The organism is Geomicrobium sp. JCM 19037 (assembly GCF_000698105.1).
Taxonomy (GTDB): Bacteria; Bacillota; Bacilli; order Bacillales; family Marinococcaceae; genus Geomicrobium_A.
This window is the reverse complement of the sequence record NZ_BAWZ01000028.1, coordinates 1-54,052: the sequence shown is the minus strand read 5'-3', so window position 1 is coordinate 54,052 and position 54,052 is coordinate 1. Positions and strand designations below refer to the sequence as shown.

Annotated in this window: 60 protein-coding genes, 1 other RNA gene and 14 pseudogenes; 42 read left to right on the top strand and 33 right to left on the bottom strand. The window is 41.8% G+C overall.

The genetic code is table 11. The features are described from left to right. Positions 1 to 974: 974 nt before the first annotated feature. The 3 genes and pseudogenes from JCM19037_RS25185 to JCM19037_RS25175 all read left to right on the top strand — a co-directional run. Positions 975 to 1,418: an ABC transporter substrate-binding protein gene (locus tag JCM19037_RS25185; RefSeq protein ID WP_052363943.1), complete on the top strand. Its 444-nt coding sequence runs from the start codon at positions 975 to 977 to the stop codon at positions 1,416 to 1,418. A gap of 23 nt (positions 1,419 to 1,441) precedes the next feature. After that, positions 1,442 to 1,642, top strand: coding sequence for a hypothetical protein (locus JCM19037_RS25180; RefSeq protein WP_193744775.1), 201 nt, complete (start codon positions 1,442 to 1,444; stop codon positions 1,640 to 1,642). After that, positions 1,636 to 2,577, top strand: a pseudogene (locus JCM19037_RS25175) (ABC transporter substrate-binding protein); the annotation flags it as partial. The gene JCM19037_RS25180 and the pseudogene JCM19037_RS25175, both read left to right, overlap by 7 nt. A gap of 46 nt (positions 2,578 to 2,623) precedes the next feature. Here JCM19037_RS25175 and JCM19037_RS15335 read toward each other — a convergent pair. After that, positions 2,624 to 3,540: pseudogene (locus JCM19037_RS15335) on the bottom strand (aldo/keto reductase family oxidoreductase). Between the two features lie 211 nt (positions 3,541 to 3,751). On the opposite strand from JCM19037_RS15335, the gene JCM19037_RS15330 reads away from it, so the two are divergent. Then, positions 3,752 to 4,504: a protein kinase gene (locus tag JCM19037_RS15330; protein ID WP_373901031.1), complete on the top strand. Its 753-nt coding sequence runs from the start codon at positions 3,752 to 3,754 to the stop codon at positions 4,502 to 4,504. 46 nt (positions 4,505 to 4,550) lie between these two features. On the opposite strand, the gene JCM19037_RS15325 is transcribed toward JCM19037_RS15330, so the two are convergent. Beyond that, on the bottom strand, positions 4,551 to 5,111 hold the full coding sequence (locus JCM19037_RS15325; protein ID WP_042402665.1) for a hypothetical protein: 561 nt from the start codon (positions 5,109 to 5,111) through the stop codon (positions 4,551 to 4,553). A gap of 324 nt (positions 5,112 to 5,435) precedes the next feature. Between JCM19037_RS15325 and JCM19037_RS15320 the strand changes: the two are divergent. Both JCM19037_RS15320 and JCM19037_RS15315 read left to right on the top strand, forming a co-directional pair. After that, a pseudogene (locus tag JCM19037_RS15320) lies at positions 5,436 to 6,347 on the top strand (sugar phosphate isomerase/epimerase family protein). 1 nt (position 6,348) lies between these two features. After that, positions 6,349 to 7,371, top strand: coding sequence for a Gfo/Idh/MocA family protein (locus tag JCM19037_RS15315; RefSeq protein WP_042402662.1), 1,023 nt, complete (start codon positions 6,349 to 6,351; stop codon positions 7,369 to 7,371). Positions 7,372 to 8,054: 683 nt separating this feature from the next. Here the strand turns inward: JCM19037_RS15315 and JCM19037_RS15310 are convergent. The 4 genes and pseudogenes from JCM19037_RS15310 to JCM19037_RS15300 form a co-directional block, all read right to left on the bottom strand. Then, positions 8,055 to 9,304 (bottom strand): annotated as a pseudogene (locus JCM19037_RS15310) (alkaline phosphatase). After that, a complete protein-coding gene (locus JCM19037_RS28640) occupies positions 9,301 to 9,708 on the bottom strand; it encodes an alkaline phosphatase (protein ID WP_052363938.1) in 408 nt (135 codons plus the stop codon). The pseudogene JCM19037_RS15310 and the gene JCM19037_RS28640 overlap by 4 nt, the downstream one beginning before the upstream one ends. A 103-nt stretch (positions 9,709 to 9,811) precedes the next feature. Continuing rightward, complete coding sequence (locus JCM19037_RS15305; protein ID WP_042402659.1) at positions 9,812 to 9,994, bottom strand: hypothetical protein; 183 nt, start codon at positions 9,992 to 9,994, stop codon at positions 9,812 to 9,814. 26 nt (positions 9,995 to 10,020) lie between these two features. Then, positions 10,021 to 10,656, bottom strand: coding sequence for a FusB/FusC family EF-G-binding protein (locus JCM19037_RS15300; RefSeq protein ID WP_042402656.1), 636 nt, complete (start codon positions 10,654 to 10,656; stop codon positions 10,021 to 10,023). 121 nt (positions 10,657 to 10,777) lie between these two features. Between JCM19037_RS15300 and JCM19037_RS15295 the strand changes: the two genes are divergently transcribed. Next, positions 10,778 to 12,178 carry an APC family permease gene (locus JCM19037_RS15295; RefSeq protein ID WP_042402653.1) on the top strand — a complete coding sequence of 467 codons (1,401 nt, stop codon included), beginning with the start codon at positions 10,778 to 10,780 and terminating at the stop codon, positions 12,176 to 12,178. Between the two features lie 601 nt (positions 12,179 to 12,779). Here the strand turns inward: JCM19037_RS15295 and JCM19037_RS15290 are convergent. Beyond that, positions 12,780 to 13,382 (bottom strand): hypothetical protein, encoded by a 603-nt coding sequence (locus JCM19037_RS15290; protein ID WP_042402651.1) that lies wholly within the window; start codon positions 13,380 to 13,382, stop codon positions 12,780 to 12,782. A gap of 334 nt (positions 13,383 to 13,716) precedes the next feature. Here JCM19037_RS15290 and JCM19037_RS15285 point away from each other — a divergent pair, with 334 nt between their 5' ends. The 3 genes from JCM19037_RS15285 to JCM19037_RS15275 all read left to right on the top strand — a co-directional run bounded on the left by JCM19037_RS15285 (position 13,717) and on the right by JCM19037_RS15275 (position 15,012). Further along, on the top strand, positions 13,717 to 14,379 hold the full coding sequence (locus JCM19037_RS15285) for a cation transporter (RefSeq protein WP_052363937.1): 663 nt from the start codon (positions 13,717 to 13,719) through the stop codon (positions 14,377 to 14,379). Between the two features lie 77 nt (positions 14,380 to 14,456). Continuing rightward, positions 14,457 to 14,717 (top strand): hypothetical protein, encoded by a 261-nt coding sequence (locus JCM19037_RS15280; RefSeq protein WP_042402648.1) that lies wholly within the window; start codon positions 14,457 to 14,459, stop codon positions 14,715 to 14,717. Continuing rightward, complete coding sequence (locus JCM19037_RS15275) at positions 14,686 to 15,012, top strand: DUF3817 domain-containing protein (RefSeq protein WP_042402645.1); 327 nt, start codon at positions 14,686 to 14,688, stop codon at positions 15,010 to 15,012. The genes JCM19037_RS15280 and JCM19037_RS15275 overlap by 32 nt, the downstream gene beginning before the upstream one ends. 42 nt (positions 15,013 to 15,054) lie before the next feature. On the opposite strand, the pseudogene JCM19037_RS15270 reads toward JCM19037_RS15275, so the two are convergent. Beyond that, positions 15,055 to 16,858 (bottom strand): annotated as a pseudogene (locus tag JCM19037_RS15270) (UbiD family decarboxylase). A gap of 134 nt (positions 16,859 to 16,992) precedes the next feature. Here JCM19037_RS15270 and ssrA point away from each other — a divergent pair. From ssrA to JCM19037_RS15255, 4 genes are all read left to right on the top strand, one after another. After that, positions 16,993 to 17,364: a transfer-messenger RNA gene (gene ssrA / locus JCM19037_RS24475) on the top strand. 431 nt (positions 17,365 to 17,795) lie between these two features. Further along, complete coding sequence (locus JCM19037_RS15265; RefSeq protein WP_042402642.1) at positions 17,796 to 18,248, top strand: MarR family winged helix-turn-helix transcriptional regulator; 453 nt, start codon at positions 17,796 to 17,798, stop codon at positions 18,246 to 18,248. Between the two features lie 25 nt (positions 18,249 to 18,273). Then, a complete protein-coding gene (locus JCM19037_RS15260) occupies positions 18,274 to 18,792 on the top strand; it encodes a GNAT family N-acetyltransferase (RefSeq protein WP_042402638.1) in 519 nt (172 codons plus the stop codon). A 275-nt stretch (positions 18,793 to 19,067) separates the two neighbouring features. Further along, on the top strand, positions 19,068 to 19,892 hold the full coding sequence (locus tag JCM19037_RS15255) for a dihydrodipicolinate synthase family protein (protein WP_042402685.1): 825 nt from the start codon (positions 19,068 to 19,070) through the stop codon (positions 19,890 to 19,892). Between the two features lie 164 nt (positions 19,893 to 20,056). On the opposite strand, the pseudogene JCM19037_RS24470 reads toward JCM19037_RS15255, so the two are convergent. Both JCM19037_RS24470 and JCM19037_RS23145 read right to left on the bottom strand, forming a co-directional pair. Next, positions 20,057 to 20,328: pseudogene (locus tag JCM19037_RS24470) on the bottom strand (ATP-binding protein); the annotation flags it as partial. A 78-nt stretch (positions 20,329 to 20,406) separates the two neighbouring features. Then, positions 20,407 to 20,649: a hypothetical protein gene (locus JCM19037_RS23145; protein WP_152549093.1), complete on the bottom strand. Its 243-nt coding sequence runs from the start codon at positions 20,647 to 20,649 to the stop codon at positions 20,407 to 20,409. Between the two features lie 1,302 nt (positions 20,650 to 21,951). Between JCM19037_RS23145 and JCM19037_RS15240 the strand changes: the two genes are divergently transcribed. From JCM19037_RS15240 to JCM19037_RS15230, 3 genes are read left to right on the top strand one after another with little or no spacing between them, the layout of a single operon-like run. Continuing rightward, complete coding sequence (locus JCM19037_RS15240) at positions 21,952 to 22,341, top strand: MerR family transcriptional regulator (protein WP_042402631.1); 390 nt, start codon at positions 21,952 to 21,954, stop codon at positions 22,339 to 22,341. After that, on the top strand, positions 22,338 to 22,526 hold the full coding sequence (locus tag JCM19037_RS15235) for an MFS transporter (protein WP_042402628.1): 189 nt from the start codon (positions 22,338 to 22,340) through the stop codon (positions 22,524 to 22,526). Before JCM19037_RS15240 ends, JCM19037_RS15235 begins: the two co-directional genes overlap by 4 nt. A gap of 1 nt (position 22,527) precedes the next feature. Continuing rightward, complete coding sequence (locus JCM19037_RS15230; protein WP_193744774.1) at positions 22,528 to 23,490, top strand: MFS transporter; 963 nt, start codon at positions 22,528 to 22,530, stop codon at positions 23,488 to 23,490. A gap of 152 nt (positions 23,491 to 23,642) precedes the next feature. On the opposite strand, the gene JCM19037_RS15225 is transcribed toward JCM19037_RS15230, so the two are convergent. Both JCM19037_RS15225 and JCM19037_RS15215 read right to left on the bottom strand, forming a co-directional pair. Next, complete coding sequence (locus tag JCM19037_RS15225) at positions 23,643 to 24,077, bottom strand: N-acetyltransferase (protein ID WP_042402622.1); 435 nt, start codon at positions 24,075 to 24,077, stop codon at positions 23,643 to 23,645. Positions 24,078 to 24,990: 913 nt separating this feature from the next. Beyond that, positions 24,991 to 25,656: a hypothetical protein gene (locus JCM19037_RS15215; RefSeq protein WP_042402618.1), complete on the bottom strand. Its 666-nt coding sequence runs from the start codon at positions 25,654 to 25,656 to the stop codon at positions 24,991 to 24,993. Positions 25,657 to 26,120: 464 nt separating this feature from the next. Between JCM19037_RS15215 and JCM19037_RS15210 the strand changes: the two genes are divergently transcribed. Continuing rightward, positions 26,121 to 26,420 carry a hypothetical protein gene (locus JCM19037_RS15210; protein WP_042402615.1) on the top strand — a complete coding sequence of 100 codons (300 nt, stop codon included), beginning with the start codon at positions 26,121 to 26,123 and terminating at the stop codon, positions 26,418 to 26,420. A gap of 43 nt (positions 26,421 to 26,463) precedes the next feature. Here the strand turns inward: JCM19037_RS15210 and JCM19037_RS15205 are convergent, their stop codons facing one another. From JCM19037_RS15205 to JCM19037_RS15195, 3 genes are read right to left on the bottom strand one after another with little or no spacing between them, the layout of a single operon-like run. Then, positions 26,464 to 26,886 (bottom strand): hypothetical protein, encoded by a 423-nt coding sequence (locus JCM19037_RS15205; protein WP_042402612.1) that lies wholly within the window; start codon positions 26,884 to 26,886, stop codon positions 26,464 to 26,466. Further along, positions 26,879 to 27,088, bottom strand: coding sequence for a helix-turn-helix transcriptional regulator (locus JCM19037_RS15200; protein ID WP_042402610.1), 210 nt, complete (start codon positions 27,086 to 27,088; stop codon positions 26,879 to 26,881). The genes JCM19037_RS15205 and JCM19037_RS15200 overlap by 8 nt, the downstream gene beginning before the upstream one ends. Positions 27,089 to 27,098: 10 nt before the next feature. Further along, positions 27,099 to 27,569, bottom strand: coding sequence for a DUF2975 domain-containing protein (locus tag JCM19037_RS15195; RefSeq protein ID WP_052363934.1), 471 nt, complete (start codon positions 27,567 to 27,569; stop codon positions 27,099 to 27,101). A gap of 156 nt (positions 27,570 to 27,725) precedes the next feature. Here JCM19037_RS15195 and JCM19037_RS15190 point away from each other — a divergent pair, with 156 nt between their 5' ends. From JCM19037_RS15190 to JCM19037_RS15145, 11 genes and pseudogenes are all read left to right on the top strand, one after another. After that, a complete protein-coding gene (locus JCM19037_RS15190) occupies positions 27,726 to 27,986 on the top strand; it encodes a metal-sensitive transcriptional regulator (RefSeq protein ID WP_042402607.1) in 261 nt (86 codons plus the stop codon). An 87-nt stretch (positions 27,987 to 28,073) separates the two neighbouring features. After that, positions 28,074 to 28,551, top strand: a pseudogene (locus JCM19037_RS15185) (DsrE/DsrF/DrsH-like family protein). A 21-nt stretch (positions 28,552 to 28,572) separates the two neighbouring features. Further along, complete coding sequence (locus JCM19037_RS15180; protein WP_042402606.1) at positions 28,573 to 28,929, top strand: rhodanese-like domain-containing protein; 357 nt, start codon at positions 28,573 to 28,575, stop codon at positions 28,927 to 28,929. Between the two features lie 244 nt (positions 28,930 to 29,173). Further along, a complete protein-coding gene (locus JCM19037_RS25870; protein WP_307189834.1) occupies positions 29,174 to 29,566 on the top strand; it encodes a sulfurtransferase TusA family protein in 393 nt (130 codons plus the stop codon). Next, a pseudogene (locus JCM19037_RS29480) lies at positions 29,557 to 29,667 on the top strand (rhodanese-like domain-containing protein); the annotation flags it as partial. The gene JCM19037_RS25870 and the pseudogene JCM19037_RS29480, both read left to right, overlap by 10 nt. Before the next feature lie 39 nt (positions 29,668 to 29,706). Further along, positions 29,707 to 30,852, top strand: coding sequence for an MBL fold metallo-hydrolase (locus tag JCM19037_RS15170; RefSeq protein ID WP_042402681.1), 1,146 nt, complete (start codon positions 29,707 to 29,709; stop codon positions 30,850 to 30,852). A gap of 20 nt (positions 30,853 to 30,872) precedes the next feature. Beyond that, on the top strand, positions 30,873 to 31,103 hold the full coding sequence (locus JCM19037_RS15165) for a sulfurtransferase TusA family protein (RefSeq protein ID WP_042402603.1): 231 nt from the start codon (positions 30,873 to 30,875) through the stop codon (positions 31,101 to 31,103). Between the two features lie 58 nt (positions 31,104 to 31,161). Then, entirely contained in the window at positions 31,162 to 31,944 is a 783-nt protein-coding gene (locus JCM19037_RS15160) for a sulfite exporter TauE/SafE family protein (protein WP_042402600.1), read from the top strand. A 300-nt stretch (positions 31,945 to 32,244) separates the two neighbouring features. Then, positions 32,245 to 33,692 (top strand): annotated as a pseudogene (locus JCM19037_RS15155) (DEAD/DEAH box helicase). A gap of 97 nt (positions 33,693 to 33,789) precedes the next feature. Beyond that, positions 33,790 to 34,365, top strand: a complete 576-nt coding sequence (locus JCM19037_RS15150) for a TetR/AcrR family transcriptional regulator (protein WP_042402597.1) — start codon at positions 33,790 to 33,792, stop codon at positions 34,363 to 34,365. Between the two features lie 133 nt (positions 34,366 to 34,498). After that, on the top strand, positions 34,499 to 35,260 hold the full coding sequence (locus JCM19037_RS15145) for an SDR family oxidoreductase (protein ID WP_042402596.1): 762 nt from the start codon (positions 34,499 to 34,501) through the stop codon (positions 35,258 to 35,260). Positions 35,261 to 35,357: 97 nt separating this feature from the next. On the opposite strand, the gene JCM19037_RS15140 is transcribed toward JCM19037_RS15145, so the two are convergent. Beyond that, positions 35,358 to 35,801 carry a hypothetical protein gene (locus JCM19037_RS15140; RefSeq protein ID WP_042402594.1) on the bottom strand — a complete coding sequence of 148 codons (444 nt, stop codon included), beginning with the start codon at positions 35,799 to 35,801 and terminating at the stop codon, positions 35,358 to 35,360. After that, positions 35,798 to 36,019, bottom strand: a complete 222-nt coding sequence (locus JCM19037_RS15135; protein ID WP_238544744.1) for a PadR family transcriptional regulator — start codon at positions 36,017 to 36,019, stop codon at positions 35,798 to 35,800. Before JCM19037_RS15135 ends, JCM19037_RS15140 begins: the two co-directional genes overlap by 4 nt. A gap of 282 nt (positions 36,020 to 36,301) precedes the next feature. Between JCM19037_RS15135 and JCM19037_RS15130 the strand changes: the two are divergent. The 5 genes and pseudogenes from JCM19037_RS15130 to arsC all read left to right on the top strand — a co-directional run bounded on the left by JCM19037_RS15130 (position 36,302) and on the right by arsC (position 39,258). After that, positions 36,302 to 36,615: pseudogene (locus JCM19037_RS15130) on the top strand (ArsR/SmtB family transcription factor). 53 nt (positions 36,616 to 36,668) lie between these two features. Further along, the gene (locus JCM19037_RS15125; protein WP_042402590.1) at positions 36,669 to 37,070 is read left to right on the top strand and encodes an ArsI/CadI family heavy metal resistance metalloenzyme; all 402 of its coding nucleotides are present in this window, start codon (positions 36,669 to 36,671) and stop codon (positions 37,068 to 37,070) included. Between the two features lie 106 nt (positions 37,071 to 37,176). Then, positions 37,177 to 37,518, top strand: a complete 342-nt coding sequence (locus JCM19037_RS15120) for a helix-turn-helix transcriptional regulator (protein WP_042402587.1) — start codon at positions 37,177 to 37,179, stop codon at positions 37,516 to 37,518. Positions 37,519 to 37,539: 21 nt separating this feature from the next. Then, a pseudogene (locus tag JCM19037_RS15115) lies at positions 37,540 to 38,828 on the top strand (arsenic transporter). Between the two features lie 12 nt (positions 38,829 to 38,840). Further along, positions 38,841 to 39,258 (top strand): annotated as a pseudogene (gene arsC, locus JCM19037_RS15110) (arsenate reductase (thioredoxin)). 202 nt (positions 39,259 to 39,460) lie between these two features. Here the strand turns inward: arsC and JCM19037_RS15105 are convergent. The 6 genes and pseudogenes from JCM19037_RS15105 to JCM19037_RS27470 all read right to left on the bottom strand — a co-directional run bounded on the left by JCM19037_RS15105 (position 39,461) and on the right by JCM19037_RS27470 (position 42,410). Continuing rightward, the gene (locus JCM19037_RS15105) at positions 39,461 to 39,919 is read right to left on the bottom strand and encodes a hypothetical protein (protein ID WP_042402584.1); all 459 of its coding nucleotides are present in this window, start codon (positions 39,917 to 39,919) and stop codon (positions 39,461 to 39,463) included. Next, positions 39,916 to 40,116 (bottom strand): helix-turn-helix transcriptional regulator, encoded by a 201-nt coding sequence (locus JCM19037_RS15100; protein ID WP_042402582.1) that lies wholly within the window; start codon positions 40,114 to 40,116, stop codon positions 39,916 to 39,918. The genes JCM19037_RS15105 and JCM19037_RS15100 overlap by 4 nt, the downstream gene beginning before the upstream one ends. Positions 40,117 to 40,274: 158 nt before the next feature. Then, entirely contained in the window at positions 40,275 to 40,553 is a 279-nt protein-coding gene (locus JCM19037_RS15095; RefSeq protein WP_042402580.1) for a hypothetical protein, read from the bottom strand. Between the two features lie 119 nt (positions 40,554 to 40,672). Beyond that, positions 40,673 to 40,942 carry a hypothetical protein gene (locus tag JCM19037_RS15090; protein ID WP_042402577.1) on the bottom strand — a complete coding sequence of 90 codons (270 nt, stop codon included), beginning with the start codon at positions 40,940 to 40,942 and terminating at the stop codon, positions 40,673 to 40,675. Between the two features lie 112 nt (positions 40,943 to 41,054). Then, positions 41,055 to 41,318, bottom strand: coding sequence for a hypothetical protein (locus JCM19037_RS15085; protein ID WP_042402574.1), 264 nt, complete (start codon positions 41,316 to 41,318; stop codon positions 41,055 to 41,057). A gap of 115 nt (positions 41,319 to 41,433) precedes the next feature. Continuing rightward, a pseudogene (locus JCM19037_RS27470) lies at positions 41,434 to 42,410 on the bottom strand (choloylglycine hydrolase family protein). A gap of 1,066 nt (positions 42,411 to 43,476) precedes the next feature. Here JCM19037_RS27470 and JCM19037_RS15070 point away from each other — a divergent pair. Further along, a complete protein-coding gene (locus JCM19037_RS15070; RefSeq protein ID WP_042402569.1) occupies positions 43,477 to 44,028 on the top strand; it encodes a CPBP family intramembrane glutamic endopeptidase in 552 nt (183 codons plus the stop codon). Positions 44,029 to 44,177: 149 nt separating this feature from the next. On the opposite strand, the gene JCM19037_RS15065 is transcribed toward JCM19037_RS15070, so the two are convergent. Further along, the gene (locus tag JCM19037_RS15065) at positions 44,178 to 44,456 is read right to left on the bottom strand and encodes a multidrug efflux SMR transporter (protein ID WP_052363931.1); all 279 of its coding nucleotides are present in this window, start codon (positions 44,454 to 44,456) and stop codon (positions 44,178 to 44,180) included. Beyond that, complete coding sequence (locus tag JCM19037_RS15060) at positions 44,453 to 44,797, bottom strand: multidrug efflux SMR transporter (RefSeq protein WP_052363930.1); 345 nt, start codon at positions 44,795 to 44,797, stop codon at positions 44,453 to 44,455. Before JCM19037_RS15060 ends, JCM19037_RS15065 begins: the two co-directional genes overlap by 4 nt. 60 nt (positions 44,798 to 44,857) lie before the next feature. Between JCM19037_RS15060 and JCM19037_RS15055 the strand changes: the two genes are divergently transcribed. The 5 genes from JCM19037_RS15055 (at position 44,858) to JCM19037_RS15040 (ending at position 48,440) form a co-directional block, all read left to right on the top strand. Beyond that, entirely contained in the window at positions 44,858 to 45,691 is an 834-nt protein-coding gene (locus JCM19037_RS15055; protein ID WP_042402566.1) for a LysR family transcriptional regulator, read from the top strand. A 149-nt stretch (positions 45,692 to 45,840) separates the two neighbouring features. Beyond that, on the top strand, positions 45,841 to 46,149 hold the full coding sequence (locus JCM19037_RS15050; RefSeq protein ID WP_042402563.1) for a hypothetical protein: 309 nt from the start codon (positions 45,841 to 45,843) through the stop codon (positions 46,147 to 46,149). Further along, complete coding sequence (locus JCM19037_RS15045; RefSeq protein ID WP_042402560.1) at positions 46,133 to 46,480, top strand: hypothetical protein; 348 nt, start codon at positions 46,133 to 46,135, stop codon at positions 46,478 to 46,480. The genes JCM19037_RS15050 and JCM19037_RS15045 overlap by 17 nt, the downstream gene beginning before the upstream one ends. Before the next feature lie 752 nt (positions 46,481 to 47,232). After that, positions 47,233 to 47,493 (top strand): hypothetical protein, encoded by a 261-nt coding sequence (locus JCM19037_RS27465; protein WP_238544743.1) that lies wholly within the window; start codon positions 47,233 to 47,235, stop codon positions 47,491 to 47,493. A 41-nt stretch (positions 47,494 to 47,534) separates the two neighbouring features. Next, entirely contained in the window at positions 47,535 to 48,440 is a 906-nt protein-coding gene (locus JCM19037_RS15040; protein WP_238544742.1) for an MFS transporter, read from the top strand. Positions 48,441 to 48,491: 51 nt separating this feature from the next. Here the strand turns inward: JCM19037_RS15040 and JCM19037_RS15035 are convergent, their stop codons facing one another. Beyond that, positions 48,492 to 48,971 (bottom strand): SDR family NAD(P)-dependent oxidoreductase, encoded by a 480-nt coding sequence (locus JCM19037_RS15035; protein WP_307189833.1) that lies wholly within the window; start codon positions 48,969 to 48,971, stop codon positions 48,492 to 48,494. Between the two features lie 47 nt (positions 48,972 to 49,018). Continuing rightward, positions 49,019 to 49,228 carry an SDR family NAD(P)-dependent oxidoreductase gene (locus JCM19037_RS29475; RefSeq protein ID WP_307189832.1) on the bottom strand — a complete coding sequence of 70 codons (210 nt, stop codon included), beginning with the start codon at positions 49,226 to 49,228 and terminating at the stop codon, positions 49,019 to 49,021. 139 nt (positions 49,229 to 49,367) lie between these two features. Between JCM19037_RS29475 and JCM19037_RS15030 the strand changes: the two genes are divergently transcribed. Then, on the top strand, positions 49,368 to 49,841 hold the full coding sequence (locus JCM19037_RS15030; RefSeq protein ID WP_042402556.1) for an SRPBCC domain-containing protein: 474 nt from the start codon (positions 49,368 to 49,370) through the stop codon (positions 49,839 to 49,841). A gap of 65 nt (positions 49,842 to 49,906) precedes the next feature. Here JCM19037_RS15030 and JCM19037_RS30215 read toward each other — a convergent pair whose 3' ends face one another. Genes JCM19037_RS30215 through JCM19037_RS30205 form a run of 3 tightly spaced genes read right to left on the bottom strand, consistent with a single transcriptional unit; the run spans position 49,907 to position 51,128 of the window. Then, on the bottom strand, positions 49,907 to 50,179 hold the full coding sequence (locus tag JCM19037_RS30215; RefSeq protein ID WP_373901017.1) for a hypothetical protein: 273 nt from the start codon (positions 50,177 to 50,179) through the stop codon (positions 49,907 to 49,909). Positions 50,180 to 50,193: 14 nt separating this feature from the next. After that, positions 50,194 to 50,742 (bottom strand): MFS transporter, encoded by a 549-nt coding sequence (locus JCM19037_RS30210; protein ID WP_373901035.1) that lies wholly within the window; start codon positions 50,740 to 50,742, stop codon positions 50,194 to 50,196. Positions 50,743 to 50,774: 32 nt separating this feature from the next. Next, on the bottom strand, positions 50,775 to 51,128 hold the full coding sequence (locus JCM19037_RS30205) for an MFS transporter (protein ID WP_373901015.1): 354 nt from the start codon (positions 51,126 to 51,128) through the stop codon (positions 50,775 to 50,777). Positions 51,129 to 51,258: 130 nt separating this feature from the next. Here JCM19037_RS30205 and JCM19037_RS15020 point away from each other — a divergent pair, with 130 nt between their 5' ends. After that, on the top strand, positions 51,259 to 52,080 hold the full coding sequence (locus JCM19037_RS15020; RefSeq protein WP_081829339.1) for a MerR family transcriptional regulator: 822 nt from the start codon (positions 51,259 to 51,261) through the stop codon (positions 52,078 to 52,080). Here JCM19037_RS15020 and JCM19037_RS15015 read toward each other — a convergent pair. The 3 genes and pseudogenes from JCM19037_RS15015 to JCM19037_RS15005 all read right to left on the bottom strand — a co-directional run bounded on the left by JCM19037_RS15015 (position 52,009) and on the right by JCM19037_RS15005 (position 53,679). Beyond that, a pseudogene (locus JCM19037_RS15015) lies at positions 52,009 to 52,754 on the bottom strand (glucose 1-dehydrogenase). The gene JCM19037_RS15020 and the pseudogene JCM19037_RS15015 sit on opposite strands and share 72 nt — an antisense overlap. Positions 52,755 to 52,846: 92 nt before the next feature. Continuing rightward, on the bottom strand, positions 52,847 to 53,389 hold the full coding sequence (locus tag JCM19037_RS15010) for a hypothetical protein (protein ID WP_152549091.1): 543 nt from the start codon (positions 53,387 to 53,389) through the stop codon (positions 52,847 to 52,849). A gap of 92 nt (positions 53,390 to 53,481) precedes the next feature. Continuing rightward, positions 53,482 to 53,679 carry a hypothetical protein gene (locus JCM19037_RS15005; protein WP_042402551.1) on the bottom strand — a complete coding sequence of 66 codons (198 nt, stop codon included), beginning with the start codon at positions 53,677 to 53,679 and terminating at the stop codon, positions 53,482 to 53,484. Positions 53,680 to 54,052 lie beyond the last annotated feature (373 nt).

The window sequence follows — 54,052 nt, the reverse complement described above, 5'->3', positions numbered from 1 at the left end:
GCCGTCTTCACTTAAGACGCCATAGCGTATGGTTGCTCCCGTTGCTTCAACTAGCTCTCCATCTTCATACATCTCGATTTTTGTTATTTCGAAATCTGGATCTTCTGAATAATACGCAGGGTCAGACTTGATTTTCTCATCTACCGCCGTGTCATCGGTTGAGGGGGTGGATGCTCCGGATGTAAATGCTAAAGAGAAGATTAGCCTGTTGATAGCAATACAGTTCGGATGATGAACACCTCCTATACAATATAGTTAGCCAGAATAAAACCTGACGGGTAACATAATAACATAGAATATTCATTCTTGTTTAAATATTAAATGAAAAATTTGTAAATACATATTATCATTTAGGCGTTCAAGGTTTGTCGTAAACGACTAAGGGGAGGTGGTTAAAAGTAATTTATTTTAAACGAATTTATCAAGAAAAGCGACTGTTGAAGGAGGTCATCATTATCGATAATAAAGAAACGCCAGAACCGTTTTGGCGAAAAGTGATTAGACGTATCCATCTATGCGTATCGATTGTTTTATTCATCCTATATATTGTGCAAATCACACGTGAATTTGGAGAAAGTCATAGTAGTAGTTCATTTTATCCTGCGTTAATTATCGGTAGTCTCTGTACTTTTCTTATCATCATAACGATTGCAGATTATATGACGAAATACGATTGTTCGAAGAGAGAACTATCAATGAGGATATGTGGTGTTGCGGTCATCATTTTGATAGCCGTTATTGTGTTGTGAGCTTGAGTGAGTGATTAAGCTAGCGATATGCTGAAATACGAGAGTCCTAAATATTAAGTTCTCATTTTTAAAAATAGATACATGTACAGTATTTTCCTAAATCCATTTTCTCTACCTATATTGTAACTGCAGTGACTCATATTTGGTTAAAACAATAAAGTTGACAATTCCTATCGAGTTTGTACATAATAAGATCGGTTAAGAGATTCGGGAGGTGAATGAAAGATGATCAAAAATTGGAAAACATACATGTACTTACCGGTGCTGGCTGTCGTGTTGGTCGGGTGCGCAGGTGATGACTCTGAACAAGAGCAAGACCAAGAGTCTAATCAATCCACAAGCGAAAACGGGGTGGAAGAGGTAGAAGGTGGAGAAGCTGTGATGGCAATCTCCAGCGATCCGGTTGATTTGGATCCACACGGCTCTAATGACGGGCCATCGACCATTGTCCGCAGCAATATTTATGAGAATCTTGTTGAGCAAACGTCTGATCTTGAAATTGAACCTCACCTTGCAGAGAGTTATGAGCAAATTGATGATGTGACGTGGGAATTTATTTTAAGAGAAGATGTTACGTTTCATGATGGTGAATCGTTTAATGCCGAGCTGTCAAAGCCAACATTGAACGAGCGATCAACCCTGATGTATCCAATCGCCTATTTTTGTTAGATATGATCGATCGAGTTGAAGTGATGGATGAATATACGGTACACATTATTACGGAGTATCCATTTGGGGCGCTTCCTGCAAATCTCGCGCATGATACAGGTGGCATGATTAGCCCAGCCGCGATTGAAGATGAGGAGAATGGTGATACGAATATTGCGACGAACCTGTTGGGACTGGGGCGTTTACATTTGATAGCTGGGATCAAGGGTATGAAGTCGTTCTAACGAAAAATGAAGATTACTGGGGTGAGGATGCACACCTAGACAGCGTTGCAATCCGAACGGTTCCGGAGCAAGGCACACGTGTCGGAATGCTATCCACCGGTGAAGCTCAAGTATCTCAAAGTTTAGAAGCGGCAAACGCCAATCAAGTAGAAGAGATGGAAGAAGCAGAGCTGGCTGTATATCCGAGTCTAGCGATGGATTATGTAGGTTTCAACACGCAAGTTGAGCCGTTTGACGATGTGCGAGTGCGCCAAGCGATTGCTCTTGCGATTGATCATGAAGCAATTGTAGAAGGATTGTTTGAAGGATATGGTTCAGTAGCAGACAGCCCGATTAATGATATGGTGTTTGGTTATCACGAAGACTTGGACGCTCCAGAATATGACCCTGAACGTGCCGCAGAGTTGTTAGCAGAAGCAGGATACGAAGATGGCTTTGAAACGAGCATTTGGACGAGTGATATCAATTCTAATTATGTGTTTATCGCCGAAATTGTTCAAGATCAGCTCACAGACATTGGGATCGATGCCGATGTACAAATTATGGAGTGGGCAACATTCCTTGAATCGACAGGGAACGGGGATCATGAAATGCAAGTGGCTGGCTGGACGACGGTCACGGCTGATGCAGATTACGGCCTTTATCCACTTTTCCATACTGATTATCAAGGTGCAGAAGGGAACCGTTCATTCTATTCTAATGATGAGTTGGATGCGATGCTAGAATCGGCTCGACAGGAAATTGACGAAGACGAGCGAATTGCACAATACCGTGAGATTCAAGAGTTTCTCCGAGAAGAGTTACCGATGGTAAGCATCGCTTTTCAAGATAACCTTTTCGGTGTTAGCTCCAATTTCGAAGGATATGATCGCCGTTCTAACGGGAAATTCCTTTTTAAAGACGCATACTTTACGGATGAAGAAGCTGGTTATTAACGGTGAGCACCCAATAGTAAACCGACCTCAGATGAGGTCGGTTTTTTCATGGCACAATATTGCCCGCCGCACGATAGCATTGAAACCACTCTGAGCGAGTGAGGTGAATGTTTGTGGCGTTAACCGCTTCTTGAAGGCGGTCGATTTGACGAGTCCCGGTTACGACTTGAATGTTGGCGGGATGGCGAACGATCCAAGCGTACGCAATCGTTGAAGGGGAGGTACTATATTTCTCCGCCAGGCGGTTGAGCACTTTATTAAGTTCTGGGAATCGCTTATCTCCGACAAACACACCATCAAAGAAGCCGGTTTGTAATGGGGACCAAGCTTGCACCGTAATGTCGTGAAGTCGGCAATAATCGAGAATTGAACTGTCGCGGTTAACTGCCTGGTCATTGTGCATATTGAGTGTCATGCCTGAGTCGATCATCGGAGTGTGTGTGATGCTTAATTGCAACTGGTTAATGACAAGTTTTTGTGAAAGATGTTTTTGTAGCAGCTCGATTTGCATAGGATTATGGTTGGATACACCAAAATAGCGCACCTTCCACTTTGTTCCAGCGCATCAAATGCTGCGCCCACTTGTTCAGGCTCCACGAGGGGGTCAGGGCGGTGTAACAATAAGATATCCAAATAGTCTGTGTTTAACCTTGATAAAATGCCGTCAACCGCTCTTACAATATGTTCTTTAGAGAAATCAAAAAAGCCACCTTTACCTTTGCGGATACCACACTTGCTCTGGAGAATGATTTCGTCGCGTTGCATCGTAGTCGCTTGAGAAAAAAGTCGTTCGCATTCACCATCTCCATAAATATCAGCGTGATCAAAAACGTTAATACCCATCTCAAAGGCAGTCGAAGTAAGTCTTTCGACTTCAACAGTGGATAACGTATTCATTCTCATGTTGCCCATAATGATGGAAGATGCTCGTAAGTCAGTGCCAGCAAGCTCAAAGTACTTCATCGTTTTACCTCCTCTATGACTTCAGTATGTACGGCTTGTCGAGCTTTGACAAGCTCCTTGATGAAGTCACAACGAAGGAAGCATGAAGGAATGAGAGGTGTGTGATACATTCAAGAAAGAAAAGTGAACACGGATGATAAGGAGAGATGTTCATGATCCAGCAAAGTGTTGATGGTGTAAGTTTTGCACTGAAAGAAGAACACAATTTCCGGTGGTTAAAAAACATGGCCGTGTGTTTAAGGTATGGGATGAGCAGGATTCTGGGAATCTCTGTTTTGGGGTTGAACGAAACGGAGTGAGGCGATTTATTAAGTATGCAGGGGCAAAGCCTTTGAAATTCAACGGAAAACCTGAAGATGCCGCTGCAAGGTTGGAAAAGGCAAAGCTTCGATATGAGTTTATGAAACATCCGAATCTTGTTCGACTCGTTCATCATGAAAAAGTTGGAGACGGATATATGTTGGAATTTGATTGGATTGAAGGCGTTAGCCTACGGAAATATTCTTTCGAAACACTCCCTCTTCATGAACGTTTACACATGCTAACTAACATTTTTACCTTTCATGAACATGTGGAAAAAAAGCAATTTGTCGCTGTTGATTTTTATGATGCGAGCATGATTTATGATGAATCGAGCCAGACACTAAAGGTTTGCGACATTGATTTATATGAAAAAATTCCTTACACGAATGAAATGGATAGGCTGTGGGGTTCGTCGCGATTTATGGCGCCGGAAGAATTCCAAATCGGTGAAGAGCTGGATGCTAGGACGAACGTGTATCGCATGGGAGCGACCGCATTTGTTTTACTCGGAAAAGATCAGAGTTTAGCAGAGAGTCCGATTCATAAAGTTGCCAAAAGAGCGATGAGTAAACAGAAGGAAGATCGTTTTCAATCCGTAAAAGCGTTTCATGATATTTGGAAACAAGCCGTTGACGTAAGTATGGAAGTACGGGGATATTAAAGAGTAAGGACCGCACCTATTTTCATTGTGCGGTCCATTTTGTTACTCAACGTGTCATCCGACCGTTGAGTAAATGCTGCTCTGGCTCACCAGTCGTGGCGTTAAGCGCAAATGTTTTCGTAAGTCCTCGATATTTGACTTCATATTCCCATAGCGGCATATAGCTTAAAAATGAGTCTTCAATTAAATAATCGGGCTTTTTGTTCATATATTTTTTATTCAAATGTGTTTTTATATTAGCAATGTATGGCTCAATTTGTTTCACTGACGATAATTTGGGAGGAATTTTCACACCGATGGCGCCAATATATTCAAATGACGGGGCGTCAGTATGAAGCTGATGATGCCCAGAAATGGCATCAATGAAAGCCGTAATCACTGTTATTTTTGGTGAAAAAGGCTTTCGTTCAGCGATAACTTGTAATTTCACGACCCATATTGGATAGAACACTTTCTGTTTTCTTTTCATGAATTGTTCCAGTTCATCGGTTGCCATTTTCACTTTAAAAGACTTACGCACTTGTTTACGTAAAGTGTGCAAGCGTTCAGGTATTTTTTGTTCCGTCCCATCACCAATGACGAGCAGCTCATAACGAGTGGGGATCATAACGTGTCTCCTTCCTAGTTATGAAAAGCAAACATGGCCTCCTATTGCTCGGCAATGCGTGTGAAGACGAGCTACCATGAAGCATTTCATCTTATGTACTAAATGTATATGTGCAATTGACGTCTTTAGAATTTGTTGAGGAAATGAAGTGTTGAACTATAGGTGATGAGATTGGCATGTTGTTTAAGGGCGTTCAGTTGACGAGACAACTTGAGAAAGTTACGATAATTTCTGTATGAATATTCAGAAACAGAAAAGGTTTTCCCGTTGTTTTTCATAATATATAGCACAATATATTGAAATGAACTAAAGGAGAGATGATGAATGAAGGTTGGTTTGAGTTCTTACAGTGTACTAGAAGCGTTGAATGATGGAAGGTTAACGATTGTAGAAGCCATTTCTTGGGTCAAGGAGAATGGTGGATCGCACTTAGAGCTTGTCCCGTATGGCTATTCGGTTGTGGATAACTATGCACTTGCTGATGAGATTAAAGAGCGGGCAAAAGCGAGGAGATTGAATTGTCTGGTTATTGTATGCCTGCGAACTTTATCCAGCCGACAAGAGAGGCGTTTGAAGAAGAAGTAGAACGAATTAAAAAGCATGTAGACGTGGCACATCATATGCATAACGCTTCTTCGTCATGATGTTACTGCTTTTCGTTTGGAACGAGAACAGATGACCGTTCACTACTTTGATGACCATTTTGATGAGATGGTGGAAGGTTGCCAAGCGATTGCTGATTATGCAAAGGGATTGGGAATGACAACAACCATTGAAAATCATGGGTTTAATGTGCAATCGAGTGACCGTGTTCAACGGATTTTGCGTGCTGTGGACCGTGACAATTTCAAAACGACACTCGATATCGGTAATTTCCTATGCGCAGATGAAGACCCACTCGTCGGTATTCGTAAAAACCTAAATCAAGCAGCAACAGTCCATTTCAAAGATTTCTATGTACGTCCTTACTATGAGAATCCGGGAAGCGGAAAGTGGTTCCGTACGTCCAATGACAATTATTTGCGAGGCGCGATCGTTGGACATGGAGAACTTTCGATTCGCGAGGTGATTCGCCTCTTAAAAGCGCATGGATATGATGGCCATATCGTCGTTGAATTTGAAGGGATGGAAGACTGTCTAATCGGCTCAAAGATCGGAATGGAGAATACGCTTCGCCTATGGGAAGAAGTCAAGGCGGACAGTTGGAAAGTAGGACTCGAAGAGGTGAAAAACTAAGATGTTACATGTTGTTGTGATTGGGCTAGGTACAATTTCGGAGATGCACTTAAGCGCTTATGAGCAAAATCCGAACGTTCAGCTGTACGGTGTGTGTGATGTGAATGAGGAGCGGGCAGAGCGGGTAGCTGAAAAATATTCTGTGAAGAACGTATTCACTGACGCGACCGATGTGTTCAATGATGCAAACGTGCAGGCGGTAAGTATTTGTACGTGGAACAAAACACATGCACAACTTGCAATTCAGGCGTTAGAAGCTGGCGTAAACGTACTCGTTGAAAAACCACTCGCGATGAGCGTGGAGGAGGCCGAGCAAATTCAAGAAGCTGAGCGCACATCAAAAGCGATGCTTCAAGTCGGTTACGTACGGCGCTTCAGCTCCAATGCACAAGTGCTCAAGCAGTTTATAGATCGCGGGGAATTAGGAGAGGTATATTACGCAAAAGCATCGTACATTCGTCGAATTGGAAATCCTGGCGGCTGGTTTGCCGATCGTGAGCTTTCAGGCGGTGGCCCACTCATTGATCTCGGTGTACACCTCATTGACCTTTGTTGGTATATGATGGACCGACCGGCAGTGCAATCAGTCGCGGGACATAGTTATCACCGTTTAGGAAATCGAAGCAACATTAAGAACCTATCTTTCTATAAAGCAGCCGACTACGAAAGTTCAAAAAATAGCGTAGAAGATTTGGCAAATGGCTTGGTCACGTTTGAAAATGGTGCCTCAATGCAGTTCGATGTTTCCTATTCTTTGCATGCAAAAGAAGACGAAGTGCATATAAAGCTGTATGGAACGAAAGGTGGGGCAGAGTTGGAACCTGAACTCATCATTGTGACTGAAAGTGAAAATACGATCTTGAATATCCAGCCACAAATGGACCATCCGAACTTTCATTTCCAAAGCGCATTTCAAAATCAAATTGATGGTTTTGTATCAGCGGTACTCAATGAGGAAGTGTCCCCTGCACCTGTGGAGGATGGTATTGAATTGCTAAAAATTATCGAAAAAATTTATGAATAAGCTGTCTATATAGAATGAACTTAACATTTTCCTGATTGCGCAGTTTGTTGTTGCTTTCCACTGCAGGCGGATGCTTACACTCCACAGTATAAGTGCAACATCGGCGGCCAGAATACGCCCGCCGTGTTTTCTTTACACTCCAGAGCATAAGGGAGACACGGTTCACGTTTCTGCCTATTGGTTACGGTGTGGAAAGAAGCCCAAATGCCCCATATATCCATATTTGTGACATTTGAGAAAGAAAAATAATGATTTTACACGTGAATGCGCACATAAACGGTGTCAACTGTCACAAATATTGCAATTTGTGACAGTTGCGTGCCGAAAGTGCCCGGTTTGAGGCTGGATTGTCACATACGTGACCGGCCATCACATGCTTGTGCCAGATGGTGAGCCTCGGTCATGACTTTTTGCCCTTCGGCACGTTTTTCGTGTTGCCCGCAACCCTTGTAGTGACGAACAACGAGCGGCAACGAAGTTGTCGAAGTACAACGAGATGAAGTTCAACAGCCAATATGCAATCACTCACCCGCAAAGACCCATCTTGGTCATCCGATTCAATGAATTTCTTTAGTTCAACTTATATAGGAGAGAAATTTTCTTTCCCTCCAACAACAAGTAGTCCAGCAATAAAAAACCTCTAACTAGGTGATTCATCTCCTAGTTAGAGGTTTTTAAGTTCTTTAAGGGTTAATGTTCAGTTTGCCGTCGGCAATTTCACTATGAGTGTTGCCTTCGCTGTCGATTACCGTTACCTCAATTTCAGCTCCACTCGCTTGAAGGTTCGAGGTTGCAGTCCAGTAAGCTGTGTACACGCCCGGTTCAGTTTCAGTAACTGGAAGTTCTGTCGGAGCATTGGGAACGTTTACGAGTGGCGCGCGGATAGAGAACGATGCATCTAATCCTGGCTCGCTTTCAAATTGAATGCGGACGGATTCACCACTCTGCAAAGTCATATCTTCGGTCGGCTCGAGGTTGTGAATCGTGATGTCGCCATCTTCTTCATCTGCGTGAAGGGCATCAATCATCATTTTAGGTATCTCGGTATTGTCTAGTGTTGCACGGTATTGCTCCTCGGTAGGTCCGTACGCATATACAGGAACGTCTACAGCGGTATGACCGGTTGTTGTCCAGCCTACTAATGCACGGTCGCTAATGACACGTGCAATTCCTTCTTCTACAGTTTCAGCGTCTTCGAGAATGCGATCGGCTTCTTCGTCGGTAAGGTCATCGATGCCTGCATATGCTTGAAGCACTTCCTCTAGGTTCTCGTTGTCATCGTCGAGTTGTTCTGCCATGTAATCAATCGAGCGGGTGACGTTTTTAAGCACGTCACGCTCAAATCCATATTCTCCGTCCAACCCTAAAGACAGGCCTCCTGTGCCGTGATCAGCTGTAATTACAACGAGGGTATTCGGATCGGATTTTGCATAGTCTAAAGCAACCTCAATCGCTTCATCGAAAGCAATCGTATCGGTCATCATTTCTGCAGGGAAATTATCATGACCCGCATGATCAATTCTTCCACCTTCAACCATTAAAAAGAAACCGTCATCGTCTTTACTCAATCGTTCAATGGCTGTATTAGTCATTTCTGCGAGCGATGGTTGGTTTGTCGTTTCCCGGTCTAGTTCATACGCCATATGAGAGGTGCTGAATAATCCTAATAGCTTGTCACCTTCTGTTTGCAGTAGTTCATCACGATCGTAAAGTAGCTCGTATCCTGCCCCCTCAGCTTCTTCGATTAAGTCCCGTCCATCGTCTCGTTCTTCAGCTTCAAAGTGTTCAATTCCACCACCAAGTAACACGTCAACGTCATAATCTAACATTTGTGTGGCAATCTCATCTTCCATGCTCGATCTTCGACGTGAGACGCGAATGATGCAGGTGTTGCATGAGTAATGCGTGTTGTGGATACGAGACCAGTACTCATCCAAGATCTTGGGCAAAGCTTGTTATTGGTTTGACAGGTTCATAGACGCCTTCTTCATTTGGTGCCATTCCGACCACGTCATTGTCGGTTTTATGGCCGCTGGAAAGAGCGGTTCCTGCAGCTGCTGAATCAGTGACGATGTTGTCTAATGAATGTGTACGTGCATAACCGATGGAGGAAAACGTATCCATCGTGAGCGTTCCATAGTCATAGCCTTCGCCTAAGAAGTACGCAGCGGAAGACACTTGCTGAGGTCCCATCCCATCACCAATTAAATAGATGATGTTTTCAACATTCGGACCGTTTGCTTCTTCATTCGATGGGTTTACAGACGCAACGGTTGTTCCAATTGCTAGTGGCACGATCGTACCGATACTGATGATGGTTTTTAACGATGATCTCAATGTAAACACCTCTTTTTGTCAGTATTATTCCTAACGTATCATTTAAGAAGTATTAAATTAACGAAAATTAAGAAAAATCATCCGAAAATCCGCAAAAATAGTCTTAATCCCTACGTTTGAAACGAGATCCAACATACCCGACGATGAGCAGTAAGATCGAAGTCCACGCATAATCGCGCAGAAACTGCGACCCTGGAAATTCTAGAAATGTTGAAACGAACCGTCCGAAAAGGGCAAGCAGTCCAACAAGTAGCATCACATCAAATAGTATCCGGACGGTCTTCATGAAATCTTCTCCCTCAAGTCGTTGATTTAAGTCATTCGTTGGACAAATTCATGCAAGCGATGTAAAGACGTCATGCGCTCGTTGCACTCGACGGTGTCGATGCAAATGTAATTGCCCTTTTTCGTGTACGTATCACGGTTTCCTTGATGGTTTTTGCGCGCTGTGAACAGTCGCTGAGGTCCGTGATGATTACAAAGGGCGCAAACACCATGGACTGTGCGTGTAGAGAATGTCCCTTCGATACCGATATGTTTATGGTCAGGGTACGCGACGATGTAGCGCTTCTGGGTGCCTGGGTCTTCCCAGCTGAAATGAGAAATCCGTGTGAGTTCGGTTTGTTGAATTGGGGCGTTCTTCACTTTAGCTTTAGGAAATAATGTGGAAAGAATCTGTTCAGTGACGCGCGGAAAAGGAATTAAATACTCGTGTAAAGATGACAGATAAATCGTTGCAGTTTCTTCATCGACTACATTGTTAATCAAAGACAAATGAGAGATTTGTTCATCACTAAGGTTTTTGAATGTGTCTTGAATCTTATCAATCGTAAGCGATTGGACGGCGAGTTTGACGTCCGTATCCTGAACCGTTTTGTGTGTATGCACAACGGTCCGCGCTTGTTCTCGTATATAGTTATATTGGTCATTGCGAATGAATGGAATCATCGTGTGGCTCCTTCCGAACGAGCAGAAAACTGTACCCTTGAGTATATAGGAAGGAGGATTGCATGTACAAACATATAAATTTTCATATTATTATGTATAATGCAGGGAAGGAGGCGAGCGAATGTCTGAAAAGAGGCAACTGAAAAAAGTATTGAACCGTACGGACGCTCTCGTTCTATCATTAGGAGCCATGATTGGTTGGGGATGGGTCGTTCTTTCTGGAGGTTGGGTGACAGATGCCGGTGTTGTAGGTGCAGGTCTAGCGTTCCTTGTCGGTGGCGCCCTCGTATTAGTTGTTGGTCTGACGTATTCAGAGCTTGCATCAGCGATGCCAAAGGTCGGAGGCGAACATTCATATGCTCTTCGTGGCATCGGACCCCGAGGGTCGTTTATCGCTTCTTGGGCGATAGCGCTTGGGTATGTGAGTGTCGTGGCTTTTGAAGCGGTTGCTCTTCCGAACGTCGTAGAATACATTTTTCCGAATTATAAAGTAGGTTATATGTATACGATCACAGGCTATGATGTGTATGCGACCTGGGTTCTCGTCGGAATTGCCGGGTCTGTATTTATCGCTTGGATTAATTATGTCGGGATCAAATTTGCCTCGTTTGTACAAATGGTTCTGACGTTGATGATTATTCTCGTCGGTTTAATGCTCATCTTTGGCAGTGCGGCCAATGGCAGCATCGCCAATGCCGATCCGCTATGGGTGACAAGCACCGCGGGCCTTCTCACGGTTATGATTGCGACCCCCTTTCTATTCGTCGGGTTTGATGTCATACCCCAAGCAGCTGAAGAAATGAACATTAAGCCGCGTTCCATCGGTAAGCTTCTTATTATTTCTGTATTTTGTGCGATCCTATTTTACTTAGCAGTAATCTTTGCGGTCGGTTTTGGACTTGGACCTGAAGACCGTGAATTGTCGATACTGCCGACTGCCGATGCAATGGCGAATGTTTTTGGTGCCGACGTGTTCGGTCACATCCTCGTTCTTGGGGGAATTGCCGGAATCTTAACGAGTTGGAATGCGTTTATCATTGGAGGAAGTCGCGTCATTTTTGCGATGGCGGATACGAAGATGCTGCCCGCTTGGTTTGGCAAAGTTCATCCGAAACACGGGACACCTTCCAACGCCATCATTTTTATCGGTGGATTGTCCGTTGTGAGTCCGTTTTTTGGTGATCCGATGCTCGGTTGGCTCGTTGATGCGGGAGGACTAACAATTGTCGTTGCTTACTTAATGGTTGCCGTTTCATTTATTATGCTACGTCGCCGTTTACCAGAAATGGATCGGCCATTTCGGGCAGGAAGAAGCGTGTGGATTGGCTGGCTTGCGCTTTTAATGAGTCTGTTCTTCTTTGTGCAATATATGCCAGGGATGCCTGCTGGGCTCGGAATTCAAGAGTGGATGATCCTCGGCGGTTGGTGGGCCATTGGCGCATACTTTGCCATCACACGATACGAAACGTACAAAACCGTTACGTACGAAAAAGATGTCGATATTGATGAAAAGAGCGCGTAATCTATACGTGTTGAACTTTGCATCTACAAATAATAAAGATTATTCAAACCGTCACTCTCGATGCCAAAAGTATACGAAAAAGTTTGCATTTGTATCTGGGCTTTACCACCATTGAGGTGGTGCTTGCTCGAATAATCGTCTACTTGTATAATATATGGGTATTTCTAGGAGATCGGCGATCTAGACTACGCCCAGACTATCTATAAGTCGTTGGCCTATAAGACGTCGCGCGAGTCGCGCCGAACCGAATCCGATTTGGCTTCGGCATGACTCATGCCGACAGCTCCTTCTTTAACCAACATGGATAGATCACCAAATCGGCGTATGTCCCATGTCTGTGCAGGTGAAAAAACCTTGACGCTTTGCAAGAAAGCGTCAAGGTTTGTGGATAAATCCCCAGCTTTTCTTTCCGGGGAGGAGTCGTTTTGCCCACATATCCACACATAAGTCGGTAAACGGAGCTGAAGGAGTGAGTACATGCAGTGATTAACCCACATAGTTGTGAGTAAACCAATCCAAGTGGCGCGTACCCGCACACAGCACCTGTGCACAACGGCAACCACGACTTGCGCTATCCGCGATTACGACCTATAACTTCTGCCTATTCCAGACTTAACACTTCACCGTCGGTCGTCTCAATAATAAACCCTTTGTCTCGTAGCACCTCTTGGTCAACGCGCAAGAATTGGCGAGGCATATTTAAGTCTGACTCGTCAGCATCTTCATCAGGCTCATCATTGTGCTCGACTTCAATGCGAACGGTGTCTTCATCCTCGATAATAATATGTTGTGCACGGAATGAATGTCCGAGGTATTCCTCATCACCAATCTGATACACGAGCACATCTTCTTCGCCAAAATCGAACGTATTTTCATAATCATCCGGGTAATCTTCTTCAGTGTAAAGCCAGACGCCAGGTTCAGCGTAATAATCTGGAGATCCGAGTATCCAATTCACATGTTGAAACTCAATCGTATCGTCATGGTCTGTAGGGGAGACAGCGGTAGGCTCCGTAGCAGAATCATCGTCTTCACCGTCTTCCTCCTCCTCAACAGGCTCTTCCTCGTCTTCAACTTCTTCAACTGTTTCTTGTTCCTCTTCTTCCGTTACTTCTTCCTCTTCTTCCCTTACTTCTTCTGAATTTCCGCAAGCTGCAACTGCGACGAAGCAACTGGCGAATCCGATCATGCGAAACTTTTTCATATCGTATCCTCCTACAATTGTCATCTTCGTTAAAATGTACCAAAAATGAATACAAGAAAGTGACATTTTACTGAATTCATCAAAAATAAGCAGGAGGACATGAGTATAAATTCACAGATTGACAGACATTAAAAAGATGAGGCGGCGGAAAACTTGTGTTTGTCATGAATCTATATTCCTACAAATAATTTCGGACAAAATTAGACAACCGTGTGAGCGTATGTTACAATGATTGATATTCAGTCACTTCGAGCGCTGTATCGCTTGGGGTGGCTCTAATTAAAATCATATAATGACTGACAGTCAGTCATAAAAACAAAAGAGGTCGAGAAAAATGGGCAAAACGATTACGTCAAAGTTGTTGTTTTTGTCAGTATTTACCGCATTTATATTTGCAATTGTAGGGATCATTTGGGGACTGTTGAGTTCTTCACAAATGATCTTATTTGATGGCGTGTACTCCGTGATTAGTCTCATCATGTCACTCATCGCCTTGCTTGGGTCCATGTATGTTGATAAAGAAGACAGTGGCCGTTTTCCGTTCGGGAAGGCGACAATTGAACCGGCGATTGTTATTGTTCAAGGTGTTGTTATTAGCATTCTTTGTGTGGCAGCGATCTCCTCGTCGATCACATCCATGATGAGCGGAGGTCGTGAAGTAGCACTCGGTAGTGCATTAGGCTATGGAATCTTTTCTTTAGTCATCTGTTTTGCGATTCAATATGTGATGAAAAAGAATCGTCATCACTCAGAGTTTATTAAAGCTGAAGCTGCGCAATGGCTCATGGATACGTTACTAAGCGTAGCGGTAGTTGTTGGATTCATTGGTGCATTGCTTTTACAAAGCACGTCCGTTGCGTGGATTATTCCTTATATTGATCCGTTCATGGTACTGCTTGCCGGACTGTACTTCCTCTCTGTCCCGATTACGCTCATTAAACGCAACGGCCGAGAACTGTTGCGAATGACGCCTGACAGTGAAACGCAGACAAGGTAGAGTCACACGTACAGAAACTAAAAAAGAACTATCACATCGAAGGTGCGTCTGTAAGAAGTTCTAAAGTCGGGCGAACGATGTATATTGACATTGACTTCTTATTGGATCGTACGTCAACCGTTCGAACGGTTGAAGATATGGATCAGGTGCGTGAAGAGTTGGACTTGGCGTTCCATGACATGTCACAAAAACGATGGGTGAACGTCTCATTTACTAGAAAGAAAAAATGGGCCGGGAATGTTCATAAATTTGTCGAACGATCCGTCTCACTCATCTTGTACAGTAGAGTGAAGGGGGTAGGTGCTCTTGAAGAATTTTCAACTACGTTGGTTTCGTAGAGTCGGTCTCATTGAAGGCTTGTCTCTCATTACACTATTATTTATTGCAATGCCGCTAAAATATATGGCAGGAATGGATCAAGTCGTTTCTGTTGTTGGCATGGCTCATGGCGTTCTTTATCTGCTGTATATGGCGTTTGTCTTTCTTGTCACACTCACTGTTCGGTGGTCATGGAAGTGGTTTATCGGAGCGAGTGCCGTCGCATTCATCCCATTCGGGAACTTTGTACTTGATGCCCGATTAAAAAAAGCAGACTTTGCACGTGAAGAAGTAGATGTCGCTGCGGTAAAATAAAAAAGGGTACGTATGGGCAGCAAACCCATCCGTACTCTTTTTTTAATTCATCGGAAAAAATCGTTCTATACGTTTTTCAACGTCCTCATCTTCAATGAGCGGTGGAGCGTGGTGTGGTTTCAGCCGTGCATCAATGATCATCGCATCACATCCCCAATGTTTGTGGAGCGTGAAACTGTTCACACCGTGCATATCGTGGGAAGGATTGCTTCGTGTGAAAGTTGTCCACAGAAAGTTGTCCAGTGATCGACTTGCAAATGCACTATCGTCGGTAAGGACGAGCAGCGGGTAATGATTCACATCGTTGTTGGCTGCAATTTTTGCTGAGAGGGCGTCGATTTCCTTTGCTGTCGTGTTTTCATCCACATAATCCCCAATCTCCATGGTGATAACCCCTGGCATGACCAGGTTTGGATTGTGGATATCCTTCGTGTTCTTCAACGTATCTGGCACGTCTGTGCATAACTCCCGCTTTTTATCCCCAATTGCAGCGATGACGACTTTACTCCCGCTGTTCAACCCTGTTCCAGAATAGTCGAGTGTATCGATTGTCGTGTTCGTCTGGAAGTGAAGATCTCGGTGTAAGTCAATCCGTTCCAGTACATATTGTAGAAAAGCGGCTTCATCATGTGTGCTCACATCGTCGTCATCAGACGTGATGAACAAATATTTGGCAAGACTTAATTGCCCGAAGCGAGAATCCGGTTCGCGGTCGTCAGCAATTCCATCGGCCGTTTTACATCTTCAAATGGTGTGTACCGCTCACTACCGATCGCAAACAGAAGCGGATGAACACCAGCTGCATCAATGGCGTGCACTTCTTTTACGCCGGGCAACTCTTGTGTGACGGCTTCGCCAGTTAATTCATGAATGACCGCTCCAAATGTCGTATCTTCCTGCGGCGGGCGACCGACGACCGTAAACGGATAAATCGCATCTGGACGTGCGTACACTTTGTTAACATGCATGACGGGGAACTCATGAGTCAAACTGTAATAACCGAGGTGATCTCCAAACGGGCCTTCAGGTTTCGTGTCATCAGGATAGATGTCACCGGTAATGACAAAATCAGCGTCGTGGCTTATGCAATAGCCATCTTCATAACTATGACGGAATCGTCTTCCTGACAGCAGCCCAGCAAATAGCATTTCACTAAGCCCTTCAGGAAGCGGCATGACCGCACTTAATGTATGAGCTGGGGGACCGCCAATAAAGATGCTTACCTTTAACGCTCGCCCTTTTTGACAGCTTTCGATTGATGCACACCGATGCCACGGTGAATTTGATAGTGCAAACCGATTTCTTTTCCTTCTTCATAGTCGTTTCCATTAAGCTGTACACGGTACATCCCAAGATTGGCATTCATAATGCCCGGCTTGTCCGGATCTTCACTATACACTTGTGGTAACGTAATAAATGCACCACCATCATCCGGCCAAGACTTGATCATCGGCAAGTCTGTAAGAGGAATCTCTTCCAGCTTAGAATGCTTCACACCTGGCAGCCGCATCGGCAACGCCTTAACTGCTGAGAAGCCAGTCGTTGCATTCTTTAATGGATGCTTTAATGCTTTCATCGGATCATCGCGCATGGAAATTACATCGTTGACCCCGTCCCACGTCTTGCGGAACATGTATTTCGTTCGTTTAGACGTACCATATAGGTTGGCGACGGCTCGATACTTCGACCCTTTTACATTCTCAAAAAGAATCGCCGGTCCTTGCTCCTTGTATGCACGACGTTGAATCGCTGCCATTTCTAAGTTCGGATCAACTTCTTCTTTAATGCGGATGAGTTCGCCTGCTTTTTCCAAATCATTGATGCAATCTTCAAGGGTTTGATACATGCGATTCAGCCTTTCATAACGTGATATGTCTATCATATCACGACAACTGTAGGAACCGTGAAGGGCTTTACACGGATGAAAGAACGTGGTATTATAATATGTCCAGAGGGAAACCTCTGCCTCATACACCATATGGGGACGATACGGATTCGACAGGAATAGGTCGAGCTTAGACTGCGAGTCGAGCTGGGTAGCTCGTAAAAATGCCCACGCCTATAATTGGCAAAGCTAAAGAAACTTTCACAACACCAGCTCTAGCAGCTGCGTAAATAGTTGTGGATCCTTCCTTTCATCGCCCATGTGGAAGATTGAAGGGTCTCACTTATTAGTGGGCTACGCTGTCTGACCCCCGTCTGAGGTCAGCAGAAGAGACTAAACAGACTAGCGTTCATCTAAGCCTGTTGCTAGGCCAAAATGATCGCGAAATGATAATATAGCAACTACACTCGTAGACGTTTAAGTGTCGTTATTTCTGGACGCGGGTTCAACTCCCGCCGTCTCCACCATACATAGTGATGGTGGTTTTTTTGTGTTTAATTAGGAGTTGTAAAGTAACCTTAGTGATAATGTAGAAGGCTTATTTACTTAAAACGTAATAGAAATACTTTTAATTTTGGATATTCATTTTAATTGAACACCATTCGCTAACGAACAGGAAAACGAGCGCACGTGCCTTGCGATCTCGTGCATCAAACGGCGCAAAACTTGCTTGTGATCGCCTGACGGAACGTATGAACGAACAACACGTGAAAATGTTTAAAAAACAACCGTATTCAAATTGGATTTATTTGTGCTTTATTAAGAGGAAGACTTATGAAATTGACACAATGACCTCTTTATCAATATAATTTGTTGCAAATACAACAAAATTAAGTTAGGTTAAATACATGATGATAAATGTTGCTTTCAAAACAGAAATTTTATTGAGGGATTCAATATGAAGGAAATACTTCGTGAGACTGGAATGATATCGAGGGCGTTAGATTCAATAAGTAATATAGAATTCAAAGCATATGACCTTACGAGAGGCCAGTATTTATATCTTGTAAGAATCTGTGAAAGCCCAGGAATTATTCAAGAGAAGGTAGCTGACTTGATAAAAGTTGATCGGACCACAGCAGCTCGCTCTATTAAGAAACTTGAGATGAATGGTTTTATCGTGAAGAAAGAAGACAAATATAACAAAAAAATAAAGAAACTTTTTCCAACAGAGAAAGGAAAAAATGTTTTTCCTTTTATAAAAAGAGAAAATGACCATTCCAATAAAATTGCTTTAGAGGGTTTGTCCGAAGACGAAATAGAAAATCTTTTTTATCTTCTTCAAAGAGTAAGAAGAAATATAGAAAAAGATTGGGAATTTATAAAAAAAGGAAACAAGAGAAGTTACTGATTATAGAGAGGAGCGAAAGGTTTAAATGAATATAAATATTTCAAGATGTACAATGGTAGATTCACGAAAACTTCAAGAGATTGCCTATGAAACATTTAAGGAGACATTTAAGGTTCAAAATTCTCCAGAGAATATGAAGACATACTTGGCAGAGGCTTTTAACATATATCAAGTAGAAAATGAGTTATCCAATCCTTTATCCCATTTCTTTTTTGTTTCTTTTAATGATAAGGTCGCTGGATATTTAAAGGTTAATACCGGAAATGCCCAGACTGAAGAAATAGATGATGACGCCCTTGAGATCGAACGAATTTATATTATTAATAAATTTCAAAATCTAGGCCTTGGTAAATACCTGTTTAATAAAGCTTTGGATATTGCTATGGAACAGAAGAAAAAGAAAATTTGGTTGGGAGTATGGGAAAAAAATGAAGATGCTATTTCTTTTTACGAGAGGTTGGGTTTTGTTCAAACGGGAGCGCACTCTTTTTATATGGGGGACGAAGAACAAAATGACTTAATAATGGTTAAAAGACTCCAGTAATTAATGAGTTGAATGAGCATTTATATTCCAAAGCACTTTAAAGTTATAGACTTTGTCGAAATTAAAGACTACATTACTATTTAGAAAACAAAATAATTATAAAGGTATAAATTTTCGTCAATTAGCAGAAGTGATCAATTCTATCATATAGTTTAGATGTTTATATAATGCATTCGATCTTTAAACAATTGGGGGAAAGCAGCCCAGTGGATATTAATTTTTGTGCTAACAGGCAGTTTAGTACAAGTATATTAAAGGAAAAGAGGAATAACAAAATGCTCACCGAAAAAATTCATATTGCCGTACCAACAGCTTTTTTTGATGATGAATCTATAAATGTTCAAGGAACAATAACGCATATAAAAGACCTATATAAACAAGGAGTAAAATCTGTTCTTGTCTCTGGAACTACCGGAGAACAGCACAGTCTAAACCTCCAAGAAAAAATTGAATTAATAAACGGAATAGAACTGGAAGAAGAACTCATTAGTAATATGGAAGTTATATTTGGTGTAGCTTCAATTAGACAGAAAGAAGCAGAGGAATTAGCTGAAAAGATTCGTCATTCAAAAATATCAGGTATCATGCTTGGGTATCCCCCTTATGTTATACCGACTCAACAAGAAGCAATAGTTTATACAGAGAGGATTATTCACCTTAGTAATAAACCTACAATTTTATATAACAATCCAAAAAGAACTGGATTTGATTTATCAGAAAAAAGTATAATCCAATTAAGTACGAATGACTTAGTGGTTGGAATAAAAGATGCTGGCAATAAAGAAAAAGTTGAACGAATAAAAAAAGGTATGAATAACGTTTTATACTTTTATGCTGGTGGAGAACTGAATTTAGAAGAAAAAGTATTACACGGATATGATCGCCTTTCTTCCATTGCTGGAAATGTTTTACCGGCGGAAATTAGTCAATGGTTCCAAAAAATGCTTATGAAGCAAGTAGTAAGTAAACAAGAAAGCAAAAAAATAGAAAATGTTATGGAACAAGTTTATCAAGGAAACGCTATTTTGAATCTGAAAAAGCATATTAATAATAAGGGGATTCAAATGGGCGATTGCAGAAATCCAATAGGAAACATTTAATTATATAGGATATTTTAAACCAGTAGCTAAAATGCTTACTTCTACGAGTAAAGCGGAGGTTTGTACATTATTGATCTATTCCAATATATCTCGTAATCAAGTTGTATATAGCAAGTAAGAAATACATAAATGGCAATTAAAATATAACCACTTGCCAATCCTTGTTACTGATGAATCATGGATTCCTTGTACCGGTGACTTTCTCCGTTAAAGACGACCAAATGAGAGTGGAGGATGGGGCGATCGATCACGGCTTCCGTGAAGAATCGGTTCGCCAAAAACATGATTCCACTCCCCGAACGTCAAATTACTCGTAATGATGATGCCTGTTTTCTCGTAACACAAGGAAATGACTTAAAACAACAACTTCGCCCTTTCCTTGTGCAAAGAAATATAACTCAACTCATCTAAAAATGAGTAAATCCAAGGACTCCATGTAGAAGCGTCTATTTCAAGGTAGTGCTCGCGCACCCAACCTAGCTTTAAGGATTTGCTAACTCCGGGATCGATGAGCTCATTCGGCGTTCACTTCATTCAGTAGTTGGTCGTAGTGAGACAGGCCGCGTGTTGCCTTTGGCATCTTGGGTAACGTCTGTTTCGGTTGAATGGTCGGGCGGAGCCCACGTCCGTTAATCAATTGATAAAAGTTCTGCTGAATGGACTCCGCGGAAGGGTGCCCACGCTCAGAAGCATTGACCAGTGCTTCGGTGACTTTTTTTAAGCCTCCGTCTTTTAAGGCAAAGGATAAGCGTTTCAATGCTTCCAATTTCTCCGATCTCGTGCAGTGATCAAAATAGCATTGCCATCCATTCATTAGCTGAGAATAGAACTTCGTATACTATAATGCCAAAGATCGTTTGGCCATTAATCGAAGGTATAGCTACCATTCCATCGATGTTTGATACATACCCTACATTGGGTCATACCGAGTGACAAGGTCATGGTTCTAGGAGAGAATATCTATCCGGTCAAAGTGGATGTTTACCAACACCTTCTGTGAAGTGTAACGTGATGAAGTGGAATACGGGTTCTTATCAAAGTGGACACAGCCATATTTATCGGCGCTCAATGTTTAATAGTGCACGCATTCATAGGGTTTCGCTGGTAAGATCAATTCGGACTGTTTGTCCTATTGAAACAAAGCTTCAATGGTTTCTTGTTTGTTGTAGCGAGGCCGATGTTGATCACCTTTGGTTAGTTTCCAAAGACGTTCCAGCAATTGGAACATTTGGATTAGCAACGTTAAACAACGGTAATGAAGGTAACGGGGGAGACGTTACACGTTTTCGTGCAATGCACATGGATGCGAACTAGCATAATAAAAACGGCACGCACTTGAATAAAGTACGTGCCGTTTATTTACTTCGATTACCTCTATTGGAGATATAATTTGTTGTAAAGAATAGTAGTAAACCAATTATTAGAAATAATGTGTGTATGTTTAGCATGGTTTCTTCAAACCAAATTCCATACATGGACATGGAAAGGATGAACAATCCCCAGAATACAAAAGTTATAAATGTTGCTTTATGTGCACTGTAATTGTTAGTATACCTCATTTTTTTAAATAACATATTAACACCTCTATTAAAGTCACTTTAACATACTTCTTAAAGAGGAGTTTCGATAGGATTGTTTCGCAAGGGTTGTTCAAAAAGTTGGGAACGTCCGATTTCTTCACGAAGGGCAGTAAGGTTTGCAGTCTGTTGAATTATTGAAACGTATAATGGCGACAAGAATGAGCCGTACGCACAATGTCAAAAGGCGCTCCATAGATCAAGCGACTGTTTGGGGCGGTACTCCTTGTAGTGGCGTGAAAACATCGGGAAACTATCGCTGGTAGTTATGAAATTCGTTCAGTTATCTTATTTTAACAGAGTATGTACGGCCATAAATTACAAACATATGGGATTAAATAGTGGTGCTGCACCGCAAAAGATTTTATTTAATTTATAGTCGCACTCGTTGCATAGAACTTGTCTAAAAACGTAGGTACAACATTCCCTCTTTACATTCACATCGTGTCATACTTTATATTGTTGGAAAGGAGGGGACGATAATGAAGATCAGTGAACTTTCGAATCGAACAGGTGTTAGTACTCGTTCAATTCGTTATTACGAGAAAAAAAGGTTAATTCAACCTTTTCGTGAAGAAAATGGTTATCGGGTTTATGATGAGCAAGATATTGAACGTGTAAAAGCGATTCAATTATTTCTAGATATCGGGCTGAAAACGGATGAAATACAGCCTGTTATTGCGTGTGGTTCCATTGAACCTACGGACGGTGATTGGAATTGTGCAGATTCAGCAATCACTCTATACGAAGAGAAATTACTAAAAACAAGGCAACAAATTAAGCAATTAGAAAATTCCCAAAAGCATTTAAAAGAGTTAATTGACTTCTGGCATCTCGTTAAACAACGCCAGAGCGGGATTAAGGAACAATGAATTATCGGCTCTTACTATTAGTGTTAGGAACGTTTATTATTGGTACAGATGATTTTGTTATTGCTGGCTTACTACCGAACATTGCGAACGATATGGGAGTCACGATTACAGCGGCCGGACAATTAGTGACAGCCTTTGCCATTACCTATGCAATTGGGGCCTGTTTTAGGTACATTGATGTCTAATATGCCTGTTAAGAAGCTTTTAGTAATATCGATGGTTGTTTTCACCATTGCAAATGGGCTTTCTGCAGTTGTCACTTCATTTGAATTACTGTTCGTAACAAGAATAATGGCTGCACTAGCCGCAGCTGTTTTCACTCCCTTGGCTATGGCTGCATCAACAAGTTTGGTTACGGATACAATGCGTGGAAAAGCTTTGTCATTTGTAATCGCTGGTATAACTATTGGGTTAATTTTAGGTGCTCCTATTGGTACATGGATTGGTAATGCCATGACCTGGCGTTATTCTTTTCTTTTCGTAGCAGTGGTAGCTTTCGTAACTGCAGTTGGAGTTTTACTATTCTTACCAAAAATTGAGCGAGAAGTTTCTGTGAGTATAAAAGAGAGACTCAAAAGTTTTAACAAGATTATCGTATTAACATTGAGTGTTAGCATTATCGGAACAACAGGCGGGTTTATGACGTATACGTATATCGCGCCAATGATTACGGCGATTACTAATATCGAGAATATAAGCATTTTCCTGCTAATACTTGGTGTTGGCGCTTTATTAGGCAATCTAGCTGGCGGGTATTTAACAGACCGTATCGGTGCTGCAACAACACTTAAATTATCACTTTTTGGTTTCGCTATTTTATTAGCAGCTTTCTCTTTGCTTACCTTATTAAATCCATCTCCATTGGCCGTTGTTCTAGTAGGTTTGGTTTCCTTATTATGGGGGATCCCTGGTTTTGGGATGAATCCAGCATTAAATGCATACTTGATTTCGTTAAATCCTAAACAGGCATCCATGATCCTATCTTTTAGTGCCTCTTCTTTATATATGGGAATCGGTTTAGGAGCAATTCTAGGAGGTGGAGTCATAAGCTTGAGCTCAATAAACTATGTCGGCATTAGCAGCGGGGTACTTGTATTGGTTGCTTTATTGGTTTTCATCTCAGTGAATAAGACTGCAAAAAATCATTAACAACAATTACTTCTCGCCTTCTTCATGTAACGGCTTAAATAATGATTGAACTGGCTAAAATAACAAATACGTTTTTGGCTAATAGAACGTTCTAGAGGTCTTTCTTTAATAGATGCTAATCTCTTATGGAAGATTTTTATGAAACATATCGGTTAGTCGTGCTTTCCATTCCACTCCATAAGACACTCTTGCTCATTTGTGTTTTCATCTACTAAGGACTCAACTTTTATAAAGCCGTTTCTTTCATAAAAGTTAACAGCTTTTGTATTCTTTTTGTACACCTTTACTTTCATATGCTCTCTTTGTTTTTTTCCACATTCCAATAACTCTTTGCCGATCCCACTATTTTGGTAATGTTGATCAACAAATAGAGCGGCTAAATAATTTTCAACCATGGAAATGAAACCAACAATCTTCATATTCTCAACTTTAACGTATGTAACGGACATTGGAATATACGTTGTTTTCATCTCGTCTATTTGAGAATTCCAATAGTCGGGACGAATAAAACTGTGCGCGAGGATCGAGCCTTCATGCCAAATGTTAATGATCGCATCTATGTCTTGAGGACTTGCCTTTCGAATCAATTCAATTCCTCCTTATCTGTTTGAAAGAGTCTCATATGTGCTAATAGTGATAGGGGCGTTTCATGCAGTTAAGTAGCCATTTTAACACAAAACATGAAAAGTCTTTTCTCATAAGTAGAAAAAAGCATTTCTTCCAGTGTTCAGGGGAGGGGGGAGAGTTACAAATCGCCGGTCGCATAGAGAAGTTGACAGCTCTATCCGCACAATTTGAAAATACAGGTTGTTATGTTACCTTATGTGACAATCTGCCACTCAAACTGGGTACTTCAGCGCACCAACCGCATCATATATTGATATAAGTGACAGTTCAGATAGCAAAACCGGTGTATGGGGCCGGCAAATGTCACAAAAAGGTTCCAACTGGTCACAAAAAGTCGTTTCAGTGACAATCGGAGTCGATAAGAGAACGATTTCCGGCACGGATGGTCACATAAATGAGTTCTCGGTCCTCGCCCGTCCCTCCGCTCCATGCAATCGAAGAGAAGTATACATGAGAGTGAGGGCCCGGTACGCAAACTGTCACAAATCCTGATATAAGTGACAATTCAAGTAGCAAAACCGGTGTATGGGGCCGGCAAATGTCACAAAAAGGTTCCAACTGGTCACAAAAAGTCGTATCAGTGACAATCGGAGTCGATAAGAGCCCGTTTTCCGGCACGGATGGTCACATAAATGAGGTCCCGGCCCTCAGCCGTACCTCCACCCCATGCAATCAAAAAGAAATGTATATGAGAGTGCTAGGCCTGTGGCACACCCTGTCACAAATACGCATATACGAGGTAATTGGAAGTCTTCGCTACGATTAAGTGCCTACTTTTTGGTCTGCTAAAACGTATCAAAAGTGAAAAACGAGTCCCCTACATCATCGGGGAACTCGTTCTTTCCATGGTCATAATCGCTGGGCGTTTAATATTCAGAGGTCGATATCAACTCGAATATCTTCACCGAGGTCATCCCATGATTCGGTATTGTAAGGAGCGGAAAACCGAATTTGTACGCTTGTCATTTCTTCTGCCATGGAGTTGTTTAACACAAAGATGGACGTTCCGGATTTCGTCACGTTTCCGAAATAATCGCCGTCGATATGGTCGCTAAGCAACATGTCTGCTTCCGATTGTTCACCTGTATCTGTAATAAGCGTTGCTTGTGACGCATAAAAGGTCACATCATCATCGCTCGTGTTTTCGACAACCATGTCTACTTGAATGTATTCGACATCTGGGTCGTCGACCATGTCAGCAGCCATTCCTTCAAGCATAGCCGAAACACCGTTCACCTTTTCAATTTCCAAAGAAATCGGACTTGATTCCAGTGCTTCGATGTCTTCGTTCAAACTCACGAGCGTATGTTCACCATTCTCATTCGTCACCGTGTCGCCGACTTCAGGAACGCCTTCAGGCTCCGCTGGTTCTTCTGTTTCTTCGTCCTCTTCTTCATTTTCAACATCAACATCGCCAGGCGCTTCTTCCTCTACTTCTTCTTCAGTCACATCCGAATCCAACGATTCCTCACCGATCTCTAGACACCCAGCTAATACGAATACGGATGCTAGACTAATGGACAGAGCAAACTTTTTCATCACTCAACCCCTCACATTTCTTTAATATTTGTATGAATAATTACACAAATACCCAACATTAAAGAAACAACGATCTGTGGTTAAAGAATGAAACGTAGTTTAATAAGCTCAAAATGTAGATGGACGATTTGCCTACGGTTCATCATGATAAATGAGTGTTGAGCTCCTCGAGACGTAAACACCAACGGTAGTGGCTGTACAAAATGATGATAAGATTAAAGTACGTAAAAATAATATACCGCACCCGCGTAGATTATTTAACTTTTTTTCAGATATGTAAGATAATTAATCCAGGAGTATGTATATAAGGAGATTTAATCCATAATTTGGACGATAAATCTTGTCATCGTTGCTTTTGCATCAGCCTAAAAGGCGTCTAGGGAATGGAGTGTGCGGGATTACGACCTCGCAAATATTCTCACGGTTTTTGTTCTGTGCTATGATATGCACAAGGAGGTGAGAAGATGGACGAGCAAAAAGTCCTTGACGCTCTAATACAATTGAAAACAGACATGGATAAAAGGTTTGATGATATTGATAAAAGGTTCGACATGGTCGATTCGCAATTCGGGGAAGTGTTCACCCGCCTTGATCGTATTGAACAATCTCAACAAGATGAAATTGTAGCTTTGCTAAAAAATGTAAATAAGAAAATCAACAATCAAATTGATTTATACACAGAACTAAAAATTGATACTGAGCTATATTTTAGCAAAGTGAATGATTTTGAGCGCCGCTTACACCGATTGGAAAAGAAAGCGTAAAATACTTGTTTAGGAATTCCCCGCACCTCTTTCGCCACACTCGTTAATTTATCAAATCGATGATTTTTTCTGTGCTCTCTATAGGCAAGATAAAATGTTCGTTTTCATAACCGGCATACATCACATGACTCGTGTCTCCGCGTTCCCCAACGATCAAGTGAAGAATTGTATCTCCCTTTTCGTGATGAAGGATCATATCATATTCAGGTGTTGTTTCTCTTGGATTCACCCTAACCCCGTCGGATGCTTTATCCAATGAGCTTTTTAAAGATTGTAATTCATCATGTTCAGTTAAAATAGCCACTTCAGAATTTGCCCCGCTGCCTCCGTATTTTTCAAAATTATAGATTTCTGCTTTCGATATACCTTCAAATGTATGGAACTCTGTGCCACCCATTCCTAGTAAACTGCATGCTGATAACAACGATAATGGGATGAAAAACAGCATTTTCTTTATCCTATTCATCTGCTTTGTACTCCAATATGTCGGCTGGCTGACAGTCTAGCGCTTTACAAATGGCATCTAACGTCGAGAAGCGGATGGCTTTTGCTTTACCATTTTTAAGGATTGATAAATTGGCCATTGTAATGCCTACTCGATCGGTTAACTCCGTTACACTCATTTTCCTTTTTGCTAACATCACATCTAGATTTACGATAATGGTCATTGGCCCACCCTCATACAGTCAGTTCGTTTTCTTCTTTTATTTCTACAGCACTGGTTAATAAAGCTTGTAATAGACCGGAAAACACAGAAATCACGAAACATACGAATATAATTGCGGCGCTAATAAGTAGCAAGCTAGGGTGGAGGGCGTTTTGAGTGAAGAAAAACACACACCCGACAATATAGAACCCTGCAATCACGAAAGCACAACTGCGAATGGATTTTAATGCTCTAGCGGAGTGCATACTAAAAACCTCACGTTGTTCAATATACCGTAGAAGTAAAAACGATTGATAAAGAGCATAACCAAATGGGATCAAAGTTACGTAAATGCCTGCTAATCCGGGTATTTGTAAGTACGCATACGAGGGGTCAATCTCAACGAATACGTTCGTTAAGTAAGGCAAATACAAAAAGGCAACCATAAAAACACTCAAGCCTATGAAGAAGATGGATATCATTAAAAACCGTGTACTTGCCATCTGAATCATTCCTTTACGTTTTACACGTATCTTAACATAAATTTATCGTTTTTCAATAAATTTATGTTAAATTTCGATAAATAAAGCAGAAGATGCTCGGTGAAGATTTGACAACATACCTATGGGGGTATATGATGTGGGCAGAGGTGAAGCGAGATGGAATATACAGAGCAGATGAAAAACCGCTTAAAACGAATTGAAGGACAAATACGTGGTGTACTCAAGATGATGGAAGAAGGCGAAGATTGTCGTGACGTTGTGTCTCAACTTTCTGCGTCTCGAACAGCAATTGATCGCACAATGGGTGTGATTGTAAGTGAAAACCTCGTTGAGTGTGTTCAAAAAGCAATTGAAGATGGGGAAGACACGAAAGAATACGTGGACCAAGCTGTCAATTTACTCGTGAAAAGCCGCTAAGGTAGACAGGAGTCTGTCTATCTTAGAAAAATTTTTTGCATTTTATTATACCCATAGGGGTACATGTATATAATTGGAGGAGTCAAGATGAGCGAAGAAAAAACAACCAATATTATTTTATTTAGTGGTGATTATGATAAAGCAATGGCGGCGTACATCATTGCGAATGGGGCGGCGGCCTACGATCATAAAGTTACGATTTTCCATACGTTCTGGGGTTTGAATGCATTACGAAAAGATGAGCCGATTAAAGCGAATAAAAGCTTGATGGAAAAATGTTTGGCAAAATGATGCCTCGTGGACCAGAGAAGATGGGGTTATCAAAGATGCAATTTGCGGGTGTAGCCCAAAGTTAATCAAAAACGTCATGAAAAAGCATAATGCGATGCCTTTGGCTGATTTAATTGATCTAGCAGAAGAGCAAGACATCAACTTAGTTGCGTGTACAATGACTTTGGATTTATTAGGCTTGCAAAAAGAAGAACTACGGGAGAGTAGCCAATATGCGGGTGTAGCGGCTTACTTGGCAGATGCTGAAGACGGAAACGTCAATCTATTTATTTAATGTTTGGGAGGTGGAGGCATCGTGACGTATGCGATTATCGTTGTTCTCATTATTGGTTTGGTGCTGATCGCTAGACGATCGCAAAAAGGGATTGAACAAATGACTACAACAGAGCTAAACGGGCGGTTAAACGAAAGTCATATTCAACTCGTTGATGTTCGAACCAAAGGTGAATTTAAAGGTAGAAAGATAAAAAAAGCCAAAAATATTCCACTTAATGAATTAGGAAAAAATCTCAACCATTTGCGTAAAGACGAACTCGTCATTGTCATCTGTCAAAGTGGTATGCGGAGCCGAAAAGCTGCGGCTATGTTAAAGAAAGCTGGGTTCAATAACGTTGCCAATGTGAAAGGTGGAATGAATGCTTGGAACGATTAAAAGAGGAAAATGATAAGAAGCGTGTTAGTCCTAAATAAGTAGAAAATCATACGGATAAATTGAGAAGTAGCGGAAGCAAATATTACAGGAAGTCTCATAATTCTCGTTGGACATTTAGAGAATTAGGTGACTGAATGAGACCGCTCAAAACGCTAAATTATCGTCTGTCGTTCTGGCGGGCGTTGTGGAAAGCGGGAAACTCGAATGGACAGGTGAAACAGACAAATAAGAGAGGGTGCTCGTAATGGAAGAAATGAAACATGATGTACTCGTAGATGCAAAAGGGTTGGCTTGCCCAATGCCGATTGTGCGGACAAAAAAAGCGATGAAAGACATCGAGCCAGGAAGTGTGGTTCAAATTCAAGCAACTGATAAGGGCTCTACTGCGGATGTAAAAGCATGGGCACAAAAAGCTGGGCATGACTATATCGGTACTGCTGAAGAAGGCGACACCCTTAAGCATTACTTGCGTGCAGCTAGGGATCGTGAAGAAGAAGCTCCTTCTTTCCCTCATGTGATTGACAATGAAGGTTTGCAAACAGCTATTCAGAATAGCGAACCCATGACGATTCTTGATGTCCGTGAAAAGAATGAACATGAGGAGTTTCATATTCCAGGGCTCAATCAATTCCGCTAGGAGAATTAGAAACGAGAATACAAGAAGTCGACAAAGAAAAAACCGTATACGTCGTTTGTCGAACCGGCAATCGCAGCGACTTAGCGGCACACACATTATCGAAAAATGGCTACACGCAAGTAGTTAATGTGATTCCTGGTATGAGCCAATGGAAAAAAGAAGGCTTAACAGCGTTGTCAGCAAAGGAGCTAGCAACGAAAGTAATTCAGCAAGAGCCATTGTTTATTCTAGACGTTCGAAATGAAGATGCGTTCCAGGATTGGAAAGTGGAAGGCGCACAATTTGACTATTTGAACGTTCCATATTTTGACCTATTGGATGGGGTAGAAGAAATCTTACCAAAGCTCCCTTCTCATCAACCGATACTCGTTGTATGTGCGAAAGAGAATTCATCGATTATGGTTGGAGAAATGTTAGTCGAAGAAGGGTTGGCTGTATCTTATCTATCAGGTGGTATGAAGGCTTGGAGTGAACATTTAGAGCCCATAAAAGTAGCAGATTTAACTGACGGAGGCGAGTTATACCAATTTGTACGACTTGGAAAAGGCTGTCTTTCTTATATGGTGATTTCGGGTAGTGAAGCCGTTGTCATTGATTCAGCACGGATGACCGATGCTTATGTAACGCTTGCTAACGAAAAAGAAGTATCCATTGCGCATGTTTTAGACACTCACTTACATGCAGATCATATCTCTGGGGGGCGGACCCTTGCCGAATTAACGAATGCAAAGTACTGGCTTCCTTCAAAAGATGCAAATGGGGTAACGTTTAGCTATGAATCGATCGAAGACGGCTCTCACATCACTGTAGGGGCTACAACAATTGACATCCAGGCGCTCTATACACCAGGTCACACGATCGGTTCAACGTCTTTCATTATTGACGATGTTTATCTGCTATCAGGGGATATTCTGTTTATTGATTCCATTGGTAGGCCCGACTTGGCAGGGAAAGCAGAAGACTGGGTAACGGATCTAAGAAACTCTCTCTATACAAAATACAAAGACTTATCGTCAGAGCTAATTGTACTACCTGCTCATTTTATGAATGTGGATGAATTAAACGAAGACGGCAGTGTTGCAGAAAAATTAGGGGTTTTATTTGAAGAAAACCATGGTTTAAATGTGGATGATAAAACGACATTTCGCTCCATGGTGACAGACAATCTACCGCCACAACCGAATGCTTATCAAGAGATTCGCGAAACGAACCTAGGCGTTAAAAAACCAAGCGAAGAAGAACAACGAGAAATGGAAGTCGGACCGAATCGCTGTGCCATTCGCTAAACAAAAAGGAGACGATAATGATGGATGTAAACAAAGTATTAGACGCTAAAGGAATGGCATGTCCAATGCCCATTGTTAAAACGAAAAAAGAAATGAAGGAACTAAACGTTGGGGAAGTTTTAGAGGTGCAAGCAACGGATCAAGGGGCATTAAAGGATTTTGAAGCGTGGGCTAATTCTACTGGACATGAATTGTTACAGTCAAAAGAAGAAGGTGGCGTTCTCACTTTTCATATTAAAAAAGGAGAGTAAAGAATGTTGAAGAGAGGGACGGAAATTGTCCCTCTTTTTCATCGGTTAGGAGACACTCATGGACTTGATGTTTATCATCACGATTTTCTTCATTGGATTTTTTGGTTCATTTATATCAGGTATGGTCGGAGTTGGTGGTTCAATCATTAAATATCCGCTGCTTCTCTTTATTCCACCGATGCTCGGTTTCTCTGCTTTCACAGCACATGAAGTATCGGGAATTAGTGCGATACAAGTCTTTTTCGCAACCATTGCGGGTGTATGGGCATATCGAGGAACCGGTTACTTGCATCGAAAGCTCATTCTTTATATGGGAAGTAGCATTTTAATTGGCAGTTTTATCGGTGCATTTGCTTCAAACTACATCCCTGAAAGTTCGGTGAACATCGTTTATGCTATTCTTGCAACGATTGCGGCCGTATTGATGTTTCTGCCTAAGAAACAACGATCTAATCAATCAGCCAATCAGATTTCCTTTAATAGAGGGATTGCGGCTAGTTTATCGTTTATCGTTGGAATTGCTTCAGGGATTGTTGGAGCGGCAGGGTCGTTTTTGCTCGTTCCGATTATGTTAACCGTAATGAAATTACCAAAACGAGTGACCATTGCCACATCTTTAGCGGTTACATTCATATCATCTATTGGCTCCACTGTTGGGAAAGTAGCGACCGATCAAGTGTTGTACGGTCCAGCTATTGTTATGATTATAGCGAGTGTTATTGCTTCCCCAATTGGCGCAAAGCTTGGTCAAAAAATGAACACCAAAGTTTTGCAATGGATACTTGCTATACTAATTCTGGGAACATCTATCCAGATTTGGTTTGATATATTACGGTCTTGAATTTGCGAAACAACAGAAAATATCAAATGAATGTTCCGTTATTTATTGTTTATTTAATCATCCGACAAATTATATATCTCGGGGTTATTCATGCCATGGCCAAGAATCTTTATCTTCTATGACCCCTTTTTGTATGACGTGCAGTGGAAGTTTTTCTTTATTGGTTTAGGCATCGTTTTGTCTTTAATTCAAATCATTAGAACTTTTTCTCTGAGGTGAGTCATTTTCTAAGGTATAATTATAGTTTCGTAAGGAGAAGATCTAGGCAGTGAAACTACCTTTAGTAAATGAGGCATACACATGACACAACATCGCTTTACAGCGTACGGATTAAGTGACGAATTGAATCAAGCGTTAGCGAACTTGAACTATGATTCGCCGACCCCGGTACAAAGGCAGGTGATCCCGCTCGTTCTGGAAAAGAAAGACGTGATTGTCTCGTCGCACACGGGAAGTGGGAAAACGGCTGCGTACGGAATTCCAATTTGCGAGCAGGTGGATTGGCAAGAGAATAAGCCGCAAGCGCTCGTGCTTACACCAACACGGGAGTTGGCGTTTCAAGTGAAAGAGGACATCGTCAATTTAGGCCGCTATAAACGAATTAAAGCTTCGGCGGTCGTTGGGAAACAACCGTTTTTTAAACAAAAAGATGAACTAAAGCAAAAAACACATGTCGTCGTTGGCACGCCTGGACGGATGCTCGACCATATTGAAAAAGGCACGCTGCCGCTCGAACATATAAAGTACTTGGTTATCGATGAAGCGGATGAAATGCTAAACATGGGGTTTATTGAGCAAGTTGAGGCGATTATTTCTGAAGTTCCCGAGCAAAGGGTGACGATGTTATTCTCAGCAACCTTACCCGAGCGAGTGAAGGAACTCTCAAGTCAATATATGAACGCGCCGGTTGATGTTGACATTGAAGAAGATGGCACAACAGTGGAACAGATTGACCATACGCTTTATCGTGTAGACGAAGAGAACAAATTCGCATTGTTGGAAGATATTACGGTTGTGGAAAACCAGATAGTGCCATCGTATTTTGTAGTACGCAAGAACGCGTCGACACCGTTTCTGAGCAACTCGTTGATCGAGGGTATGACTGTGATAAACTGCACGGCGGTATGGAACAGTATGATCGACTTGACGTGATGGAGGAGTTTAGAAGAGGGGAGTTTCGCTATCTCATTGCCACCGACGTCGCTGCGAGAGGTATTGATGTTGAGCGGATCAGCCATGTGATCAACTATGATCTTCCAACGGACAAAGAACGGTACGTCCACCGTACAGGTAGAACCGGTCGTGCTGGGCATATTGGCAAAGCCATTACGTTTGTCACCTCAGCTGAAGACGAGTCGCTCGAAGCAATCGAAAACTATATCGGGTTCCAAATCCCCGAGTCCACATCGCCATCACGAGAACAAGTACGCCGGGCTAAACCTGAATTCCTAAAGAAGGTCAACAGCCAACCAGTCCGAAAAAAAGCCAAAAATGAGCAGCTGAACGAAAACATCATGAAACTATATTTCAATGGGGGAAAGCGAAAGAAATTGCGCGCGGTTGATTTCGTCGGAACGATCGCCAAAATTGATGGAGTGACCGCCGAAGACATTGGGATTATTACGATTGAAGAGACGCAAACGTATGTGGAAATCTTAAACGGCAAAGGGCAAGTGGTGCTTGATACGATGAGACATACGACAGTGAAAGGCAAACAGTTAAAAGTCCATATCGCGAGAAAACGTTAAGTGGAGAGCCTGGTGAGGCTCTTCGCTTTATTTATAAAAGTAACATGAAAGCGACGATCTTCAGCTATAATGGAGGTCAAATGGAGGTGGACAATCGATGCACGATTCCTATCCAGATTTACGGGTTAAGCGAACACGCCGCGCCATTAAACGCGCTTTTACAGAACTGCTTCACGAAATGCCATTAGAGAAAATCACCGTTCATACGTTGGCGAAGCGAGCGGAGATTAACCGGGTCACGTTTTATGATCATTATCACGATATATATAACCTAGCCGATCATTTCATTTCCGATAAACTCTACGACATACGTACAGCTTTAACCCTTGAGAACACGGACATTGACGAAGACCAGCGTGCAGAACAAGCACTCTCTCGTTTGTTAGAACATATTGCTGTTAATGAACAAGTGTACCGAATGCTGCTCGTCGACCAGCAACTGCCTGCCTTTACAAAAAAGCTTACAAACTTGCTTCATACGCTCATTTTAAAGCCTGATCCAGCAAATGCATTTTACTCGATTCAGACGCCTGAAGAAGTTGCTCGCTGGTATGCTTCCTCGGCCCTTTTAGGAACGATTTCGATGTGGTTGGAACATGGTATGCCATACACACCAAAGGTGCTCGCTGAGCAACTAATCAAATTGAATCCATTCCGCAACGATAATTCATAAGAAACGTTCCTTTACACTTTTTGGACATCTGTCGTTTTTCTTACACACTTGAGGGAATTGTCAATTGTTCCCTGGATGGATTGGAGATAGCATGGAAGGTGAGATGAACAACATTTGAAAAGGATGTGTAACGATGAAACTTGATCAAAAGGTAGCGGTGGTTACTGGAGCCGCCTCTGGTATGGGTGAAGCCATTGCAAAGCTTTACGCGCGAGAAGGCGCGAGTGTTGTTGTTGCAGACTTGAATGAAGAGGGTGCCAATGCTGTTACCGCATCGATTAAAGAGCAAGGTGGACAAGCCGTTGCTGTTAAAGTGAACGTCGCTGAACAAGACGATGTGAACACGATGATCGAAACCGCTGTAGATACATTCGGTTCCATCGATATTCTTGTGAATAATGCTGGGATTATGGACGGATTTGAACCAGCTGGAGAAATTACGGATGAGAAATGGGATTTACTATTTGAGGTGAATACGAAAAGCGTCATGCGCTCAACACGGAAAGCCCTTCCTTACTTCCTTGAAAAAGAAGCAGGGGTGATTGTGAATATCGCTTCTTCAGGAGGCTTAAATGGTGCGCATGCGGGGGTTTCCTATACAGCCTCAAAACATGCAGTGGTTGGCATCACGAAGAATACCGGCTATATGTATGCGGATAAAGGGATTCGCTGTAACGCCATTGCGCCAGGTGGCGTGCAAACGAATATCGCTTCTTCCTTAAACAACGTAAGTGAGTTCGGCAGTGGTCGCTTGCAAGCCGCCCGTTCTGTAATGCCACGCGTTGGACAAGCAGACGAAATTGCCAAAGTAGCTCTGTTCTTAGCTTCCGATGATGCTAGCTTTGTCAACGGTACGGTCGTCACCGCAGACGCTGGTTGGACGTCCGCATTTTAAAGGATCCAATTCTCTATATGTCTTAAAAACAGTTCCTAACGAGGTTTAGGAACTGTTTTTATTGAATAGCGCAAGTAATGAAGGGAAGAATCCATCGTTAATTTGCGAGCACTAGAAATGAAACAAAAAATAGAGCATAAGAGCCCATAAATGCCATTGAAAGTTTTCCTAACTTAGTATTTAACGACAGACCTTTTGTGATGCCAAGCTTGAAAACATTAACGAGTAATACACAAACCGCCAATAAAAATGATAACATTGCAATAATTAGAGCAATTTGTTCCAACAGAATAACCTCCCTTAATGATATTAATTGTAATAGTAAGAATACGTTGAGCGTGCTCATGAGTACGAATAACCGATCCAGCCGTATGCCGCATATCGTTCTTTCCCTTAGTTCTACATGCCAAGCATCAAAAATGCCTAGCAACAAATCAATAATGATCTTGATGGAGAGTCCTGTGTGCTCTACAACTTGACCTAGCTCCTCACCGTACCGTTTTCTCCACGGTTTAGGATATAGATAAATGAGCCATTTCATAGTAAGCCTAGCCTTTTGGAACCGAGTGTCGTTATTTTTTGAAGTTCCTCAATTTGTTGAGTTAAATACTCACTACCTGCTTTTGTCAACGCGTAAGGTTTTTTACGCTCTTCTGATTCAAGCACACGGATATATCCAGCCTTCTCTAAACGTGAAATCGCTCCATACAAAGTGCCGGGACCTAATTGAATATCATACGTCTTTTGAATATCTTCCATAATGCATAGCCGTGACGGTTTGTTTCTGCGAGGCTAATCAATATTAATAATGACGGTTCTGAGAACTTCCCCTTTTTGACCATCTTTTCGCTCCTTACATTATTACGTTTTGCGATATATCGTATAACGTAATAATAAACGATTTGAAAATAAAAGTCAAAATGATCTCAAGTAATTTTTTTAAGTGAGGTCAATAATACATCAAAAAAAGTTGATTTATTAATCGTTGCTTGTTATTCTTATATTAATCAAAAAAAATTGATGAAAAGGCGGGACTTTCAAATGGAGGAAATGCATACAAAGTTAGCCAATGATCAACTGGTCACCTATGAAAAACAGTTTAAAGCATTGGCCGATATTAAAAGGCTGCAAGTATTAAATTTATTAAGTGTACAAGGTGAAATGTGTGTTTGTGATTTACAAGAAGAATTAGAAATGCCACAATCGAAACTTTCCTATCACCTAAAAGTTATGACGGATGCGAACTTACTACATAAAGAAACGAGAGGAACTTGGAGCTATTATCGCATTAATAGCGACATGTAAATTCACTTCTTTCCGAACAGTTATGTTGTATTTTAAAGCCGTCTAAATAACGGCTTTAATTTATCTATAATTAATCAAAAAAATTGATTAAGGAGTGTGTACGATGATGAATGTTCATATCGGTTTAAATGTACAAAACGTAGAGGAAAGTAAGGATTTTTACCAAAAGCTGTTTAGTGTTCCTCCAGTAAAAGAAAAAGATGACTATGTAAAGTTTTTGACGACAGAGCCAAACCTTAACTTAACGCTCACAAAAGTAGAAGAAGTAGAAGGAAATCAAATTAATCATTTGGGGGTTCAAGTGAGCGCTAAAGAAGAAGTGTTGAAACATAAAGAACGGCTTGAAAAGGAAGGTTTTTTCGCAAGAGAAGAAATGGATACGACTTGTTGCTATGCGATTCAAGATAAGTTTTGGGTAACCGACCCAGATGGTAATGAATGGGAATATTTCTATACGAAGCAAAATGTTGAGACAAAAGAGGATTCTTCTTGTTGTGCAAGCTAAATTGTGAATCGTTATAACTGTAGACACAATATAAGTCAACCTTAATATAAATATTGACTTATATTATATTTTGCTTATATACTGTTTTCGAAGAGGTGCATTGTTTATGAGTCATAACAAATTAACCATGACTGAACTTACGTCTTGCTTAAAGATTATTGGTGATCCGACCCGCTTTTTAATTCTTAAACTCGTGGAGAAGAAAACGTATTGTGTGTGTGAGTTTGTAGAGATGCTCGGGATTAGTCAACCTGCGGTGAGTCAGCATTTACGTAAATTAAAAGATTTAGAGTTAATCACAGAAGAACGACGAGAGCAGTGGCGATATTTTTCACTAAATTCAACTTCTCCTTATTTCCCTATGGTTCGCGATCTTCTTCAGTATAGTGGCGATCAAGATGAACGCTATCTTCAAGTGATAGAAAGAGAAGGGCTTGCGAGTTGTTAAAGGAGATCGGGCAATGTAGATGTGATAGTAGCTTCATTGATTTTTGTCGTAACGTTAGTGCTGGTTATATGGCAACCGAAAAACTTAAACATTGGATGGTCGGCGATTGGCGGAGCGGTGCTTGCCCTTTTGCTCGGCGTTGTTAGCTTTACGGATGTGATTGATGTTACAGGCATTGTGTGGAATGCAACGCTTACGTTTATTGCGGTCATTCTTATCTCACTCATATTAGATGAGATTGGTTTCTTCGAATGGTCCGCCCTACATATGGCGAGAGTTGCTAAAGGAAATGCCGTTCTCATGTTCGTATATGTCTGCTTACTTGGCTCGATTGTTGCTGCTTTTTTTGCCAACGATGGGGCAGCGTTAATTTTGACACCAATTGTTTTAGCGATGGTCCGTTCATTAAATTTCAATGAAACAATGGTTTTCCCGTTTATTATTGCAAGTGGATTTATTGCGGATACGACGTCACTTCCACTTGTTGTGAGTAACTTAGTGAATATTGTTTCAGCGGATTTCTTTGGCATAGGTTTTATTGAATATGCGACGCGGATGATTGTACCGAATTTTTTTGCTTTAATTGCGAGTATTGTTGTGTTGCTTCTTTACTTTAGAAAGAGCATTCCTAAGCGTTACGACTACTCACAATTAAAAGAACCTGCCTTGGCAATAAAAGACCCGAAGATGTTTAAATTATCTTGGGTTGTGTTAGGGTTACTGCTCGTTGGCTATATCGTCAGTGAGTTCGTTCACGTCCCGGTATCGTTCGTTGCTGGAGGCATTGCCCTTGTATTCTTGTTCATATCTAGAGCGAGCGCTGTCGTCAATACATCAACGGTTCTTAGAGGGGCGCCGTGGAACATTGTGTTTTTTTCCATTGGGATGTATGTCGTCGTATACGGTCTTCGAAATGTCGGGTTAACAGATGTATTAGCCGATGTGATCTTTATCGTAGCCGATCAAGGTCTGTTTGCTGCCACAATGGGAATGGGTTTTATCGCAGCGATCTTATCGTCAATGATGAATAACATGCCAACAGTGTTAATTAATGCGATTGCGATCTCAGAATCAGGAACGACAGGATTAACGAAAGAAGCATTAATCTATGCCAACGTGATTGGAGCGGACTTAGGTCCAAAAATCACCCGATTGGGTCACTAGCAACATTGCTATGGTTACATGTGTTAACGAATAAAGGTGTAAAGATCTCTTGGGGAACGTATTTCAAAACAGGAATTGTCATTACGCTTCCGGTGCTAGCGATCACTTTATTTGGGTTGTATCTATGGTTATTAGTTATCTATTAATGGAGAGATATTATGAAAAAGACAATCTATTTTTTATGTACAGGAAACTCATGCCGTTCACAAATGGCCGAAGGTTTTGCAAAACAGTACTTGCAAGAGGAATGGAATGTGTACAGTGCAGGAATTGAAGCACATGGATTAAACCCAAATGCAGTGAAAGCGATGAGGGAAGCGGGTATTGATATTTCCAATCAAACGTCGGATATTGTTGATCTTGAGCTACTCAATCATGCTGATTTTGTTGTGACGTTATGTGGAGATGCTGCTGATAAGTGCTGTAACTCCCCCTCATGTGAAGCGTGAGCATTGGGGATTCGACGACCCTGCCAAAGCAGAAGGTGCGGAAGAAGAACAATGGGCAGTTTTTAAGCGCGTCAGAGATGAGATTGGTGGAAGAATAAAGCGTTTTTCGGATACACACCCATCCTGATAGCAGCACTAAATGATAGTAGATACTCTTTATTGTAAACGATTATAATTTGAGTACTGATAAAAATCACTGTAACATAATAATTCGCAGTCTTTGATGAGCTATCTGAAACCTTCCTGTTACACCCAACGAAAATATTCTCATGGTAAATCAACATACTTACTCTAGTATATGTGCAATAAAAGCTCTAGTAAGCATGATTTCATTGTAATGCTTTATTTTTGGTGTACGATCGCTTTAATGATATAAAATTGGCTAAAAACCAAAACATGCCAACCAATACTAATAGTCCACTAAGGTTCATCAAATCATTAATGTTGTTAGGAAAACCAAGATATAAAAGAGATAACAGAGAGTACAAAATAGCAAAGCTAATCGATTTTAAGGAAGCTACTTTTAATTCTCGCTTATATGAGTCCTCTGAATCCACTTCCGTAAATTCAATGCCAGAAACGATATACCGGCCTGTAACATAAAAAAGGAAGATCGCAACAGGAACGAATAAGGCAATGCTAAGATTTATGGTAAAGAAATATTGGCTAAGCAGCAGCATGCTAATTGTTGAAATCAGAAGAATGACGCCACCTTCTGCTAAAAAATGTACTACTTTGGTTGATTTGTATTCATCTTTAGGCAATAAATAAGAAATCCAAGAATTCATTCCGAGTCTTCCTCCCAAAATAAATCATCTAATGTTTTACTTAATTCTTTTGCAATGGCTATGCACAACCGCAAACTAGGATTGTATTCACCTTTTTCAATCAACCCAATTGTTTGCCTAGTGGCCCCCACTCGCTTAGCAAGCTGTTCTTGAGTGATCTCTACTTCTAATCTTGCCATCTTCATTTTACTTATCATGTAATCACCCACAGCGAGTAATGTATATCGTACATAGTGTTATATATATATTACATTTTTCTTGCTTCTAATGCAATCTATTTCAATAGCATCAAAAACAGGCAATGTAAGATCGTTATTGCTATGACCTTTTCATATGCCGTTTACATGTAGCGACATCATCTTCTCCGATCCAACAGGGCCGGTGTAATATTTAATCCTATGGATACGAGGGTCACCACCCATAGCACCGGTTCCATGCTAGGTACAACATCTAACAAAGCCGCCCAGTCTTCTGCGAGTACCCACTCGGAAACGAGGCTGTATTCTGCACATAAGGTTAAAGCAGTAAATGATAATGCTAGCGCCATTGCAAGAGTGTAGTTCTTACCTGATTTGTACATAAACAGGTTGATTAAGGTTGCGATGATTGCAATGAATCCTAATAGTATCCACATAAGGTTATCTCCGTATTTTTTTCGACATTCGTAAGTTTAAAAAGACTGATCTACATGCTTTCTCTCCATAATGTTCTTCATCAGAAACTATGCCACGCTTGGCGACACGTTTACTCTAACTACTTCCCAAAAACCGGATAGAGTAGAAAAATCATGAACATGAGCATCACAGCAATCAAAGATAAACAACCAAACCCGTGTATGGTGACGAGCGTATATTTTAAAGGTTGATAACCGTTAATTTGTAAACTGATGATCATGCCAGCACTTATAAATAGAACGGCGAAAAATAATGGAAGAGCTTGAAAGGCCTGGTTGTCCACAAACGTGTAAAAGATATACACCCATAAAGGAATGAGGATGATAGAAAGAAATGTCCACTTGAACATAATTGACCTCCTTACATTATCGCTTTGGCTTTATTCATTCTGCGAACACCGATACTGCCAGCAATAATAAACAGTGTGGACTGAATCATGGCTACACCAAGTGTTAGCACGATCATGCTGCACCTAAACGAATGAGTAGCATGCCAGCTTTATGTAGATCCCCATCCAACTTTTGAATGAGCGCAAACGCCAACGTCGTGCTCACCACATGTACAAATAGGATCCCCCAGGCAATTGTAGGTGAAACACTTTGCAACACGCCCATTCCATCAAAAAATGTAAGATAGAATGTTGCCATTGTGACGCCGATCATGAGCAGTATGTGAATGCCTAAGCCTAGTATTGCTAATTTCCGTTCAATTTCTTTTTCCTTCATCGCTCCACATCTCCTTTGACTCTCCTTTAAGTGTACAGAATATTCCGGTGCATTCAAGAATAAGGCACACATCCGTATATAGGAAATGTGTGCCGTTCGCATTTATTTATAATTGTTAGTTTTGATAACGAACACTTTGCTCAAGCGGGACGTGATAACTAATGGGCGCAGATCCATCCAGATTTTCACGGTAGAGGTTTACGGCATTGATTTGATTGTTCGTATATGAATAATAATAGTAATTGCCGGTTTGGCTGCACATCGCACTTGTATAGAGGGTGTACGATGGCGCTCCATCTTCTATATCGGCACCTTTTGCAACGGAGCAATAGTCAAGAATACGTATGGCGTTTTTCAACCCATCCATTTCAGTCTCTGCTTCCTCGATATGATTTCTAAGAAATGCGGCTCGGACAAAGCGGGAAGGGGATGTATAGTCACCGGGTATGCCGAAGTTGCCAGCGAGTAATTCGGGTGATTTTACAAGATGATAATCGCCCCAAACGACATCTTCACTAGGCTGGATAGATGAAAGAGACGCATACTGGTTGAGGTTGATGAGATGCCAGCGAAAATCAGGCTGTTTGCAAATGCACCTACACGGTTGTCATATACTTGCAGCCCATCTCTCGTACTTTCAATGACGATGGTGTTCTGTTTACGATCTGTGAAGATCCAGTGGATCGGAGGAGGGCCGTTTGTCAGTTCGAGATCTCGTGCCATAATGTTAATGTTTCTTAATTCACCGACCAGCTCATCGGTCGTTCGAAATTGCGTAAGAACAAACGTAATAAAGTCGATCGCAGCAATGTTAAGTTTGTCTCGGCGTGGTCGCGTGCTGAATTCAGCGAATCCTTCTAAGTAGTGCACTACGCCCATAAGGCCGTGTTCATTTAATCCATCAAATAACCCAAATTGGTCCTCCGTCTCTAAACCCATTCCTACGACTGCATACCGACTTGTAATCCGGCGATTTTCTAATTTGTTCGTCCACGAATAATTTCTCGGAAGAATGTACACTTCATAGTCAGTCGGAAGGTCATAAAAATCAAAGTTCCGCGCCAAAAAGTGATTCCCATCTTTCGTATTCACCGTCGCTGCTGTACACAAGTTGCACAACTCCTTTGTAAGTGAGGTTAACTCACAAAGTGTATGTTCGAGGTCGTGCTTTTATGATTGAAAAAAACCATAGATTACAAATTTGTTAAGATGGATTAAAGAAGTTTGATGTATCAGTCAAAAGGAAATAAGTAGTACAAAAGGATCGATAGAAAAGTTATATAAGTTGAACGAAAAAAAGATTCAGAATCGATTTTTGCTGGTGAACGGACACCTACATAATGTCTGTTGACGTTCATTTCGTTTCACATCGACAACTCGGTTGTTCGTCACCGCGAGGGTTAAGGCTAACACGGACAGCGATTGTCGAAGGGGAAAAAGACGTGACTGATGGTCACCCCTTGGCGCAAGGAATGTTATGTGCTGTCACTTATGTGACCATTCAGCTTTCAAACTGGGCACTTTCGACCTCAACGGTCACATATATCGCGATTTGTGACAGTTGCCCCCATTTATGTGCACATTCACGTTTAAAATCATGATTTTCTTTCTCAAGTGTCACAATAATGAATATATGGGGCATTTGGACTTCTTTCCACACACTAAAGCGGCGAGGTAATGTCGCCCTTCTTTTCTGGAGTGTCAAGAAAACACGGTGGGCGTACTTAGACCACCGATGTTGCACTTGTACTCCGGAGTGCAACCATCCGCATGCAGTGGAAAGCAACAACAGTACAGGTCAAGAAAATGTTACGTTCATTACATATAGATACTTAAGAAACGCATCCTTCGTTTCGGAATATGTGCTGGACTTTTTATGCGTTTTTATCTCGTTATTCTTGAGGTTCTTCGTCTTGCTGCCGGTGCAGTACAAATATTTAACGGTAGTGCTCCTTAGTGAAGGTCATATAGCTTTTGACGTTTTACTTATAGCAGCGATGAGTAACATGACAGAATTTATGAATCAATATGAAAAAAGTACTGCTCAACTCCTGAATGGTTGTTACAGCACTTTACTTATAGAAACTGAGGGATGCATATGTGAGAAAGACACATCACAAGAAGAAGAACGTTAGGGCTTGTTATTGGAATTAATGTCATGTTTCTCGTTGCCTTAATCATCTTCCTACTACCGGATCCGGCTTCATTTTTCTCCTTATTAGGTTTTGGAGAACATGTGCCCGTCTTAGGCTGGGTTTTAGCGTTCGTTGTTACCATCGTTTTTTCATTGTATACGTTATGGGTGCTCCCTGAGGTTCGCTCGTTTGTATTTGAAGTGTCGTGGTTAAAGGCACTTGCTATCCCTTTAGCCATTTTATCTGGGGTAATTGAGGAAGTCTTTTTTCGAAAGATTATGATGGATCTTTTTCAAGACTTAGATTATGGTATCTTTGCACAAATTTTCTTCTCAGCCGTTATTTTTGCGGCAATACATCTGGTGTGGGGGATTTTTGCGAAAGATTGGAGGATGATGCTCTCAGTATTTTTGAGTACATTTGTGCTAGGTATCTTGTTATCTTTCGTTTATATTGCATCTGACCGAGTGATTTATCCAGCGATAGTAGCACATATCGCCATTAACCTCATCATTGAACCAGGCCTTCTCTATACTGCAATTCGGCAATCGACAAGAGAAGATTCAAGTTCATAATCATAGCGTGTGGAGGTGATTCTATTGAAAAAGAAATATGTGATCATGTTTGGTTTAGTTGTCGTCGGGGTGATTATTGGCAGCGCAATTGCACAATGGGTGTTCAGATAATAGTTAAGAAAGTTGCAACATGCTAACCCCTATGGCAATCAATACAAGTGCGAATATTTTTTGGCGGTTTCTTTTTCTTGCAGAAAAAGAATCCCGATCACGGCGACAAGAAGGATGACGCTTCCTGCCCATATGGCATACGCTATGCCCACTTCCATATGCTGCACCGCAAGGATTAGTTGTACAGGTACGATCGCATACAAGATGAGTGCAGCGATTGTTGCTGGGGTATTTCTAAAGCCATTCGACAACTTCATGCAGACGTTTCCTGCGACGGATAAAAGGATAGCAAAACTTAAATAAATATAACCGATCATCGGAATACCACCTGTTTTTCTCGACGTAAGTTCAGCATAACAATGCCTACAATTATGAAAATCACACCGACTAGTTTCAAAGTGTTTATCGATTCCTCAAAAAATAGAATTCCTGATAAGACGACGAGTGATGTTGATAATCCTGACCAAACAGCATTATAAAATCCGACTTCCATTTCGGTGAGAATCACCATGCTAATGAGCACGGCGAGAACGTAGCAAACCAATACAAGTATGGATGGAAGTATCCGGCTAAAGCCTTCAGACACACCCATAAACAAGGTTCCGATCACTTCAATAACGATGCCAACGAACAACAAAACAATCATTTTTTTCTGCACAGCGCATTCCTACTTTGGGTATAATAGATTTACGTTCAATAGATTCTAGGAGGTTTCTTTTTGAATCTACAAAAATTAGAGTACTTTCGTATGGTTGCCCGGGAAAAGAGTATTACTGGGGCGGCAACTAAGTTGTTTATTTCACAACCAGCGTTGACGAAACAAATAAAAAGTTTAGAAGCTGAATTAGGGTTGCCGCTTCTTAATCGTTTTTCTTACGGAATTGAGCTAACGGAAAAAGGGCAGCAGTTTTTAAAAGACATCGAGCCCGGGCTTAATGAACTGCGCTTTGTGATGAATAAATACCGATCAGACCAGATTATTAATATGGGCAGTGACCCGTTTTTGACGACGTATTATTTCCCTGATTATGTGGACCGATTTGCCCGTCTGCATATTCACATAAAGAACATCGAAGAAGATACGTTAGATTTGTTGCCACTGATTAAGACGGGTGAGATTGATGCAGCGATCGTTCAAGACCACGCCAATGAAGAAGGACTTTCATCGGCATGGTTGTTTGCTGAGGAATTTTATGTTGCATTCCCAACCCAGTACACACCGGTCAAAGACGCGCCCATACACATGAAAGATTGCCTCCCTTACACCCAGCTCTTATCTGCTGAGGTTGGCCCACTGAATAAAAAGATTCGCGAACTGATGAATGTCTACGAACAGTCCCCTGAAATTATTGAAATGCCGTACCACTCCTTGATGGGATTAGTCTCAAAAGGGTATGGTGTCTCGTATTTGCCTGCCATGGTTGTGAACAAAATTGAATACAAAGGCGTCACTTTCTTACCGATCAAAGATACGCCGATACGAAGAGACATGTACCTTTACGCGAACAATGTTGAGACCGTGCAATCTCTTAAAAAACTGTTCGTAGATTAGTTTAGAGCAGATAAACGTCGGTGAGAAATACAAATTTGACAGGGGATCATAACGTAAAGTTATGGGAATGGTATATAATTTTGAAAATTTCATCTGCGGTGATATAATAGGAATAAAGTCTTTTTAGTTAGCGTAGGGAGTGACGACAAATGGACCGAATAAAGCCGATCATTGGATCGCTTTTCTGCAAGATTCCTATCTTGCTCATCACGTTCGTGTTTACCGTGCCTTGTTTATGTTTGGCAGGGTCAGGCGTCATTGGTGAAGATTACGACAATACGTTTGAATGGCGCGTGCGAGCGGAACTTGTTCCATTTATCGTCATTTGGTTCGTAGGTGCGACGCTCATGCTATTTAGAGACGTGAAAGTGAGCGGAACAGGAACATTGTTTGTGTTATTTACACTTCTTTACAGTGTGTTCACGTTTGGTGGCATGTTGCTTGGATATTCTCAGTAGAAAATGTGGGATTGCTTCGGTTGAGACAAACTTGTGGAAGCCAGAATCTTGGTCCGGTCAGATAATTGAGCGTAACCTCTTTGGTTCGTATTCCGACATGGAGTTGGGTGTTGACCAAAGGGAAGGGACGTATGTTGAAACAATCCCGGATGACGCTGGCAGTATCGAAGAAATCAACACAACCAATAACTGGGGAAATTCACTATATGAGTTGAACGAAAGAAATGCATTGAATCCAATGACCGAGATGAGTCTTTACGGGCAACACGGAAAACGTTTGCCGAAGGTAAAAAGACGATACCTAGGGTTATCGCCTGGCACAAGCGTGTGATGACCTGTTACTTATCTGACAATTCAACCCATAAACGGAGTCAACGGTCACATATATCGAAATTTGTGACCGTTGACTCCGTTTATGTGCGGATTCATTTTTAAAATGATGATTTTTCTTGCCCAAGTGTCACGTAAATGAATTTATGGGGCACTTGGACTTCTTGCTATAAACCTTAGCCAGTAGTCAGAAAAAGTGGTCTGTGTCGCCCTTATGCTTTTGAGTGTAAAGAAAACACGGTGGGCGTCTTTTGACCACCGATGTTGCACTTATAGTCTGGACTGTAAAGAAAACACGGTGGGCGTCTTTTGACCACCGATGTTGCACTTGTAGTCTGGACTACAATCATCCGCGAGCAGTGGAAGGCAAAAACTAATTGTGCTTACTAGGAAAAGGTTTAGTTCATTCCATATAGCATTATTAACCAATGTTTTACGGTAGCCAAGCTGTGTTGCGTATGGTAGTGTGTTATTTATTGACTGAAGTGAGGTGTATGCATGTTACTGGATGTTCAAAACTAATAAAGCGAATTGCATAGGGACAGATTGGAAATTGCTCCAGAAACTTGGAGTTTAGTTTCGTATGCGCATTTTTCGTCCTAACATTTATTAGTAGAGAACATCAGACCACATCGCCTTACAGTTCAAAAAAGAACGTTAAGACCATGCTGAGTTCAGCGTGGTCTTTTTTATGAAATAAGCGAGATGTTGCACGTGTTCTCTAAGTTACGTTCACTTAGAGGAGAATTGAAAATGGAAAACACAAACCCTTTATTACGCAACCGAACTTTTGTTTTGTTGTTATTTGCAGGATTTTTGACGATTGCTAGTTATAGCATGTTTATTACGACAACGACGTGGTATGTCGTTACCGACCTTGGGTCTGTTAGTCAGCTTGGGATCATCTTAATTGCAGCAACTGTTCCTCGGTTGATCATGATGGTATTTGGCGGGGTGCTGGCCGATACGTTTAAGAAAACGACAATTATGTTTAGCGCCAACGTAGCCAAGTGATCATTCTAGCTGTGATCTCATATGTTGTGGCGCTAGATGATATGACCTTTCTATTATTGCTCGTTTTGACGCTACTTTTCGGTACGATTGACGCGTTTTTTGGACCTGTAAAAACGTCAATGATTCCAAAAATCGTGACGAAAGAACAGACGCAACGGGCAAACGCACTATTCCAAGGAACTGACCAAGTCGCTTTTATATTGGGCCCACTACTTGCCGGTGTTTTTATGGAGTTTGGAAATGTATCGACGAGCTACTCGGTCGCAACTGGATTGGTATTGCTTTCGACCGTGCTTGTTTTCCCACCGTTTATTAAGGAAGCTCCTGCGGAAAAGCGAGTACAGCAGACGCCACTTCGTGATTTGAAAGAAGGATTTCACTATGTGGTCCGATCGAACTTTTTATTGGTCGGAATTGGGGTCTTAATTTCATATAATTTCTTTGTGATGGGTGCAATTATCGTGGCCATGCCACTTGTCGTTGATCTCTACGGAGGAACACCGATTAACTTAAGCTATTTAGAAGTTAGTTTAGGCATTGGCATGGTGATCGGTTCGGCCATCGTCGGGTTCGTCAAAATTAAAAACCGCGGAAAACTCTCGGTATATGGATTACTCGGAGCGGCTCTCGTCCTCATCTTTTTCAGTCAGTTTACCGACCTATTCTGGTTAACGATGATTGTCTTTTTCATTGGATTAGCGATGCCGATAGTGACCATTCCATTTTTCACGAGTGTCCAAGAATCAACAGACCCAAAGTTAATAGGGCGTGTAATGAGCCTCGTCTATTTAGCGATGAATGGATTTGATCCGATTGCTTACGGTGTCATTCCTTGGCTCATCGAAGGTGGATTATCGATTCAACATGTATTGCTCGTATTTGCTCTTATTGCCATGCTCGTTGGTGTGGTGGTCTTATTAAAAGGAAAGAGCTATCAGCGTGTATAAAAGCGAAGAGCTTCCCTCATCAGAGGGAAGCTCTTCTTATGGACAAGTGTTTCAATGTAAGGTCATGCCCCCATCAACGATCAGCTCTGTTCCTGTGCAATATGAACTCTCATCCGATGCTAAAAAGGCAACGGCTTTAGCAATTTCGGTAGGTGTCCCCATTCTCCCGAGGGGAACGTCTTCGTATGAATCAGATGTGGACGTCGTCACTTTTGCCATATCTGTATCAATCGCTCCTGGATGAATCATGTTGACACGTATTCCTAAAGGCCCTAGTTCAGTCGCAGCTGCTTTTGACATCGCAACAACGGCAGCTTTTGTTGAGGCATATGCAGAAGAGTGTGGAATTGGGGCGAAGGAAGAAACAGAAACATTGTTAATAATCGAGCCTTTTTGTTGCTGTTTCATATGTGGAATTACCGCTTGCATCCCATGAAATACACCCATAAAATTCACCTTCATCATTTCATTGACGTGAGCGGTTGTCGTATCCATGAATGTCGATCTTTTAAGTAAGCCTGCATTGTTCACGAGTGCATCAATTCGTCCGTAAGCGGCGATGACCTTTTCAGTAGCCGCTAACCAACTTCTTCACTTGTAACGTCTAACTGTACAGCGAAAGTATTTCTATTCCCTAATTCACTTGTTACCTTTTCTGCGTCATGTAAATTCCGAGCCGAGACGGCAACGATTGCTCCATTCTCATGAAGGTATTGTACAATGGCTCGGCCTTGGCCACGGTTCGCGCCAGTAACAAAAATTACGTGATTGGTTAGGTTAGGCATCATCTATTCCTCCGAAGTTTGTATGTCATTGCTATAATGGGTATAACAATGATCGTTTATACGTTAATCGATCCGAGTGTATTCATCCAGACCTCGTCATACTTTAGCATGAATGACAGTGAATTTTAAGGAGGATATGGCAATGGTAGATGGGAACGGAGAAAAACGCATCGATACAGCATCGAAGATCATCATGGCAGATGCAGAAACGATTTATCTAGCATTTTTAGATCCAGCATTATTCGCTTCATGGCTTCCACCTGAAGGGATGTCTGGTCAGGTCGACACCTTTGACGCTCAAGTAGGCGGGACGTACCGAATGATCCTCACATACGATCAAGCATCGTTCACTGGGAAGACGTCTGAAAATACAGATGTCTATCAAGGGAGATTTGTAGAATTGGTCCCGAATGAGCGTATCGTACAAATCGTCATGTTTGAATCAAATGACCCAGCATACAGTGGGGAGATGACACAGAAATGGCTCATGCAATCTCTCTCAGAAGGCACAAAGGTCACCGTCGTGTGCGAAGATGTTCCGAATGGAATCCGGAAAGAAGATCATCAAGTCGGATTAACCTCAACATTAGAAAATTTATCTAAGTTTGTTACGTGATCTTTTTGTAGCGAGTTAGAGACAAAAAAGACGACAGGTCACATACACCTGTCGTCTTTTTACCATTAATATTCTGACGTGTAATTTCTGAATGTCTTGCCCCGCCAGAAGGTGATGATGGCAATAAGCAAACCAATGAGTGAAAACGTTAAGATGACGAGTTGAATATCAATGCCTCGAGCGACGAGAAGTGTTACACCGGCATAAGCGAGCGGGTCAAATCCATTCATCGCTAAGAAGACAATGCTCATCACCCGTCCCATGATGCGAGGGTCGGTATCTTCTTGTGCTGATGTGAAGAACGGAATGGCGACAAACGTCATTGAAAATCCTAACATAAACGCCAATCCTGTTAAGATGAATAAACTTGGAATCTGACTAAAGCAAAGGCCACGAGTAACGTCGCAATTAATCCGAGCATCGATGTCAACCCTCGCCTGCGGATCTTCACTGTCCCGATGATAGCGGTACTCACGAGCATACCGATGGCGAGCGCGGATTCGATGTAACTCAAGTTGATCGGAGAACCTCCGTACGTTTCAACTAAAATAGGAATGGCGATCGAGATTGAACCGAAAGCAAAGAAATTCAGTGTGATCAGAATCAGAATTCCGGTGACAAGAAATCGGCTGGCTCGCACGTAGTTGAACCCTTCGATTAAATCTTTGAGTGGAGTTTGTTTTACTGTATTATCGACTGGACCTTCTTTTAAAAACGGTGGGAACATGAAAAAGGCAGAACCTACCACGATGAGGGCTGTGACGAAATACCCTGTCGTAACGCCGCCAAACTCCATGACGCTTCCAGCGATAATCGGGCCGATGACGAAGCCGATTTGTCCTAACCCTTGGATGATCGCATTCGCTTGTTTGATCTGACTTTTGTCCACCAATTTAGGGATTAATGATGATCCTGCCGGTCCAGAAAATGCATCTAACGTTCCGAAAATAAACCAATAATGAGAAGATACGTGAACGTGAGTTGATCGGCGTTGCTGAGTAGAAAGACAGCAACGATCAGAATGCCTTGAATGGAGCTCGTGCTAAACATAATCGTCGTTTTTTTGAATTTATCAGCAATCACACCACCAAAAGCCATCATGAGAATTCGGGGGACAGTAATGGCAATTAAGATGATGCCTAATGAGCCTGCCGACCCTAAATCGGATATAACAAACCACGTGGTCGTCATAAAGAACATACTAAAACCAACGATGGCTAAAAGACTAGCGAAGAATAAGAAAACAAATGCGCGATTTTTAAACAAAGTAGGTTTGGATTGATCCATGAGCTTTCTTCCTTTCCTGTGGGAATACATTTATCGTATTCTGTGACGTAACGTCGTACGCAAGCATGAATTTTTTTGTTGATTGTGACGTAACGTTACAGGATACAATAAGAGGAAAGGGGTTGTGCAGATGGAAGTGACGATCGGTCAGTTTGCGAAGTTAATGGATACAACGGTTCGAACGTTGCGTTACTACGATAAAATGGAACTGCTAAGTCCGAAAAAGTTTAATGAATACGGACAAAAAGTATATACACGAGTCGAGTGGGAGCGATACCAACAAATTACGATCTATAAACACCTCGGATTATCATTAAAAGAAATGAAGGAACAAATGACAAACGGGGATGTCACGAATCGAGAGTTGTTACTCGTACAAAAAGCGTTTATGGAAAAGAAACAAGAAGAAATTAGCGAAACGCTAGACGTGATTGCTCGTATGGAGAGGCTGTACAAAATTGAAGGACAATCCGAAGAAGTATTGGATGAGTTTGCGTTCATTATGATGGATTTATTTAGACGAGAAAAACGGCAAGTGAAAGTTTTGGAAGAACACTTCCAATCTGGGCAGCTGTTAACCGAACAACTCCGAATTATGAAAGACCCAGAACTGCAAGCCAAGATGGACCGGGAAGTGTGGCGTTTACTACAAGCCATTCGCAAAGCTGTGCGTCATCCAGACGATGTGCACCAAGAGAACGTCCAAGATATTTTAAAAGACATGCACCGCCTGTTTCCAAACAATAAACAGTTTTTTACGATTGTAGAAAACGAAGATTTCCTTGCCAATTATAATCGTGACTTTAATAGTTATTTTCCCGAGGATCTTGCTGATTATATGTATAAAGAAATGAAGGAGTATTATGAGGCAGTGAATAATTCATGCCCTCATAAACAAGTCATTGAGCCCCGAGCCTCCATCGACGACAAATTCGGAACCTGTGGAGTATGAAGAGTCGTCACTTGCTAAGAAAACGACAAGGCCACTCACTTCTTCTAATTTGCCTGCGCGTTTTAATGGGAAGCTACTTTCTAAATCGTCATTAATTAAATGTTCGGTCATATCCGTGGCAATAAAGCTGGGTGTACGGAATTTACGCGAATATTAAACGCACCGAGCTCGAGTGCTGCGGCTTTTGTCATTCCTCGACTAGCAAACTTCGATGCAGTGTAGGCGAGTTTTTTGTTGGCACCGATGATTCCCGCGAGAGAAGAGATATTAATAATAGATCCACCAGTCTGTTTCATGCTTTCGGTGACTGCTTGCATACCATAAAACACCGAATGTTGGTTCACGCTAATCACTTTCAAGTATTGCTCTTCAGAAACGTCTAAAAGGTCCTGTTCAGGTACATCAATACCGGCATTGTTCACGAGAATGTCTACGTTTCCGAACGTTTTCACCGTATCTTTCACGACGTTTTGCCAATCACTCGTGCTCGTCACATCATGCTTCATGAAGAGACTCTTTTCGCCTAGTTCTTGTTGTAGCTGTTTCCCCTCATCAACCAAAATATCTGTAAAGACGACCGACGCGCCTTCTTCAATAAAGCGCATCGTGTGAGCTGCACCCATGCCGCGTGCAGCACCTGTGATAATCGCTACTTTACCTTCCAACCTTCCCATTGCAATCTTTCCTCCTTCATTTCTACGATTTTATTTCTTTATATACCATACATTTGAAAATTCTAAACAATAAAAAGTCGAGGGAGAGACAATCACTCCTTCAACGTATAAAACGAGTGAATGGCGACGAGCGATGCAAACGCGAGCAATCGGCGATTGGAGTCTAGCCCTTCGGTAATGTCAATGATGTGTCCCCCGTTCGGGAATAAGGCCAATGATTCTTGGGGTACCCCTCCGACTCTAATTTTCATCCATTCCTCTCCTTCAACGCTCTGCAAACGAATCACATCCCCGTAAAATCCTCCGTTCAACAGCGCAACGTATGTACCGTCTGGACTTTTTAGATGAATCTTCAAAAAGAGAAGTTCGTACCACCGGTATGTAAACTTAGCCAAAACATTTCCCCGGCCATCTTTTAAATAGAAAGGAGCGAGTCCGAACTTCTTCTCAATTGTATACTGTTCGGTTTCAGATAGGTGAAAGGAAAAGGTCATCCGCATCCAAATACGTAAATTGACGATGCGTAATAAAGCAATGAAAATCATATTCTTTGGATTCACTTCTTCGGCATAAGCCATCCGTTTGCCTTTAACGGTAAAGAAATGGATGCCGTATCGCCAATGGGTTTCGCGCATCGCCATCACCCTCGAGCTCTCGAGTAACGGCTTTGACGAACGTTCCAAATCCTCTTCGGAAATGGAAGCGACCCCTTGTTTCGTTAAGTGCTTTAGCCAAAGTGCCCTGCGTAAGATGCGACCACTCCCGTAATTGCGGAAGTAAATCCAGTCATCATCATGGTTTGAAGAAAGGGTGAGCCAGAAAACAAATAGAGGAGCCACCCAGTCAAAAGGGACAGTACTACCATCACATGACCGATAATCAATGCACGACGAACGCGCCTTTTTTGTAAATCTTCGAAATTCATATCGAGCCTCCTGCAGTCATTCTATATAAGTTGAACGAAAGAAATTCAGTCAATCCGATGACTGAGAACGGTCTTTACGGGCAAACGTCTACCTTTTGTCTGTTGAAGTGCCTCTCACATCGACAATTTCGTTGCCGATCGTTGTTCGTCACTGCAAGAGCTGGGGGTAACACAGAAAACGTTTGCCGAAGGGTACAAAGTCGTGATTGAGTCCCACCACCTGGCACAAGCCTGTGATGGCCGGTCACGTATGTGACAATCCAGCCTCAATCCGGCCACTTTCGATCCTCAACGGTCACATATATCACGATTTGTGACCGTTGACTCCGTTTATGTGCACATCCACGTTAAAAATGATGATTTTTCTTTCCAA

What these genes read in the sequence shown, in the direction of transcription:
- JCM19037_RS27465 (WP_238544743.1), top strand. Translation starts at nt 47,233, where the DNA reads ATGGAAAACACAAACCCTTTATTACGCAACCGAACTTTTGTTTTGTTG.
- JCM19037_RS15195 (WP_052363934.1), bottom strand. Translation starts at nt 27,569, where the DNA reads ATGGCAAGTACACGGTTTTTAATGATATCCATCTTCTTCATAGGCTTG.
- JCM19037_RS15285 (WP_052363937.1), top strand. Translation starts at nt 13,717, where the DNA reads ATGGGCAAAACGATTACGTCAAAGTTGTTGTTTTTGTCAGTATTTACC.
- JCM19037_RS15090 (WP_042402577.1), bottom strand. Translation starts at nt 40,942, where the DNA reads ATGTTCAAGTGGACATTTCTTTCTATCATCCTCATTCCTTTATGGGTG.
- JCM19037_RS15165 (WP_042402603.1), top strand. Translation starts at nt 30,873, where the DNA reads ATGGATGTAAACAAAGTATTAGACGCTAAAGGAATGGCATGTCCAATG.
- JCM19037_RS15070 (WP_042402569.1), top strand. Translation starts at nt 43,477, where the DNA reads ATGTTTCTCGTTGCCTTAATCATCTTCCTACTACCGGATCCGGCTTCA.
- JCM19037_RS25870 (WP_307189834.1), top strand. Translation starts at nt 29,174, where the DNA reads ATGGAAGAAATGAAACATGATGTACTCGTAGATGCAAAAGGGTTGGCT.
- JCM19037_RS29475 (WP_307189832.1), bottom strand. Translation starts at nt 49,228, where the DNA reads ATGATGCCTAACCTAACCAATCACGTAATTTTTGTTACTGGCGCGAAC.
- JCM19037_RS15085 (WP_042402574.1), bottom strand. Translation starts at nt 41,318, where the DNA reads ATGAAGGAAAAAGAAATTGAACGGAAATTAGCAATACTAGGCTTAGGC.
- JCM19037_RS30215 (WP_373901017.1), bottom strand. Translation starts at nt 50,179, where the DNA reads ATGTTAGGATTTTCAATGACGTTTGTCGCCATTCCGTTCTTCACATCA.
- JCM19037_RS15020 (WP_081829339.1), top strand. Translation starts at nt 51,259, where the DNA reads ATGGAAGTGACGATCGGTCAGTTTGCGAAGTTAATGGATACAACGGTT.
- JCM19037_RS15170 (WP_042402681.1), top strand. Translation starts at nt 29,707, where the DNA reads ATGAGCCAATGGAAAAAAGAAGGCTTAACAGCGTTGTCAGCAAAGGAG.
- JCM19037_RS15030 (WP_042402556.1), top strand. Translation starts at nt 49,368, where the DNA reads ATGGTAGATGGGAACGGAGAAAAACGCATCGATACAGCATCGAAGATC.
- JCM19037_RS15100 (WP_042402582.1), bottom strand. Translation starts at nt 40,116, where the DNA reads ATGATAAGTAAAATGAAGATGGCAAGATTAGAAGTAGAGATCACTCAA.
- JCM19037_RS15040 (WP_238544742.1), top strand. Translation starts at nt 47,535, where the DNA reads ATGACCTTTCTATTATTGCTCGTTTTGACGCTACTTTTCGGTACGATT.
- JCM19037_RS15305 (WP_042402659.1), bottom strand. Translation starts at nt 9,994, where the DNA reads ATGAAGACCGTCCGGATACTATTTGATGTGATGCTACTTGTTGGACTG.
- JCM19037_RS25185 (WP_052363943.1), top strand. Translation starts at nt 975, where the DNA reads ATGATCAAAAATTGGAAAACATACATGTACTTACCGGTGCTGGCTGTC.
- JCM19037_RS15300 (WP_042402656.1), bottom strand. Translation starts at nt 10,656, where the DNA reads ATGATTCCATTCATTCGCAATGACCAATATAACTATATACGAGAACAA.
- JCM19037_RS15150 (WP_042402597.1), top strand. Translation starts at nt 33,790, where the DNA reads ATGCACGATTCCTATCCAGATTTACGGGTTAAGCGAACACGCCGCGCC.
- JCM19037_RS15200 (WP_042402610.1), bottom strand. Translation starts at nt 27,088, where the DNA reads ATGACCATTATCGTAAATCTAGATGTGATGTTAGCAAAAAGGAAAATG.
- JCM19037_RS30205 (WP_373901015.1), bottom strand. Translation starts at nt 51,128, where the DNA reads ATGGATCAATCCAAACCTACTTTGTTTAAAAATCGCGCATTTGTTTTC.
- JCM19037_RS15210 (WP_042402615.1), top strand. Translation starts at nt 26,121, where the DNA reads ATGGACGAGCAAAAAGTCCTTGACGCTCTAATACAATTGAAAACAGAC.
- JCM19037_RS15235 (WP_042402628.1), top strand. Translation starts at nt 22,338, where the DNA reads ATGAATTATCGGCTCTTACTATTAGTGTTAGGAACGTTTATTATTGGT.
- JCM19037_RS15065 (WP_052363931.1), bottom strand. Translation starts at nt 44,456, where the DNA reads ATGATCGGTTATATTTATTTAAGTTTTGCTATCCTTTTATCCGTCGCA.
- JCM19037_RS15215 (WP_042402618.1), bottom strand. Translation starts at nt 25,656, where the DNA reads ATGAAAAAGTTTGCTCTGTCCATTAGTCTAGCATCCGTATTCGTATTA.
- JCM19037_RS15205 (WP_042402612.1), bottom strand. Translation starts at nt 26,886, where the DNA reads ATGAATAGGATAAAGAAAATGCTGTTTTTCATCCCATTATCGTTGTTA.
- JCM19037_RS15325 (WP_042402665.1), bottom strand. Translation starts at nt 5,111, where the DNA reads ATGATCCCCACTCGTTATGAGCTGCTCGTCATTGGTGATGGGACGGAA.
- JCM19037_RS15095 (WP_042402580.1), bottom strand. Translation starts at nt 40,553, where the DNA reads ATGTGGATACTATTAGGATTCATTGCAATCATCGCAACCTTAATCAAC.
- JCM19037_RS15290 (WP_042402651.1), bottom strand. Translation starts at nt 13,382, where the DNA reads ATGAAAAAGTTTCGCATGATCGGATTCGCCAGTTGCTTCGTCGCAGTT.
- JCM19037_RS15190 (WP_042402607.1), top strand. Translation starts at nt 27,726, where the DNA reads ATGGAATATACAGAGCAGATGAAAAACCGCTTAAAACGAATTGAAGGA.
- JCM19037_RS15230 (WP_193744774.1), top strand. Translation starts at nt 22,528, where the DNA reads ATGCCTGTTAAGAAGCTTTTAGTAATATCGATGGTTGTTTTCACCATT.
- JCM19037_RS15240 (WP_042402631.1), top strand. Translation starts at nt 21,952, where the DNA reads ATGAAGATCAGTGAACTTTCGAATCGAACAGGTGTTAGTACTCGTTCA.
- JCM19037_RS15145 (WP_042402596.1), top strand. Translation starts at nt 34,499, where the DNA reads ATGAAACTTGATCAAAAGGTAGCGGTGGTTACTGGAGCCGCCTCTGGT.
- JCM19037_RS15140 (WP_042402594.1), bottom strand. Translation starts at nt 35,801, where the DNA reads ATGAAATGGCTCATTTATCTATATCCTAAACCGTGGAGAAAACGGTAC.
- JCM19037_RS15265 (WP_042402642.1), top strand. Translation starts at nt 17,796, where the DNA reads ATGAAGGAAATACTTCGTGAGACTGGAATGATATCGAGGGCGTTAGAT.
- JCM19037_RS15295 (WP_042402653.1), top strand. Translation starts at nt 10,778, where the DNA reads ATGTCTGAAAAGAGGCAACTGAAAAAAGTATTGAACCGTACGGACGCT.
- JCM19037_RS25180 (WP_193744775.1), top strand. Translation starts at nt 1,442, where the DNA reads ATGGATGAATATACGGTACACATTATTACGGAGTATCCATTTGGGGCG.
- JCM19037_RS15050 (WP_042402563.1), top strand. Translation starts at nt 45,841, where the DNA reads ATGGACCGAATAAAGCCGATCATTGGATCGCTTTTCTGCAAGATTCCT.
- JCM19037_RS15315 (WP_042402662.1), top strand. Translation starts at nt 6,349, where the DNA reads ATGTTACATGTTGTTGTGATTGGGCTAGGTACAATTTCGGAGATGCAC.
- JCM19037_RS15280 (WP_042402648.1), top strand. Translation starts at nt 14,457, where the DNA reads ATGTATATTGACATTGACTTCTTATTGGATCGTACGTCAACCGTTCGA.
- JCM19037_RS15005 (WP_042402551.1), bottom strand. Translation starts at nt 53,679, where the DNA reads ATGAATTTCGAAGATTTACAAAAAAGGCGCGTTCGTCGTGCATTGATT.
- JCM19037_RS15260 (WP_042402638.1), top strand. Translation starts at nt 18,274, where the DNA reads ATGAATATAAATATTTCAAGATGTACAATGGTAGATTCACGAAAACTT.
- JCM19037_RS15135 (WP_238544744.1), bottom strand. Translation starts at nt 36,019, where the DNA reads ATGGAAGATATTCAAAAGACGTATGATATTCAATTAGGTCCCGGCACT.
- JCM19037_RS15160 (WP_042402600.1), top strand. Translation starts at nt 31,162, where the DNA reads ATGGACTTGATGTTTATCATCACGATTTTCTTCATTGGATTTTTTGGT.
- JCM19037_RS15125 (WP_042402590.1), top strand. Translation starts at nt 36,669, where the DNA reads ATGATGAATGTTCATATCGGTTTAAATGTACAAAACGTAGAGGAAAGT.
- JCM19037_RS15105 (WP_042402584.1), bottom strand. Translation starts at nt 39,919, where the DNA reads ATGAATTCTTGGATTTCTTATTTATTGCCTAAAGATGAATACAAATCA.
- JCM19037_RS15010 (WP_152549091.1), bottom strand. Translation starts at nt 53,389, where the DNA reads ATGCGCGAAACCCATTGGCGATACGGCATCCATTTCTTTACCGTTAAA.
- JCM19037_RS15255 (WP_042402685.1), top strand. Translation starts at nt 19,068, where the DNA reads ATGCTCACCGAAAAAATTCATATTGCCGTACCAACAGCTTTTTTTGAT.
- JCM19037_RS15120 (WP_042402587.1), top strand. Translation starts at nt 37,177, where the DNA reads ATGAGTCATAACAAATTAACCATGACTGAACTTACGTCTTGCTTAAAG.